This is a genomic window from Bradyrhizobium iriomotense (assembly GCF_018130765.1).
GTDB lineage: Bacteria > Pseudomonadota > Alphaproteobacteria > Rhizobiales > Xanthobacteraceae > Bradyrhizobium > Bradyrhizobium iriomotense_A.
In genome coordinates this window covers 454,671-510,817 of the sequence record NZ_JAFCJZ010000002.1, presented here as the reverse complement: position 1 = coordinate 510,817, position 56,147 = coordinate 454,671, and the positions used below count along the sequence as shown (strand labels likewise).

Here is a 56,147-nt window from a genome sequence, read left to right as displayed (position 1 = left end):
TATCCCGCTCCTGCCCGTCCCCGCCTTTGTTGCGAGCTATCAGTCCGCCCTCGCCGTCAGCGACATCATCACCGCGGTGCTGCTGCTGTCGCAGTTTTCGGTCTTGCGGACCCGCGCGCTGCTGTGGCTCGCCACCGGCTATCTGTTCACCGCCGCCGCCGCGCTGGTCCATGCCCTCACCTTCCCCGGCCTGTTCGCGGCGACCGGGCTTTTCGGAGCGGGCCGGCAGACCACGGTCTGGCTCTACATGATCTGGCACGGCGGCTTCCCGCTCTGCGTGCTGGGCTATGCCTGGTTGAAGGAGGCCGACGGCGGCGCCAGGATTCGCGGCACGACGACCGGGGCGATCTGCGCCATCGTGTTCGGCGTCATCGCCGCCATCGCCGCCTTCACCTGGATCGTCACCGCCCAGCACGACCTGCTCCCGGTCCTGCTGCGCGACGGCCGCTACACGCCGACCATGATCGGCGTCGTGTCCTTCGTGTGGTCGCTGAGCTTTGCCGCACTCGTCTCGCTGTGGTTTCGCAAGCCACATTCCGTGATCGACATCTGGCTCATGGTCGTGATGTGCGCCTGGCTGTTCGACATCGCGCTCTCGGCGATCGTAAACGTCGCGCGCTTCGATCTCGGCTTCTACGCCGGCCGCCTCTACGGCCTCTGCTCGGCGACCTTCGTGCTCGCGGTGCTCCTGGTCGAGAACGTCCGCCTTCAGGCCCAGACCGCGGGCATGGTCGGCGTATTGAAACGCCGCTCGGACGCCGAGCGCGACTATCACGCCGAGCGCGAGCGGCTGTTCACCGCCGTCGTCGAATCCTCCAACGACGCCATCATCACCAAGTCGCTCGACGGCACGATCACGACCTGGAACAACGCGGCCGAGCGCGTCTTCGGCTACTCCGCCAACGAGGCGGTCGGCCGTTCCATCGACATCATCATGCCGGACGACCAGCGCGAGGACGTCGCCGAGAACCTGGCGCGCACCCGCAATGGCGAGGTCATCGACCAGCAGGAGGCGGTGCGGCTGCACAAGAACGGTCAACCGATCGACGTGGTGCTGAGCCAGGTCCCGCTGCGCTCGACCGACGGCAAGATCATCGGCGCCTCCAAGGTGGCCCGCGACGTGACGGAGCGGAAGCGGGCCGAGATGGCTCTCAATCGGGAGATCGAGGAGCGCCAGCGCATCTTCGAGACCTCGCAGGACCTGATCCTGGTCACCGACGGTTTTGGCAATTTCATCCAGGTCAGTCCCAGCGTGAAGGACATCCTGGGCTTCAGCCCGGAGGACATGGTCGGGCACAGCGCGATCGAGTTCATCCACCCCGACGACCTCGAGAAGACGCGCGGCGAGATGCGCGCGGCGCGGCGTGGCGCGGTCAAGCGCAGCTTCGAGGCGCGCTACTACCATCACGACGGTCACGAGGTCACGCTGAACTGGATGGGCACCTGGTCCGCCCCCGTGAAACGCCATTTCTTCATCGGCCGCGACCTCACCGAGAAGCAGGCTGCCGAGGCCCAGCTCAGGCAGGTCCAGAAGATGGACTCCATCGGCCAGCTCACCGGCGGCGTCGCCCACGATTTCAACAACGTGCTGACCGTCATCACCGGCACGATCGGCATCCTGGCGGATGCCGTCGCCGACCGCCCCGAGCTTGCCGCCATCACCAAGCTGATCGACGATGCCGCCGAGCGCGGCGCGCAACTGACCAAGCATCTGCTTGCCTTCGCCCGCAAGCAGCCGCTCCAGCCGCGCGAGATCGACGTCAATGCGCTGGCGCTCGAGGCCGCCAAGCTCTTGCATCCGACGCTGGGCGAGCAGATCACCATCATGCCGCAGCTCACCGAGGACGCCTGGCCGACGCTGGTCGACCCGGGCCAGCTCTCCACCGCGATCCTCAATCTGGCGCTGAACGCGCGCGATGCCATGCCCGATGGCGGCACCCTGGTGCTGGAGACCCGCAACGTCTTCCTCGACGACGGCTATGCCAGCATGAATCCCGACGTCACCGCCGGCAATTACGTGATGATCGCAGTCAGCGACACCGGCAGCGGCATCCCGGCCGATCTGATCGATCGGGTGTTCGACCCGTTCTTCACGACCAAGGAGGTCGGCAAGGGCACCGGCCTCGGGCTCAGCATGGTGTTCGGCTTCGTCAAGCAGTCCGGCGGACACATCAAGATCTACAGCGAGGAAGGCCACGGCACGAGCGTGAAGATCTACCTGCCGCGCTCGACCGGCGTGCAGGAGACCGAGTTTGAGGCGCTCCAGAATGTCCCCATCACCGGCGGCGACGAGAAGATCCTGATCGTCGAGGACGATGCCCTGGTGCGGCAATATGTGGTGACTCAGGTCAAGAGCCTCGGCTATGCCGCGCTCGAGGCCGCCAACGCGGCCGAAGCCCTCACCATCATCGACGCCGACAAGAACATCGACCTGCTCTTCACCGACATCATCATGCCGGGCTCCATGAACGGCCGCCAGCTCGCCGACGAAGCAGCCCGCCGCCGCCCCGACCTGAAGACGCTGTTCACCTCGGGCTACACCGAGAATGCCATCGTCCATCACGGCAGGCTCGATTCCGGCGTGCTGCTGCTGGCCAAGCCCTACCGCAAGTCCGAGCTTGCCAAGATGCTCAGGACCGCGCTCGCCAGTTGAGCCGGCGGCATCCCTGCGCTATCGCTGCACCAGCAGCGCATGGAGTGCCGCCTTTGAAAAACCTTCTCACCGACATCGCCGGCGTCCGCGTCGGCCATGCCGAAGACGCCAAAGTCGCCTCCGGCACGACCGCGATCATTTTCGACCAGCCCGCGGTCGCGGCGATCGACGTCCGCGGCGGCGGCCCCGGCACGCGCGAGGACGCACTGCTCGATCTCGCCAACACCGTCGAGCGCGTCGACGCGATCGCGCTGTCGGGCGGCTCCGCCTTCGGCCTCGATACCGGCGGCGGCGTGCAGGCCTGGCTCGCCGAGCAGGGCCGCGGGCACCGGGTTCGCGAAGCGCTGATCCCGATCGTGCCGGGCGCGATCCTGTTCGACCTCCTCAATGGCGGCGACAAGGCCTGGGGACGCTTCTCGCCCTATCGCGACCTCGGCTACGCCGCGGCTGCCGCGGCCGGCACGGACTTCACGTTCGGCAGCGTCGGCGCGGGCTTCGGTGCCACCACGGCGACGTTCAAGGGCGGGCTCGGCTCGGCCTCGGCGGTGACGCCTGACGGCGTGAAGGTCGCAGCGATCGTCGCCGTCAACGCAGTCGGCACCGTCACCGTCGGCGACGGGCCGTGGTTCTGGGCGGCGCCGTTCGAGGTGGGCGGCGAATTCGGCGGACGCGGCCTGCCCGACAGGTTCACCGAAGACATGCTGCGCATGCGCATCAAGGGCGGTCCCGCGGCGACCGCGCGCGAAAACACCACCATCGGCGCCGTCGTCACCGACGCAGCGCTGACCAAACCCCAGGCCAAGCGGCTGGCGATGATCGCACACACCGGCTTTGCCCGCGCGATCTATCCGGTGCATGCACCGACCGACGGCGACGTGCTGTTTGCGGCTGCGACCGGCGAGAAGCCGATCGAGCCGCTGGCCGGCCTCACCGAGCTCGGCACGGTCGCAGCCAATGTGGTCGCGCGCGCGATCGCCCGCGGCGTCTACAGCGCGACGGCATTGCCGTTCCCCGGCGCGCAGCCGGCGTGGAGGGATCGGTTCGGCTAGCGCCTCACATCAGGTGTCATCGCCCGGCGAAGACCGGGCGATCCAGTATTCCAGAGACGGTTGTGATTGAACCGGAAGGCCGCGGCGTACTGGATACCCCGCTTGCCGCCTACGCTAAAGCTTCGGCGACCCTGGACCTCAGCCTCGGCGAAGCCTTGGCGTAGCCGGGTCGCGGGGCATGACAGCGTAATTTGCCGAGAGATCGCTCTTAGCTCACACGCTCATCGACATGGACGAGCCGGCAGTCGCTGAGGCGCCTTGGCCCTGTCCGCCTTGCCGCTGCATCAACTGCGCGAACAGATCGTAAGCCGAATTGGCGGAGGACCTGGAAGCGCCCGGCACCGTTGTCGACATCTTGAAGCCGTCGGCATAGGTGACGGTGGTGGTGGTCGAGCCGTCGCCATTGGTCGTCGTGGTTGAGGTCGATCCGCCGCTTGATGACGACGAGGAATCCGAGCCGCTGCCGGAGGCATCGCCCGCGCCGCTCGCGCCATCGGCGTGGTGGCCGCGGTGACCGCTCTTCAGCGCTTTCGACATCTCGTCCAGGCTGACGCTGCCGTCCGAATTCGAATCCGTCTTGGAGAACACGTCGTCGGCCTGCGCCAGGTTGGTGCCGCCGGCCCCGAGCGCGTCCTCGAATTCCGACTGGGTGATGCTGCCGTCGCCGTCGGCATCGATCTGCGAGAACAGGTGCTTGAGCGCGGCATCGCGGCCCGACGAGGTCGAGGACGTAGAGCTGGACGAGGTCGAGGTGGTCGCGCTGCCGGCGCCGTCCGAGGACTGGCTTTGCGCGGCGAACAACGCGTTCATCGTCTCCGGCGAGATCTGCGGATATTTGCCGGCATTGACCGACGAGGTCGCGCTGCTGCTCGTGCCGTTGCTGCCGCTGTCGATCGCGAACGGATTGGTCGGCGCGCTCTGCGAGGATCCCGTCTTCTGCGTCGATGACGACGATTTCGAGTTCGTGAGCGACTGGATCGCGTCGAGCGCAGTCGAGACGGCGCCAAGGGCGAACAACATTGCACAACTCCAACCGATGCGGCATGCCGCAGCCAATGTTCTGGGGGGAGAAGTCAGCAAGCGTCGTGCCAGCGCGAAAAGCTCAATGAAATCCGCATCCGCCGCGCTGTGCAGGTCGCGGGAACACCGGCAATTCATGCCGCAGACGGCAGAAATTTCCGCCCACAGGAAGCGCGCCCCTGCTGCATTGCCCGCCACCGAGGCCCATGTTAGGCGAGGCCCATTCGTCGTCCGGCCGCCACGGGAAACAGCGCCATGACCCAAGCCTTCGCCCCCCGCCCTCTGGCCATCGCGCCCTCGATCCTGGCCTCGGATTTCTCCAGGCTCGGCGAGGAGGTGCGCGCGGTGGACGCCGCCGGCGCCGACTGGATCCATCTCGACGTGATGGACGGGCATTTCGTTCCCAACATCTCGTACGGCCCCGACGTCATCAAGGCGATGCGCCCGCACTCGAAGAAGATCTTCGACGCGCATCTGATGATCTCGCCCTGCGATCCCTATCTCGAGGCCTTCGCGAAGGCCGGCTGCGATCACATCACGGTGCATGCGGAGGCCGGTCCCCATCTGCACCGCTCGCTCCAGGCCATCCGCGCGCTCGGCAAGAAGGCCGGCGTCTCGCTCAACCCGGGCACGCCCATCAGCGCGCTCGAATACGTCCTCGACCTCGTCGACCTCGTGCTGGTGATGTCGGTCAATCCCGGCTTCGGCGGCCAGGCCTTCATCCCCTCCGCGATCAACAAGATCCGCGACATCCGCGCGATGACGGCGGGCCGTCCGATCGACATCGAGGTCGACGGCGGCGTCGGCCCCGACGTCGCTGGCCCGCTGGCCGCGGCCGGCGCCAACGCCTTCGTCGCCGGCACCTCCGTGTTCAGGGGCGGCACGCAGGACGCCTACAAGAACAATATTGCCGCGATCCGCAATGCGGCGCTCGGGGCGCGCGGCGAGGCGATCTGACGGCCATTCGCGGCCCGAACCCGCCTTGCGGCCGCCGCGACCAACAGGAATGGACGAAATCCGCGCCACTCCGTTTTCCGCAGGCCTGCGGCGCCTGCGCGCCGAGGCCCTGCAAGACGGCGAGCAGGTGATCTGGCAGGGCCAGCCCGACGGCGTCGCCCACATGATGATGTGGCGATTTCTCTGGTGGATCGGATGTCCCTGGCTGCTAATGACCGTCGTCGCCGCCGGAGCGGATTGGATCGACCAGGCGACCCGCCCTCTCCTGATGCTCGGGGGTGCGATGGTTGCTACCCCGCTGGTGATGCTGCTGCAAGACCTGCAGACGCTCTATCTGATCACCGATCGCCGCGCGCTGATCCTGCGAACGGCCTGGGGCCGACGGACGGTCAGCCAGACGCCGTTCGAGGTCATGGACGCCGTCTTCGAAATCCTCGACATCGGCGGGGGTGCCGGCCACCTCAACTTCGCATCAAGGCGATCGCCCCGTTCGCCCGATGCCGACTACACCGGCCGCTATGGGTTTCGCTGTGTTCGCGACGCTCCGCGCCTCCGTGACATCCTCGAAGCTGCGCGCGCAGGCAGGATAAGGCGGTCGCCCCCGAAAAAAGCTGCGGTTCTTACGGGCCCTGCGGCGCGCAATGCCTAAAATTGCAACTTCGACCCGTACTCATCCGGGCTTCACTGATTCGTGCAAATCACTGCAAGTGATTCCCGCCGGCTTTTGACGGGAGCACATCATGACGACGACCCTGGTTTGGACTGGCGTGGCGTTGTGGATTGGTTTTTGTGCGTTCGTTGTGTTCGGCCCATCGGCCGGACCGGTCGAGGCCCCGGCACGTTCGGCCCGCAACATCCGTCGCGACCGCTATCGGGCCTGACGCCCATGCAGATCGCCCTCGTGAAGCGCCAGCCAAAACGCAGGTGCCGGATTCCGCGGCGCCCGCATCCGAACCTCGACTATTTCTTCGGTCGGTTCGAACGCCCTGACGGCGCGCCGGTCGACGATAACAGGTTCGACAATTCGGACCTGGACCATCCGTCTCAGCGCCGCCACTGAAGATCTCCTTTTTCGGAACGACGCCATGAAACCGCATTGCCCGAACTGCCTGAAGGAAATGACCAAGGCATCCGCGTCGCGTAACCTGTTCAATTGCGAGCCCTGCCGCGAGATCATCCAGTACTTTGGCGGCAGCGCGGACCACGGCGAGCCGGGGCCGCAATTCTCCTGGCCCATCCGCCGCAAGCGCGTCACCCACACCGCTCACGCGGCGTGATCTTTCCTAGTCTAGCCCCACACCACGCCGGCGTCTGGTTTCGCCGCGGCCATTCGCGGCGGCCGCACCACGGTGACGGTGCAGGCCGCTTCCGAGGCCACCTTGGCCGAGACGCTGCCGAGCAGCGTGCGGCGAAACGAGCTCTGCCGCGCGCCGATGATGACGTGGTCGACCTGGTTGACCTCGGCGAATTCCAAGAGCGCCGCCGCGGGATCGACGGCCTCCAGCACGTGAACCGTCAGCCGGCTTTCGTCGAGCTTCAGCGGCGTTGCCCAGTGCCGGAGCGCAACCATGCGGTCGACATGCTTGTTGGAGCCCTGCTCGTCCAGGGTCCGGTCGATCGTGATACGGTTGAGCTTCAGCACGTTGACGCAGGCAAGCCGCGCCGAGGGCAGCGTGGCGAGAATGCGCTCGGTGGTGACGCGCAGCGCCTCGTTCAGCTCCGGCGCGCCTTCCGCAGTGTCGAGCGCGACGGCGAGGATCGGGCTCGATGCGATCTGAGCTGCGACATCAGATTTCGCGCGCGGCGCCATGACGCCCTGGTTGAAGCGGCGGCGCCAGGCGACGCTGAGCGGATCGCGCTTCAGCCGCTCCGAGCGCGTCGTCAGCTTGACCTTGTCCGGATGGGCGAGATCGAAGGCGAGCTGGGATGCGGTCGGATAGCGCCACACCGGCTCGATCTCCAGACACCGCAGCACCACCTCCTGCAGCCAGGGCGGATAGTCGGCGCGAAGCTTGCGCGGCGGCTGCGGATCGCGCCAGAGCCTCCGCCGCATCGCGCGCAGCGTCTCGCCCTCGCCGAACGGACGCTCGCCGGTGGTGAAGAAATAGAGCAGCACGCCGAGCGAAAACAGGTCGCTGCGCGGATCGTCGCGCACTCCTAACAGCCGTTCCGGCGCCATGTAGGGCGCGGTGCCGTAAGGCAGGCGGAATTCCTCCTGCAGGAGATCAGGCAGATGGTCGTGATGCGACAGGCCGTAGTCGATCAGCACGGCTTCGCCGCTCTCGCGGAACATGATGCTGCTCGGCTTGATGTCGTGATGGATCACGTTCTGCCGGTGCAGATCGGCGAGCGCGGTCGCGACCTTGGCGACGAGCTGCCGCGCCTCGTCATACGACACCGGCAGGTCGGGCAGCCGCTTGTAGAGCGTGGTGCCGGAGATGCGCTCGATCACGACATAGGCCTGATGCGCGAAATCGCCGGTGCCGAAACAGGTGGGCACGTGCGGACCCGCAAGCCGCGGCAGGATCATCATCTCCATCTCGAAGGAAACGATCGCGGCGGGGTCCTCGCCCTCCGACACCCGCGGGATCTTCATCAGCAGCGGCACGTCGATACCGGGATGGGTGACCGTCCACAGCGTCGCCATGCCGCCGGCATGGACGCATTCGCCGATGGTGTAGCCGTCGATCACCGCGCCTGACTTGACCAGGGGTTTCGGCATCGGCCTCTAGCGCCCCTGCGACAGCCGGTCGGCGAGCCAGTGCGGCAGGCCGTTCTCGCGGATCCGGCTCGCGGCCGTCTCGATGTCATAGGGCGCGCGGCAATAGGTAATCTGGCACGACACCGTGTCGAACAGCACGAAGGCCGCGGACGGATCGCCGTCGCGGGGCTGGCCGACCGAGCCGAGCACCGCAAGCCATTGCCGTCCGCGCAGCAGCGGGACCGAGACATCGGTCTTGGGCACGAGGCTCGTCATCTTCGCCGTCACCGACATCGAATACAGCGCCGGACGATGGATATGGCCGCAAAAGGTGACATGGGCGGGCGTCGAGATCAGGCTCTTGGCGGCATCGGCCGTCGAACGGACATAGTGCCAGCGCTGCGGGCTCGAGGCTTCCGAATGCACAAACAGGCGGTCGCCGTCCTCCACCAGCATTGGCAGATCGGCCAGGAATCGCCGCTGCGCGGCGTCGAGCCGGCCGCGGGTCCATTCGATTGCGATCTGCGCCTCGGCGTTCATGGTCTCCGTCGAGGTATTGACCGCCTGGTCGTGATTGCCGCGCACGGCGACGGCCCCCTGCGCAACCAGCTCCATCGCGGTATCCACGACCCATTCCGGATCGGCGCCATAGCCGACGAAGTCGCCGAGCAGGATGAACCGCTCCGCCCCCTTGGCGCGGGCAACCTTCAGGCAGGCCTCGAACGCCTGCCGGTTACCGTGGATATCCGAGAAGACAGCGAGAAGCACACACCCTCCACCCTCAAATTCTTATTGGAGGCCGATAAGGCCAAATTGAGGGAGGTCAACAAGATGCGCCAGCGCCGGACCGTTTACCAGCGCAGCCCTGCGGTAATGGTGAAAGGCCTATTGCTCGTCCTTCGGCGGCATCCGGGGCGGCGGAATCGGGGTGAACACCGCGCCCTGGGCACCAGCGGGTGGGGCATTGAATTCGCCGGTCGAGGAATCGCCGCCGCTCGTCTCCAGAATGGTCTTGGGCGTCACATATTCCCGGACCATGTCGATCAGGCTGCCGTCGCCGCCGCCGAAATCGGCCGCGCGCCCCCCTTGTGGATGTCCGAGCGCGATCTCGTTCTCGGCGGCATGGGTTTTGTCGGCCAGCCTGTCATTGTAGGGCACACGAAAGGCGCGCGGGATGCCGCTCGGGCGATTGTCCTCGTCCAGCGCCTCGACCCAGAGGTAGATCGAGCCGGGATCGCCCTCCAGCGAATGCGGCTCGACGATGCGGGCCTTCAGCAGCTTGAAGGTAACAGGCAGCCGGTCCGTGCTGGCCCAGCCGAGCAGGCCGCGCATCTCGGTGAAGCTGACGACATAGAAGCCGCTGGTCACGACCACCGCGACCGCCTTCAGCGACCAGTGCAGCTGCGCATAGACCAGCACGACCAGCAGCAGCGCACCGATGACGGCGTAAGCGACCGACAGTGTGAGGATAACCGTCTGCAGGTTACTCACGACGCACCCTCACAGCGTTCCTGCTCACACCGGTCTTCGGATCGACATCGGCGCCGTTGCGCCAGCTGCTGCGGAACGTCTCCAGCAGCGATTTCGGCCGCTGATCGACATTGACGACCTTGCCTTCCGCATCGATGCGGAATCGCACTGCGGTCTTCTCGTCGCCGGTGTGATCGAGCGTGAACTTGTTGTCGAACACCACCTGCGCGGTCGGATTGAGTTTTTGGACCTTCACATTGGCCGTCACGGGCTCGCCGGTCGTCGCGACGAAATGCGAGACGTTGACGGTGTATTCGCCGGCGACGATGCCGCGCACCGTGACGATCTCCTCGCGGATGGGCGAGGCAATCTTCTTGCCGTTGACCACGATGAAATCGTTGGCGCCGCCGCGGTCGTCGCGGTCGAGCGTGAGGAAGCCGGCCTCGCGGTGGCGATACCAGGCGATGTTGCCGGCGGGATCCTGCACGAACAGGTCGAGGTCGTCGGGGTGGTTGTCCGGCCAGTCCAGCGTGATGATGAACTCCGCCTTGGAGTCGATCTTGCCGTCCTTGGCGTCCGGGGACACCGCGAGCAGCGCGAGGAAGAACAGGAACGCGATCACCTGGAGCGCCTTGAACAGCATCACGCCCAGGGGATCGAACGGCTCCTCGCGCGGATAGAGACCGAAATCATCCATCATGACGGCGTTCCGGCGCCCTTACGTTCCAAAACCGGCGTCACATAGGTCTCGGTCAGCACCACCGCATCCGAGAACACCCGCTGGGTCGCGGAATCCAGCATGTAGTACTGGATGCGAACCAGGATCGAGCCGACGAGGCCGGCCAGCGTCGTGTACATCGCAACCGCCATGCCGTCGCTCATCAAGCCCATCGAGGAGCGCATCGCGACCTTGTCGGCGGCATCCAGCCCCGCGATCGGCGCCAGCATGATGATGAAGCCGATGATGGTGCCGAGCAGGCCGAGCTTCATCAGCGTGTCCGAAACGAACGCGCCGAACCCGTTGGAGCCGCGCAGACGGTCGGCCAGCGTCCGCAGCAGCAGCGTCTGGTCCACGGGGCGGTAATCCTGCGCCGCCGCCTTCGTCACCAGGCTCTCGATGTGATCGCGCACCAACCCGCGCGGCAGCGTCGTCGCACGGGCATCAAGCACCCTGCCGCCGTCGGGCGCGGCGAGCGCCGCCCGGCAACGCCGCGCCGCCGCCCCCTCACGCGCGATCGCGCGCGTGCGCAGGAAGCAGTGGCCGCAGGTCAGGATGTAGAGCACCGCGATAATGCTGGAAATGTAGGTGCGGTCCGAGGTCAGCATCAGATGGATCAGGCCGAAGCGCCACAGCAGCACGACGGCGAAGATCGACAGCCCGGTGAAGATCATCCAGAACAGCAGCGCGCTACGCTCGGATGGATCCGCAGCCCGGCCCATGATCGGTCCAATCGTCATCGAACTCATGCTGCACCGCTCCTCGCCGCAACGATTGGCCTATAAGGATTCCTGCCCGATTAGATCAAAGTCGACGTTTCAGGTCCAAAGACCCATGCCCAATCCGGCTTGGGAAATTTGCCCGAGCTGCAATCCTGCCACACCCCGCAATTGGCAAGGCGCGGCGGCGTTGTTAGGCTGACCTTATCAAACGTCGGGGGTGATCGCATGCGCCTCGTGCTTCAGCTTGTTGCCCGCCTGCTCCTCATCGTGGCGCTGTGCCTGGGAGCCGCGGCCGTATGGGCCACATTCGACGCCTATCGCAGCATTGACCGGGCGACCGCGGCCTCGGCGCAGCGGGTCGCGCAGGCGCTTCAGGCACTGTACTGGCACGAGCTGTTGTTGCGCAGCAGCAGAGCGCGCGAGCACCTGCTGCCGGTTCCGGAGTGGCGCACGCTGGAGACGATGAAGCTGATCTCGCCCGGCGTCTGCGTCGAGTTCCAGCCGGCGACCGCGTTCGAGAAGCCGCTCTGCGGCCAGAGCGAGGGGCTGGGCAAGACCCCGCCGCGCTGGTTCGCGGCCATCGTGCCGACCTTCCTCGGCAGCCATGCCGAGGTGGTGCGGCCGGTCAGCCCGCGCGCCGCCGCCGCCGGCACGGTGGTTGCGACACCGGATGCGACTGCTGCGATCTCGCTCGCCTGGGAATACATCCTCAACGTCATCGACGTCGCGCTGCTGATGGCGGCGGCGATCGCCCTGCTCGCCTCGCTCGCCATCGCGCACGCGCTGGCGCCGGCGCGCGCGATCGTTACCGCCTTGCAGCGCATGGCGCGCGGGCAGTATCGCACCAAACTGCCGCGCTTCCGCTCCATGGAGCTGGCGATGATCGGCGGCGCCGTCGGCGAGCTCGGCGGCCGGCTGGAGGAAGCGACCGAGCAGCGCGCGGCGCTGACGCGACGCCTGATCGAGATCCGCGACGACGAACGCCGCGCGCTCGCCCGCGAGCTGCACGACGAGTTCGGGCAGAACCTGTCCGCCATCCTCGCCTTCGCCAACACCATCGAGACGGCGAGCAAGAGGGAGACCCCAAATAGCGCGGTCGCGCAGGACGCGCGCATGATCTCGCAGGCCACGCACCATCTGATGGCTTCGCTGCGCGATGCGCTGAAGCGGCTGCGCAATCCGCTGCCGGAGGAACTCGGACTCGAGGCCAGCCTCGTCAATCTCGTCGACAGCTGGCGCTCGCACAGTACGGCGCGGCCGACGATCCAGCTCGACCTCAGGGGCGACCTCACCGACATCAGCGGCCCGGCCGCCACCACCGCCTATCGTGTTGCGCAGGAATGCCTGACCAACGCGCTGCGTCACAGCGCGGCGCGCGAGATCTCGTTGCGCGTCGAGCGGCGCGCAGGCGAGGACGATGCGCTGTTGATCCGTGTCGAGGACGACGGCGGCGGCGATGCGGAGCGGGTCGCGCAGTCGGCCGGCTTCGGCCTCACCGGCATTCGCGAGCGCGTCGCGGCGGCCGGCGGATCGCTGTCGATCCAGCCTGCGACCCGCGGCCTCAGCGTCGCTGCCACCATACCGCTCGCCGCGTGAGGCCGACGTGAACGATGTCGCGGCAACAGGCATCTCCGTACTGCTGGTCGACGACCACCCGATCGTCCGGCAAGGCTACCGGCGCGTGCTGGAGAGCCAGGGCGACCTGCATGTCGTGGCGGAAGCCGACAACGCCGCGGATGCCTACGGCGCCTTCAAGGCGCACGATCCTGACGTCGTCGTGCTGGATATATCGATGCCCGGCGCGAGCGGGCTGGAGGCCATCCGCAACATCCGCGCCCGCAGCCCGCGGGCCCGCATCCTCGTCTTCACCATGCACAACGAGGCCGTGCTGGTGAAAGCGGCCTTCAGCGCCGGCGCCTCCGGCTTCGTCACCAAGAGCAGCGAGCCGTCCGCGGTCGTGAACGCAATCCGCAGCGTCGCCCGCGGCGAGCGCGCCATGAGCGACGACATCGCGCACATCCTCGCCGAGGACAGCCTGTCACCGACCGGCTCGGTGCTGGACCAGCTGGGCGAACGCGAGATCGAGATCCTGCGCCAGTTCGCCGGCGGAGCCACCACCGAAGAGATCGCGACGCATCTCAACCTCAGCGTCAAGACGGTGCAGAACTATCACTATCTGATCAAGACCAAGACCGGTGCGCGCACGGATGCGCAGCTCGTGCGGCTCGCCGCGACGTGCGGGCTGACGAAGATCTAGCAGTGGGGCTGCCGGATTCCTCGAGCGAGGTGGCGCTCTTGAATCTGCCGGGCGGGATGGAACGGAGGCCATCCAGCCCCGGTTAGGAGTAGAGTGGAGGAGACATCGCCATGAGTAAGGCTCATCACAAGGCAATCGACCATCCCCCGATCATTACCGTAGGCGAACTCATCGACGAACTTTGCCGCCTGCCCGATACGGCCGTCGTCCACTTCCGCTGCCCCATGCTCGAGCAGGAGCTGACATTCTACCGTCTTCGAAAGCGGTCAAAGGATGTCGTCGAAATCGCGGTCAATACATATCCGGAGAGCCCGCCGGTCGTACCGGCCAACGGCGGGTTTCACCCGCGCAGGCACGAAACCGCCACGCCCTCCGTTCGCGAGGGCGCGCTTCTTCACAAGGCAAGGGGGTAAGTCCAAGCGTCGCGGGTTACGCCGCCTGCAGTCCGCTTGGGCCTTCTTCCTTCTCCCCTTGTGGGAGAAGGTGGCGCGAAGCGCCGGATGAGGGGTTCTATCCGCGCACACGAATTGAGAGGGCCATACGAGGAGAGACACCCCTCACCCGGCTTCGCTTACGCGAAGCCACCCTCTCCCACAGGGGGAGAGGGTGCAGCGTCACTCGTGGCTTTAAGCTTTCAACCCGCGCAGCACCAGCGCGAGCGTCGCATCGACACGCGCCGGCAGCTCCGCGTCCTTCCATTCGTCGGCATGCGCCGGATGGTGGAAGCGGCAGGTCGCATCGAAGATCGCGCGCGCAGTCGCCTTGACGTCGCTCACGGCAAACACGCCCTGTGTCACGCCGTCGGTCAGGATCGCCGCGATCTGGTCGATCATGGTGTCCTTGTGGCACTTCACGGCCGCGCAGGCTTCACGTGCCAGGGTCAGATAGGTCTCGAACATTTCGGGGTCGTCGAGCACGCGCGAACGCTTGGCTGCGAAAAGTGTGCGCAGCCAGCGGTCGAGCCGGTCAGGCGCCGGCCCCTGCTCCTTGGTGATCGCCAAGAGCGGCGCATCGATGCGGTCCAGCCAGCGTTTGGCAACGGCCTCGCGCAGCGAGGCCTTGCTCGGGAAATGGCGATAGACGCTGCCGTGGCTCACATCGAGCGCACGGGCAACGTCAACCACGGTGGCCTTGGCAACTCCGTAGCGCCGCAAGACGTCCTCGGTGACTTCGAGGATCCGCTCCGGCGTCAGGATAACGGCTTCATTCATGCCAGCACCTTGTTCCCGTTTGGGTTCACCCGGCGACGGCGCTGATTCCGAAGCGCCCCTCACCGGTCGTTTCGGAAAGCTCTCGCCCTAATGAGGCAGTTTTGCAGCCTGCGCCGCGATCTGGCGCGCCACCAGCAAATTGAGCCAATGCCCAATCGTGCCGGTGAAATTGAGGATTTCGGTCGTCATTGTCTTAAGTCTCCATTCGTCCACGGCTCCTACCGCTCAATTACGTCCCTCGATCCGCTGGTTTTTCGGACCTCGGGCTCCCCTGGCAGGATGGCCGCGGGACGCCCAATCGGAGCGTCCGGGAACGGATATACACGTCTCGCTGACAGATTTCAATATCTGTCAGTCAATGATCCGTGATTGACAGTTAATATTTGCGGCCCGGCGCCGCCACCCCTGCCGGCCGGTCCGGTGGATAGCTCGGCGATCCCCCTCTGCCGGGGCCCAGACCGTTTGTTTCGCCTTGCCCGCTCTGTTAAATCACGGCGTAAAAAGCATTTTGGCAGGTCGCGCCCCCTCGGGTCGCCCGCCCACCTTCCTGGAGCAGTCCAATGATCCCCCGCTATACCCGTCCCGAAATGGCCTCGATCTGGGAGCCGCAGACCCGGTTCAAGATCTGGTTCGAGATCGAGGCGCATGCGGCGGACGCGCTCGCGGAGCTCGGGACCATCCCCAAGGAGGCCGCCAAGACGGTCTGGGCCAAGGCCAAGGACGCTACCTTCGACGTCGCCCGCATCGACGAGATCGAGCGCGAGACCAAGCACGACGTCATCGCCTTCCTTACCCACCTCGCCGAGATCGTCGGCCCCGAGGCGCGCTTCGTGCACCAGGGCATGACCTCCTCCGACGTGCTCGACACCTGCCTGAACGTCCAGCTCACCCGCGCCGCCGACCTCCTGCTTGCCGACCTCGACAAGGTGCTGGCCGCCCTGAAGAAGCGCGCCTTCGAGCACAAGATGACGCCGACCATCGGCCGCAGCCACGGCATTCATGCCGAGCCCGTCACCTTCGGCCTCAAGCTCGCCTATGCCTATGCCGAGTTCACGCGCGCCAAGGAGCGCCTGATCGCGGCGCGGAAAGAAGTCGCGACCTGCGCCATCTCGGGCGCCGTCGGCACCTTCGCGCAGATCGATCCGCGCGTCGAAGAGCATGTTGCCAAAGCCATGGGACTCGTGCCGGAGCCGATCTCGACCCAGGTGATCCCGCGCGACCGTCACGCCATGTATTTCTCGACGCTCGGCGTGATCGCCTCCTCGATCGAGCGCATCGCGGTGGAGATCCGCCACATGCAGCGCACCGAAGTGCTGGAGGCCGAAGAGTTCTTCTCCGAAGGGCAGAAGGGCTCCTCCGCAATGCCGCACAAGCGCAATCCGGTGCTGTCGGAGAACCTCACCGGCCTCTCCCGCATGGTGCGCGCCTATGTGACGCCGGCGCTGGAGAACGTCGTGCTCTGGCACGAGCGCGACATCTCGCACTCCTCGGCCGAGCGCATGATGGGCCCGGACGCGACCGTGACGCTCGACTTCGCGCTGGTGCGCCTCGCCGGCCTGATCGACAAGCTCTTGGTCTATCCCGCCAACATGCAGAAGAACCTCGACCGCCTCGGCGGCCTCGTCCACTCCCAGCGCGTGCTGCTGGCGCTCACCCAGAAGGGCGCAAGTCGCGAGGACGCCTACAAGCTGGTGCAGCGTAACGCCATGCCGGTCTGGCGCGGCGAAGGCGACTTCCTCCAGCTCCTGAAGAAGGACGCTGAGGTGAAGAAGTATCTCACGGACGCCGAGATCGAGGAGCAGTTCGACCTCGGCTATCACCTCAAGCACGTCGACACGATCTTCAAGCGCGTGTTCGGGGAGAGCTGAGCGTCACATCCGTAGCCCGGGTGAGCGCAGCGATACCCGGGAAATCTCCCGCGAAAGATCCCGGATGTCGCTTCGCTCATCCGGGCTACAACCAATCAAAAACGGATCCCCCATGCCCATCGTCAACCGCATCGCCGCCCTCTCCGACGAAATGGCCGCCTGGCGCCATGACTTCCACGAGAACCCGGAGCTGCTCTACGAAGTCCACCGCACCGCCGGCATCGTCGCCGACAAGCTGCGCGAGTTCGGCTGCGACGAGGTGGTGACGGGCATCGGCCGCACCGGCGTGGTCGGCGTGATCCGCGGCCGCAAGTCGGCCTCCGGCAAGACCATTGGCCTGCGCGCCGACATGGACGCGCTGCCGATCATGGAGACGTCGGGCGTGCCCTACGCCTCGAAGGTGCCCGGCAAGATGCACGCCTGCGGCCATGACGGCCACACCGCGATGCTGCTCGGCGCCGCCAAATATCTCGCCGAAACGCGCAATTTCGACGGCACCGCGATCATGATCTTCCAGCCCGCCGAGGAAGGTGGTGGCGGCGGCAAGGCGATGGTCGACGACGGCCTGATGACGCGCTGGAACATCCAGGAGGTCTACGGCATGCACAACATGCCCGGCCTGCCCGAAGGCCATTTCGCAACCACGCCGGGCGCGATGCTCGCCTCCTCCGACAACATCCAGATCATCGTCAATGGCAAGGGCGGCCATGCCGGCGCCGGCCCGCACAAATCGGTCGACAGCGTCCTGATCGGATCGCAGATCGTCAACGCGCTTCAGTCGATCGTCTCGCGCAATGTCGACCCGCTCAAATCGGCCGTCATCTCGATCACCCAGTTCCACGCCGGCACCGCCTTCAACATCATTCCTGAAGTCGCCGAACTCGCCGGCACCGTGCGCACACTCGATCCTGAAGTGCGCGATCTCGTCGAGCGCCGCATCGGCGAGGTCGCCGACAGCGTCGCCCGCGCCTATGGCGGTTCGGCCGAGACGAAGTACACGCGGATGTATCCGGTGACGATGAACCATGCGCGCGAGGCCGGCCTTGCCGCCGACGTCGCCCGCGACATCGTCGGCACTGAGCGCGTCAACGACAAGTTCATCCCGATGATGGGCGCCGAGGACTTTTCGTTCATGCTTGAAGCGCGTCCCGGGGCCATGGTGCTGGTCGGCATGGGCGACGGCAACGAGTGCCACCACCCGGCCTATGTCTTCAACGACAACATCCTCGGCCACGGCGCCTCGTTCTGGGTGCGCATGATCGAGACGCGGATGCCGGCGTAGCTGACGCAGCATTTGCAAAGCTTGTAGCCCGGGTGAGCGAAGCGACACCCGGGACAACTCTCGCAAGATTGCAGTGCGGCCCCGGATGTCGCTGCGCTCATCCGGGCTACGATGCTAATTGCATATCTCGGTGGTGGCGGTGACCCCGTTGTTGAGCTTCGTCGTTCCGAGACGGCACCCCTTTGCGACGGGTCGGCATCCCGCGCCGCCGCAGACCATCTGTCCTGACGCTTGCGACTTCGGCGCTGCGGATTCGGCATCTCTGCGATCCTGGTCTCTTTTTCGGGGCTCGCTACGAGCGGCAGGAGACGGCTTCCTCTCTGGAATCTTTTCGCATTCGTTGTCTTCGCTGACCTGATATCCGGCGCGGCACGTGATCTTCGCGCATTGATCGCCGTCGGCCCTAAAGCCGAAATTGCACACGAGCGGGCAGACCCGGCCGGGCTTCGCTTTCAGCCCGTTGAGTGCGTCGTAGCTCGCGAACTTCACATCGAACTGGGTACCAGCATATTTGTTGAAGAGCGCCAGCGAGCGCTGCGACGCGGTGTTCCAATCACCATCAGGGACGGCGGAGAGGCAGCCGACGCGGCGCAATTCGCCCTGAACGGATTTTGTCAAATCAGTTGCGGACAACGTCGATGTCGGCGCAGGCGAGAGTGCGGCGACCTTCTGGTTTTCGACTTCGGGCAGCTGCCGATCGGCCGCCGGCTTTGCAGCCTGCTCGGCCCTCTCGGCCGCCTGCTTTGCGGCAAGCTCGGCCTTGGCCTTTTCCGCCGCCTGCTTCTCGGCCAGCGCCTTTGCAGCCGCCGCTTCTGCCGCCTTGCGCTCGCGTTCGGCCGCTTCAGCCTTCGCCTGCTCGATCTGCTTCTGCTTCTCCGCGGCGATGCGCGCATCTTCGGCCGCCTTGGCCGCCGCGGCCGCCTTCTCCTGCTCGGCCTTCTGGGCGCGCTCGGCAATCAGCCTCGCCTTTTCCTGCTCGGCCGCCTTGGCTTTTTGTTCGGCCGCCGAGCGCGTCTCTTCGGCAGCGATCTTGTTCAGCTGCCCCTTGGCGAGGTTGGCATAGAAGCCATCGGGATATTGCGCCAGAAACGCCTCCCAGCCGTCGCGCGTCGCGAGCTGAAGCGCAAGCTCGTAGTCTCGCCTGAGTTCTGACTGCGGATTTGCCTGCGGACCCGTCGCGACCGGCCTGGCAGGAACCAGCGGCACGTCATCGCCGCCCAGCGAGCCATAGACGAAGGGTTCCTGCTTGTTCGCTGTGCTCCTCAGCACATCGTCGCGGACGAAACCGAATGCCTTGCGCAGGTCGAGCCCGGGTTTCGGCAAATGCTCGCTCAGCGCCACCGCGAATGGGCTGTTGCGGGAATCGCCATCGGACGCCGTCGAGCCGGCCTTGGCCGCGAACGCGATCATGGTGTTGGGACTGGTCGGCTCGACCTTGGCAAGGCCGCGACCGATCGCGCGCGAAGCCACGGTGCGCTTCATCGTCTTCGAAAAGGGATTGTCGCGGCAGGCGTCGAGGATGACGAGCCGAAGCTGCTTGGCGGGCTCGATGCTCACCAGCACGCGATCGATCGGCAATGCTTCGTCGTAAACGTCGGTATCGGTCTCGAGGGCCGCATCGGTCGGGATCAGGTAGTTGGTGCCGTCCACTTCAAGGCCGTGGCCTGCGTAGTAAATCACGGCGACATCGGCATCGCGCGTCCGCGCGCCGAACTCACGCAGCGCCTTGCGCATTTCGGGCGCGCTCAGGTCCTGCCTGACGTCGACCGTGTCGAAGCCGGCTTTCCGCAGCATGCCGCCGATCAAGCCGGCGTCATTCGCCGGATTGGCAAGCTTCGGCACGCTCTTGTAGGCGGAATTGCCGATGACGAGCGCGACGCGCTTCTCGGCCTGCGCCGGCGCGCATGTGACGAGAGCTGCAAACATCAATGCGTAGCAATATCGAGCTATAGTCACGCTATTCATCCGCGGCTTTGATCGACGACACGATCAGTTGCAGACCTCGTAATTGCCGCTTCCTATGGCGGCGTTATATCTTCCGGGCGTAGCCCCGGACACGAGCCTGCAGCCTTTCTGCACTGGGCGGCATCCCGCCGAGTTGCAGAAGATCTGCCCGCTCGCTTCCGGCTTGGACGGCGCAGCTTCGGTCGCCTTCCGGTCTGCGTCGCGCTTTCTCGAATCCTCGCGCGTCGCGACCGGCTTCTTCTCCTGGATCTTCTCGCACTCGTTGTCGTCGCCGACGCGATAGCCGGCGCGGCAGGTGATCTTCACGCATTGATCACCGTCGGCCTTGAAGCCAAAATTGCACACCAGCGGGCAGACCCGCCCCGGCTTCGCCTTCAGCGCGTCGAGCGCGTCGACGCTCGCAAGCTTCACGTCGAACTGCGTGCCGGCATATTTGTTGAAGAGCGTCAGCGAACGCTGCGACGCGGCGTTCCAGTCTCCATCGGCAGAAGCGGACAGGCAGCCGATGCGGCGCAATTCGCTCTGCACGGACTTCGCAAGGTCAACCGCAGATAATGGTGATGTCGGCCCGGGCGAGAGCGCCGCAGCTTTTTGCTCGGCCTCGGGCAACTGGCGATCCGCCGCCGGCTTTGCAGCCTGCTCTGCCCTCTCCGCCGCCTGCTTTGCGGCAAGCTCGGCCTTGGCCTTCTCCGCCGCCTGCTTCTCGGCCAGCGCCTTCGCAGCCGCCGCCTCCGCCGCTTTGCGCTCGCGTTCGGCCGCTTCAGCCTTCGCCTGCTCGATCTCCTTCTTCTTCTCCGCCGCGATCCGTGCCTCTTCGGCCGCCTTGGCAGCCGCGGCGGCCTTCTCCTGCTCGGCCTTCTGGGCCCGCTCGGTAATCAGCCGGGCCTTCTCCTGCTCGGCCGCGCGGGCCTTTTGTTCGGCCGCAGCGCGCGTCTCTTCGGCGCCGATCTTGTTCAGCTGGCCCTTGGCGAGGTTGGCATAGAAGCCATCGGGATATTGCGCCAGAAACGCTTCCCAGCCGTCGCGCGTCGCAAGCTGGAGCGCGAGCTCGTAATCCCTGCGAATGGCCTCCTGCGGGTTGGCCTGGGGACCGGTTGCCGCTGGTCTCACGACGAGGGGCACGTCGTCGCCGCCGAGCGAGCCGTAGACATAGGGCTCCTGCTTGTAACCGGTCGCCTTGAGCACGTCGTCGCGCACGAAGCCGAAGGCCTTGCGCAGATCGAGCCCCGGCTTCGGCAGGTGCTCGACCAGCGCGGCGGCGAACGGGCTGTTTCTGGCATCGCCGTCCGATGCGGTCGATCCCGCCTTGGCTGCGAACGCAATCATGGTGTTGGGGCTGGTCGGCTCGACCTTGGCAAGGCCGCGTCCGATCGCGCGCGAAGCCAGCGTGCGCTTCATCGTCTTCGCGAACGGGTTGTCGCGGCAGGCGTCCAGGATGATCAGGCGCAGCTGCTTGGCCGGCTCGACCGCGAACAGCGCCCGCTCGACCGGGATGGTCTCGTCGAGCACGTCGCCGTCGGTCTCCAGCGTCGCGTCGGTCGGAATGAGATAGTTGTTGCCGTCGAGCTCGATGCCGTGGCCGGCGTAATAGATCACCGCCATGTCCGCATCGCGCGTCCTGCCGGCAAACTCACGCAACATGCGCCGCATCTCGCTGGCGCTGAGATCCAGCCTGACGTCGACGGAATCGAAGCCGGCCTTCTTGAACATGCCGCCGACCCGCGTGGCATCGTTCACGGGATTGCTGAGCTTGGGCGCGCTCTTGTAAGCGGAATTGCCGATGATGAGCGCGACCCGCCGGTCGGCATGCGCCGGTCCGCAGGCAAGGCTCAACGCAAAAATCACCAAAGCAAATAGCCGAACCGGAATCACTTGCGTCCCCCCGGATGCAATTCCATGAGACTATTCGGAACCATGGCAGATTGCCAATTCCTCCCTATGTGACCATCGTCACACAAAGTATCCGGGCAACTTATTGATCGTGCGGCGAAGCGCCGCTCTCCGGTCCGGCCGGTCCGAGCTCTGATGCCGCCTCACCTCCTGCGGTTGCACCACGGCCCGGATCACGAAAGGCGCGTGCTGCGCAGCCGCAAAAAAGGTTACGCAGCCCCCGTCAGCGGGCCACTGAGCGCAGGCCCGTTGGCTCCTCCGCCTGCAACAGGCGGGATGTGGCCTCGTCTGAGGCGAGAGGCAGGGTGAACTGGAAGACGGCGCCCCGAGGCTCGTTTGCGCCGGCCCACATTCGTCCACCATGCGCCTCGATGATCGAGTGGCAGATGGCGAGACCCATCCCCATGCCTGTCGGCTTGGTGGTGTAGAAGGCCTCGAACAGGCACTCGACATTCTTCGGATCCAGTCCCGGACCGGAATCCCGCAAGGTGACGTGCACGCCGTTCGATACATCCCGATCGGTGCTGATCAGCAACTCGCGCTCGTGCTCGCCAACCGCGGCCATCGCCTCGATCGCGTTGACAATCAGGTTGAGCAGCACTTGCTGAAGTTGAACCCGATCTGCCGGAATGGTCGGCAGGCCTTCGGCAAGCTGCGTTCGTACCGAGACGCGGTTCTTGAACGCTTCGCTGCGGGTCAGCGCGATGACGTCGAGCACCGCCTGGTTGATATCCATATCCTCCTTTTGCGGCGGCGCTTTCCTTATCAGCGCCCGGATCCGGCCGATGATGTCGCCGGCTCGCATGCCATCGCCGGTGATCCAGTCGAGTGTCTGTCGAACCCGCTCCAGATTTGGCGGTTGGGCCTCCAGCCAATTCAGCCCGGCCTCGGCGTTCGCCACGATCGCGGCGATCGGCTGGTTGACCTCATGGGCAATCGAAGCCGTGAGCTGCCCCATTGTGGTGACGCGATTTGCGTGCGCGAGCTCCATCAAGGCTTCGCGGTAGAGCCGCTCGTGTTCGCGAGCTTCGGCCTCTGCCCGCTTGAGAGGCGTCAGATCGAGGACAAAGCCGACGCCTTGATCTCCACCTTGTGCGAACATCGTCCCGCCAATCAGCACGGAGACACGGCTTCCATCCTTCCGGACATACTCCTTCTCGAACGGCTGGGCCGTCCCGGCCCGCTTCAACTCCGCCACGGTTTTTACGTCGCGGTCGCGCCATTCCGGCGGCGTGAGGTCGTATCGATGCAGGCGCCCCGAGGCGAGATCGTCCCGATCGTATCCGACGATGCGCAGAAACGCGTCATTGGCCTCGAGAATGCGGCCCTCGACCTCCCAGATGATGATACCGATGATGTTGGAATCGAAGAGGCGCCGGATCTTGATATCCCGCGCTGCAAGGTCGCTCTGCAATTGAATGTTCTCCTCGGTCGCCTGTCTCCGCCGTTTCGCTTCGAGCCGCGCGAGCGCCAACGCCGCTCCCGCCAGCGCGACGACGAGGACAACGGCGCCGGCGATCAGCCAGGTCCAGCGCTGCTCGAATGCTTCGGCATGCGTCTCCCGATCGGCGAGCCGAAAGCGCTCGTGATCCATCATCTGGTCGATTTGCGAGCGGATCTCATCCATGCTGCGGATCATCGCCAGCGCCGCCTGCCCGGACGTGCCGGCGGTCTTCACCATCTCGTCGATCTCGCGCAGCTTTGCCGAAACGGTCAGCGCCAGATGTTGCGCGCGCAGACTCTGCAACGGATCGTCCGCGACCAGCACCAGCAGCGCCTGCGCCTCGCGCCGCACGCCTTCGTCGGAGACGCCGTAGGCTTTGAGATAGGTGGGGTCGAGGGTCATTAGATACCCGCGCCGTTCGGTCTCCAGCTCGGCGGTGATCGCACGCAACCGATCAAGTGTTTCGAGCACCTGGCGGCTATGCCCAAGCAGGTCATGGGCCGCCTGCCGCTCCTGCCGATATTGCAGGCCGAGAAACCCGGTCGCAGCGAACAGCGTCAGAAGCGCCACGACCGCCACGATCAGCGGACGAGCCAGCCATCGCAAAGACGGGACCTGAGCAGGGACTGACATCGGCCTTGGGTCTTCGATGCTCGTGTGACAGCGCGTCTTCTGGTGTCGAGGCCAGAGCATGATAGAATAATAGCATGGTTGGGTGGGCGAGAACCCGACATTCTCGCCCCCAAGGTTACACCGGTTTGGCCGTCAGTCGTCGCGCGAGGGCCGCACATCACCGGTATGGCTCGTGTTGCGAATGATTGCCCGTCGCAGGGAGAGCCAACATGACGTACGCACAGAGCGGTCGAATTCCGACCAGCCGTCGCAGCTTCGTTAGGGGATTGGGGGCGGTGGGCGCAGTCTTGCCGACGCTGGCCGCGCTGCCACGTTGGAGCTTCGCCGAGGACCGCGCTGCGACGTACGCCAACGCGAACATCGATTGGAAGCAGTTTGCGGGACAGACGATCTCTCTTTCGGGCGCGATCCATCCCTGGTCGAATGCGATCACGCCGCTGCTGCCGGAGTTCACCAGGCTCACCGGAATCAACGTCACCATCGATTTCCAGCTCGAAACCACATATCTCGGCGCCTTGCCGATCAGACTCGCCCGCGGCAGCACGACGCCAGACGTCTTCATGTTCACGACCTATGGCCAGGGCATCTCGGGAGGATGGCTCGAGCCGTTGAACGGCTATTATTCGAACCGATTGCTGACCGATCTCGGCTGGTATGACGAGAACGACCTGCTCAAGACGGCCCGGGCCTTCCCGCTGTGGTCCGACGGCGAACGGTACGCCATCCCGATCACCTCCGAAGCGATGACCATGTTCATCAACGGGGACGCGCTGGCAGCCAAGAACCTGCCGGTTCCGCAGACGTTCGACGAGCTGCTTGTGACAGCCAAGGCGCTCAAGTCCAGCGAGATGTCGGGGATCGCTATGCGGGCCCAGGCCGGCGGCAATTCCTCCCCGCCAGCGATGGGCTTCGTGTTCTCTTACGGCGGCGCCATGGTCAAGGACAACAAGGCCGTTTTCGCAAGCCCCGAAGCGATTGCGGCCGTCGAGATGTACGGACGCCTGCTCAGCCAGGCCGGGCCTGGCGGCGTCGGCAGCTATGAATGGTACCACGTGCTGGACGACTTCCTGCAGGGACGGGCTGCGGTCGCGATCGACAGCAGCAATTTCGCGACCGACATCTCCAATCCGGCCAGGAGTCGCGTCGCCAAGCAGGCCGCGTTTGCGGTCTTCCCGCATGTCCCTGGTCGCGCGCCCGTGCCCTTCATGTCGCACTGGCAGGCCTGCATCAATTCAAAATCACGAAACAAACGGGCAGCTTTCCTGTTCCTGCTCTGGGCGACAAGCAAGCCGACATCGCTGCAGACTGCCGCAGCCGGGCTGGCGACGACACGCGTGTCGGCGTGGTCCAGCGAGGGCTTCAAGAAGGCATTCGGCTCGCAGGCCGCCGAGGCGGCGCTGACCAATTTGCAAAATGCCGATGTCGACCGCGCCAAGGCGATCCTCTTCCATCCACAATCGAGACCGATCCTCGATGCCTTCATGATCGGCGTCAACGAAGTGGTCAACGGCGAGAAATCGGCAAAGGATGCGATGACCGGTGCAGCCGCGCAGGCCAATGCGGCGATCCGCGGGTAGCGGCGAAGCGTCACGCAATCGGAAGAGCCGGTCGGCGGACAAGTCGCCAACTCAACCTTGTGCGGCGCTCACCCTTGATATTGCAGCACGTGCATGCCGGCGTTCCAGTCGGAGACGAACATCAGCCCGTCGGGCCGGACGTAGGCGTCACAGGTCTTGGCTGCGAGGGCGATATTCGGCCGGGGGTCGATGAGCTTCTTCGGCGTCGGCGGCACCCAGTACGCCATCTCCTTCGGTGCGAAGGCATCCCTGATGTCGAACACTCTCACGCCGGCATTGTTGTAGGTCGCGAAGATCGTCTCCTCGCTCTGGAACGAGCCCGGGCGGTTCTCGTGCAGATTATGCGGGCCGAAGGTGCCACTCGTGCAGAAATCGCGCTCGCGCGGGGTCGGCAAGGTTGCGATCGGCACCGGGTTCTCTGGCGCGCGCACGTCGAGCACGAAGGTGTGGAACAGGCCCTTGGCGCATTTCTCCGCATTCGCTTCGTCCGCGACGATCGCGAGCTGTCGCTTCGGCAGCGGCAGCGGCGTATGCGTGCCGCCGGCGAAGGGCGGCGACCAGTTGATATGGGACAGCAGCCTTGGATTGGCGGGATCGCTGATGTCGTGGATGGTGAAGCCGCCATCGCGCCAGGCGGCATAGCCGCGATCACCTGCGGTGATCATGTGATGCAGCGCAAAGCGCTTGCCCTTGGGCGTCGGCGGCTCGCCGGCCGCGCGGTTCATGCCCGGCAGCCACCATTTCGCGACCACTTCCGGCTTGGTGATGGTCTTCAGATCGACCACGCACAGGATGTGGTCGGTGAAGCCGTCGAAATGCGCCGACACATAGGCATAGCGGCCGCCCGGCCACCACAGCCGGTTGATGCCGAAGCCCGGCATTTCGAGGAACGCGATCTCGCGCATCTCGCCTGGTTTCGAGATGTCGTGGATCGACAGGCCGGAGCGGAATTTCTTGGCCTTGGTGATGCTGTCGACCAGTGTGTTCTCGAAATAGCCGCGCATGTTGTCGTAGGACTGCATCGCGACGATGTTGGCGCCGTTCGCAACCAGCAGCAGATCCTCTGCCGCCTGCAAATGGTGGGTGCGGGTATATTGCCCCGCGGTGAAGAAATTGACCGGCTTCAGCGCACGCGGATCGGAGGCATCCAGGATCGTCACGCCGTCGCTGAACATGTGCCCGACATAGACGTACTGCCGGTTGAACATCACCTGCACGCTGTCGGGGCGGCCGCCGATATCGCTGTAGGAGATGTGCTGGATGCCCTTGCCGATGCCCTCCGGCGGAATGTCAGCCTCTGAAGCCGAGGCCGACCTCGACCACCCCGATAGCGCGGCGGTCCCGAACACACCCGACAATTGCTGAAGGTGGCGGCGGCGAGAGACTTGAGGCATCGATTTCCCCCCATTTTTTTTGGAGGGATGATGCTCGCTTGCGGCAAGGCATGCAAGCCTCTCGCGCCCTCACCTAGACCTGCACCACCTCGTGCCGCATCACGAACGGCGCCAGCAGCGTGTGCACCTCGCCGGCGACGATCTCGCGCTGGTCCGCCGGCAGGCCCGTGAGCGTCACGGTGGCGATCGAGCCGTGGCTGCCATGCGCACCGACCTTCACCTTGCAGTCGATGCCGCGTTCGGCGAGCGGCGCCAGCACCCTGGTGAACACGCGCTGCGCGGCGTCCCAGCGCAGCTGCGGCTTGAACACCTTGCCGACGCCCGTCACCGGCATTGGATCGATGGGGATGACCTGCACCGGAACGGCGGCGCGCTCCGGCGTGCGCTCACGCACCCACGTCTCCAATTCGCCCGGCTCAACGCTGGCGCCCGGTTTCAGCTGCACGTAGCCCACGGGCAGTTCACCGGCGTAAGCGTCGGGCTGGCCGACCACCGCGGCAAAGCCGACGGCGGGATGACGGAACATGATCTCCTCGATCGGCGCCGGATCGATGTTGTGGCCGCCGCGGATCACGAGGTCCTTGGCGCGCCCTGTGATCCAGAGATAGCCGTCGGCATCGAGCCGCCCGAGATCGCCGGAATTGACCCAGACCTCGTCGACGAAGGCGCCCTTGTTGTGCTCGTCGTTGAGATAGCCGCCGAACACGCCGGGCCCGGCCATGATGACGACGCCGATCTCGTCCGGCTTGCAGTCGCGGATCAGGCGGCCGTCGGCATCTAACTGCACGATGCGCACGCGCGCATAAGGCATGGGAAGGCCGACCGAACCGAGCCGGATCGGCCGCCCCGGATAGGCGAGCGTATGCACGCTCGAGGTCTCGGTCATGCCGTAGACCTCGACCACCGGCAGCTTCAGCTTGTCCTGGATCGCCGAGCCCACGGCGACGGGAATCGCCGAGCCGCCGCCAGCTGCATATTTCAGGCTGGAGATGTCGGCATTGCCGGGCGGCACCGCAAGCGCCGCCGCCAGCACCGTCGGCACGCTCGACAGCGCCTCGGGCTTATAGCGCTCGACCAATCCCCAGATGTTCTTCACCGAATTCGGATTGCGCCAGCCGCTCGGCGACAGCACGACCAGCGAGCCGCCACTCGACAGCATCAGCAGCACCTGCGTCAGCGATCCCCCGACATGAAACAGCGGCATGCCGAACAGCAAATTGGAGCCGGGCTTCGACTTCAGCAGCAGACTGAGCGCCCAGGCCTGGTAGACCTGGTTGGCGTGGGTGTGCCGCACCAGTTTTGGCGTGCCGGTGGTGCCGCCGGTGTGGAAATAGGCGGCGATATCGGTACCCGAAATCTTGCGCCCGCTGACGAGCCGGTCCGCCGGCTGCTGCTTGATCAGGTCGTTGAACGCAAAGATGCCCTTGTCCGCATCGCCGCCGCCGAACACCTGCACGATCGCCTTGAGGTGCTTCAGCTGCGGGCGGATCTGCTCGACCTTCTGCCAGATGTCGGTGCCGGGCATCGGCCCGAGCGCCACCAGGATCTTCGTGTTCGCAGCTTCCAGGATCTCCGCGATCTGGTGCGGCTCCAGCAGCGGATTGACGGGATTGGCGATGCCGGCAGCCTCCGCACCGAACAGCGTCACGAAGGCATCGGGCACCAGCGGCAGCATGAAGCTGATGACATCGCCCTTCTCCGCACCGAGCGCATGAAACATGTTGGCGGCTTGCGTGACGCGCGCGATGAAATCGCGGTAGGTGACCACGACCGGCGTGTCGGACGGATCGGCATTCTGCAGGAACTGGATCGCCGCGCCGTCGGGATTGCGCGCCGCACCGAGCTTGATGGCGTCATAAGTGCTCTCGGCCGCGACGCGGTCCGCGTAAGGGACCTGCTCGAAGGCGCGAACCTCCGCGTCCGTCAAAAGCTCCGGGTAGTCGTCGCCGATCAGCCGATCGAGCGCGTGGATGCCCGCCATGGAATTCCGTCCTCCCTCAGATTTCCCCGCCCCCTGTCTTTTGACATTTTGGTTTGGCGAGACCCGGCCGATGGCCGGCCGAGCGGGAACACAATGAGCGATGATTTGGCGTTCGTCCATGGCTTGGCGGCTGCCGCGACACGGCCGGATCGAACGGAATTTGAACCTCCGCACCCGATCGGGGGACCAAGAACTGGCATCAGATTCGCCTGCCAGCGTCCTGCCGCAAGACTTAAGGTGATCATGACCACGCCCCTGCGGAATCGTATTGCACCGCTCATCCTCGCGCTTGCGATGGCCGCGGCGGTCACCCTGCCCCGCGCAGCACTCGCCGCGGACGGCCAGCTCGAGAAGATGCGCGCCAAGATCGCGGCCTTCATCGGCGACAAGATGGAGAAGCTGGGCGGCTCGCGCATCGTTTACAAGGTGGATGCCGATGGCTTGCGCGAGAGTGCCGTCACGGATCTCCGCGATGACGTCTACAAGACGCTGCGCGAGGGCAAGATCGCTTTCTCAGGCCTTGCGATCCGCGACGGTGGCGTCGAGGTGAAGGTCGCGGACGCCAAGGGCCGCGAGGAGCTGAAGCGCAAGCTCGCGGCGGCTGCGGAGGGTTTGCCCGCGCATGCGCTCACCGTGACCGACGGCGGCGACGGGCTGGTCAGGCTCAAGCCGACTGATGCCGCATCCGCCGCAGGGCTGCACGACCTCGTCGAGGATTCCATCGCCATGATCGAGCAGCGCCTCAACGATGCCGACATCAAGCTCGCCAGCGCCCAGCCTGACGGCACCGACCGGATCCGCATCTTCATCCCGGGGATGATGGAGCCCAAGCGCGTCACCGCGATCTTCGCCACGAAGGTCAAGGTCAGCTTCCGCCTGATCGACATCTCGATGCCGGCGGAACAGGCGCAATCCGGCACACCGCCCGCGGGCACGGAAGTCCTGCTCGGCTTCAAGGACAAGCGTCCTTACCTCGTTGCCAAGGACAGCGCGCTCGAGGGCAACGATATCAGCTATGCGGGCCCGGGGTTCGCGAGCAGCACGAACGAACCGATCGCCACGTTCCGCTTCAATGGACGCGGCGCACGGCGCTTCGCCCACATCACGGAAGAGAACATCGGAAAGCCCTTTGCCATCGTGCTCGACGGCAAGGTGATCTCCGCCCCGGTGATCCGCGAGCCCATCACTGGGGGCTCCGGCCAGATCTCAGGCAATTTCACCCTGGAGGAAGCAAGCAGCGTCGCCATGTTGCTGCGCGCCGGGGCGCTGCCGGGGCACCTTGGCCTGGTCGAACAGCAGGTGATCCAGCCCGCCGCCAAGCCCTGAGGCGGTGACCGCCCGTTCCCCTCATCAGGGCCGCCCGAATCCGTCCACGACGCCAAAGCTGCACCCCGCGCCCCCGAATCACGGGCGCTTCACGGGGCATACGCACAACCAACGGGCAATTGCCGAAACGCCCGATCAGGCTAAAATTTGCCTCTTGCGGCATGACGGCCGAAGGCTTCATTTCAAGCGGTCGTCATTCGATTTCGGCTATACAAAACCGAGCAGGACTGAAGGCCTTACGCGGGGTTAGTACCATGCCGTCCGGCAGCGCAGACATTTCCTCGATCCTCGACCGCATTCTCGATGCGGCCACGGACAACCTCAGGATCGCGAAAATCTTGGTCCAGATGGGCCTCGATCCCGACAACGTCACCTACGACGCGATCTTCAATCGGCTGCTGGAGATCTTTGTCCACAACATCACGTTCGCCAATCTGTTCGCCGCGGTCGGCGCCGGCTTCTTCGTCGCCACCCTCCTGATGCGGACGATGGTGCCCCTGCGGGTGGCCAACATGATCGGCTGCGCGTTCTTCGCCGCTTTCGGCGCACTCACCGCCAACGTCTCGACGTTCCTGCTCTATCTTCTCCTGCTTCCGATCAACGCGCTTCGCCTGCGGCAGATGCTCAAGCTGGTCAAGAAGGCGCGCCATGCGGCCGAGGGCGACATGTCGATCGAATGGCTCAAGCCGTTCATGACCGAGCGCAAATATCGCCGCGGCGACACGCTCTTCAAACTGGGCGACCCGGCCAAGGAGATGCTCCTGACGGTCACCGGCAAATTCCTGGTCAAGGAGATCAACGTCGAGATCCTGCCGGGCGCGCTGATGGGCGAGCTCGGCTTCCTGACGCCGGACAACCGCCGCACCGGAACGATCGAATGCATCGAGGACGGACAGGTGCTGACGATCACCTATGACCGGCTGCTCGAGATCTACTTCCAGGACCCGCAATTCGGCTATTACTTCCTGGTGCTGACCAGCCAGCGCCTGCTGCAAAACATTGATCGCCTGCAGAAGCAGCTCAACGCGGCGCGGGCGACGACCACCAACAGGATCGCCTGATCCCCGCTCAGCTCAACAGCAGCGCCATGCCGGGATCGCCCTTCTCCATCGCCCGCCGGTAGGCGGGGCGCGCACCAATGCGGCCGAGATATTTGACCACGTTCGGACAGCGCGAGAGATCATAGGGCTGAAAGTAGCGCATCGTGGTGAGCGAGAAGCCCGTCATGATGTCGGCGGTGGTGAAGGTGCTGCCGGCGAGATACTCGGCCTCACGAACGCGCGCGTCGACCAGATCGAAGGCGCGATCGACGCGCGCGCTGATCGCGGCCAGCATCGGATTGTCCTCGGCGAGCTTGAGGCGGTTCAGGATCATCAGCCGGCCCATGCCGGCCTGCAGCGTGCCGTTGGCGAAGTGAAACCAGTACAGGAACTGCGCGAAATCAGGATCGTCGAGACGGAGCACGAGACGGCCGCTGCCGTACTTCGCCATGATGTAGTCGACGATGGCACCGGATTCGGCGAGCACGAGATCGCCATCGCTGATGACGGGCGCCGCCCCGATCGGATGCAGCGCCTTGTAGTCGGGCGGCGCCAGCATGGTGACGGGATCGCGGGCGTAGCGCTTCAGCTCGTAGGGGATTTCCAGCTCCTCGCACAGCCAGACGATGCGCTCGGACTGCGACTTGCCGAGATGATGAACGGTGAGCATAGCACCTCCTGCGCAGACGACGCGGACGAAAGCGCCGCGTGTGTCGGTCGTACGATACATCGTACTCCGTCATTGCGATGTGGGGAGAACGTGCCCCCGCACTTGCTCTCGTGCCCCGGACGCAGCGCAGCGCTCCTTCAGCGGTGCGCTGCAGAGCCGGGGCCCATGCGGCCGAGAGCAAACCAGCGAACTGGGTCCCGGCTCTGCGCAGCAGCGTTGCACGCTGCAGCGCGTCCGGGACACGAGACCCCCGGCCCTACCCCGCCTCGTCCGCGACCATCCGCGCCACCACGCGGTCGCGGCGGATGAAGTGGTGCCAGATGGCGGCAATGACGTGAACCGCGATCAGGGCCAGCAGCACATAGGCAAAGAGGATGTGCCGATCCTCATAGACGCGCGCAGCTTCGCGATCGGGAGAGGTGAATTGCGGCACGTGAAACAGGCCGAAGAAGTCCGAATAATCAGGCGTGTGCGCGCCGGAATGGGCCCAGCCGAGCAGGATCACGACGATGACGGCGAGGTAGAGTGCACCATGGCTGATGCGGGCGAGGAGCTTCTGCCAGGGCTGGCTGTCAGCCGGCAAAGCCGGCGTCGGGTTGGCGACACGCCAGACCAGGCGCAGCAGCGTGAGCAGCAGGATCACATAACCGATATCGGCATGGATCGAGCGGTAAAAGAAGCGGTCGGGGCGCGCCGGGATGTGGTTCATCCACCAGCCGAAGCCGATCATGCCGACGATCGTCAGCGCCAGGATCCAGTGCAGCCAACGGGAAACGCTGCCCCAGCCGGCATTCGTGTTTCTGATCATGTCGGCTTCCCCGGAATTTTGCGGATATGTCCCCACCCGCAGTGCAGCACGGCTGCTGATAGCGGGAACAGGCGGCAATCACGAAATTGAATCGTTCCAAATTGAGACCAGGCCGGCGGCGCCGCAAAACCGCCCCAAAAACCGAATGGTAACCATGGCGGGCTAGGGTAACGACGTGACCAATTCCCCGACGATCCTGGTATTCGATTCCGGCCTTGGCGGACTCACGGTGCTCCGTGAGGTCGTGGCCGCGCGCCCCGACGCGCACTACGTCTACGTCGCCGACGACGCCTTCTTCCCCTACGGCCACCACAGCGAGGACGAGATCATCGCCCGCGTCGTGCCCCTGATGGGGGAGCTGATCGGCACGCATGATCCGGACCTCATCGTCATCGCCTGCAACACGGCCTCCACCCTGGTCCTATCGCACCTGCGCGCCGCTTATTCCCTGCCCTTCGTCGGCACGGTGCCGGCGATCAAGCCGGCCTGCGCGCAGTCGAGGACCCGCCGCGTCTCGGTGCTCGGCACCAAGGGCACGGTGAAGCGCGAATACACCAAGGCGCTGATCCGCGATTTCGCGCAAGGATGCGAGGTGACGCTGGTCGGCTCGCCCGAGCTTGCTTCGCTCGCTGAAGCCGAGTTGAGCGGTCATCCGATCAGCGACGACGCCATCCGTACCGAACTCGCGCCCTGCTTCGTCGGCGAGGACGCCGGCGCGCGCACCGACACGGTGGTGCTCGCCTGCACGCATTATCCGCTGCTGCTCGACCGGCTGAAGAAGCTCGCACCCTGGCCGGTTGACTGGATCGACCCCGCCCCCGCCATTGCCCGCCGCGTCTCGGACCTGCTGGGTGCGCGCAACGGCGGCGTGGCGCAGCCCGGCGCCGAGATGATTTTTACGTCGAACCGCGCGCATGGCCTTAGCGCCACGCTGACGCCGTTCTTCGGCGGGCGCGCAGTGGCCTGACCTTGCGCCCCGGCAGCGCGCTGCTAGGCTCTGCCGTCGTCATCTCCGCGCAGGTCATCACATGTCGGTCCCCGCAACGCCGCTCAATCGCCTCCGCCAATTGTGGAGCGAGGGGCGCCCCGCCTTCGGCGCGATCGCGACCATTCCGAGCGTGCAGATGGTACAGATCATGGCGCGCGCGCTCGACTGGATCATCGTTGATCTCGAGCATGGCCCGATCGGTCTCACCGAAGCGCATGCGATGATCGCCGCGACGACGGGCACGCCGTGCACGCCCCTGGTGCGGATCGCGGCGAACGAGCCCTGGCTTGCAAAAGCGCCGATGGACATCGGCGCCTTCGGCATCAACTTCCCGATGATCACCAATCGCGACGAGGCCGAGAAGGCGGTGCGCAGCGTGCGCTACCCGCCGCGCGGCGATCGGCTCTGGGGGCCCTTCCACGCCCCGTTCCGCTGGGGCCAGTCGATGCCGGATTACATGGCATCTGCCGACGACGAGATGATCTGCATGGTCACCATCGAGCATGTCGAGGCCGTCAACCGCATCGACGAGATCATGGCGACACCCGGCATCGATGTTGCGGTCATCGGCCCCGGCGATCTCGCGACGTCCATCAACAAGCGCGGCCAGATGGACGATCCGGAGCTATTGGAACTGATCGCGCGGGCCGAGGCCGGCATCCTCAAAAGCGGCGTGCCGATCGGCGGCGTCGCCCGCACCGCCGACCAGGCCAACGCCCTGATCGACCGCGGCTACCGCGCGATCGCGCTCGGCTTCGACTGGTCGCTGTTCCAGCGCGGCATCATGGCCGCGTTCGACGGGATCAGGCGCTAAACAGGCCGATTGCCACCTTGCTGGGAACGGCGGCGCTGCTAGGGTTCGGCCGTTTCAGGGAGGAAACAATGCTCAAAAAGACTTTGCTCGCTCTTGCCTTCACCGGCCTTGCCTTTGCGGCCGTCGCCCAGCAGACCGGCATCAAACGCACCCCGCTCCAGAAGGTCGAATTTCCGGACGGCTACAACACCATTACCGCCATCGCCGAAATCCCAGCGGGCGGCTCGGCCGGACGCCACACGCACCCCGGAATTGAGACGGGCTATGTCCTGGAAGGCGAGCTCAATCTCCTGATCGACGGACAGCCGGAGAAAACCCTGAAAGCCGGTGATTCCTACCAGATCCCGGCAGGCGTCGTGCACGACGCCAAGGCTCATGGCGATAAGGCTATGAAAGTGCTTGGAGTTTACGTCGTCGACAAGACCAAGCCGCTGGCCTCGCCGGCCCCCTGATGCGGCGAACCGACCGGCCCCAAGCGGGTTGGTTCGTGCTAGAGAGCGTTTTCGAGCGAAGTGGATTCCGGTTCGCGTAAAGAAAACGCGTCAAAACAAGAGTCTACAGCAGGCGGCGAGCGGGAACCCGCTCGCTGCACATATTTTCATCCACGGGAACCAGACGACCGATGCGCGGGACGCCAAAGACCATTTCGCTGCCGCGCCGCCTGATTTGCGACCTCATGCGCGCCTCGATGGACGTGCCGTTCGTCTCGCTGTCCCGTTCGCTCAATATCCGCCCCCTGCTGGAGGCCCGCGCGGGCACAATGGCGCCGGCTGGCTGGGCTGCGATGTTCGTCAAAGCCTTTGCCACCGTCGCCAGGGATGAGTCGGTCCTGCGCACGGTCTACGCCAAATGGCCCTGGCCGACGCTCTACGAGCTGCCCAACAGCGTGGCGTCGGTGGCGATCGCGCGGGTCGAAGACGGTGAGGAATGCGTGATGCCGCAGCGGATCGCGGCGCCCGAGACCATGACCCTGGCAGCGGTCGACGCCGAGATCCGGCGCGCCAAGACGGCCCCGGTCAACGACGTCCCCATGTTCCGCAAGGTCATGCGGGCGACCCGCCTGCCGCTGCCGCTGCGGCGGCTGTCCTGGGCCGTGGGGCTCAATTTCGGCCGGCAGCGCGGTAATTGGTTCGGCAGCTTTGCGGTGAGCTCGGTGGCCGCCTATGGCGGCGGCGAGCTCCATCCGATCACGCCGGGCCCCTTCATCGTCAGCTATGGGGTGGTCGCGCCCGACCAGACCATCCATGTCGTGATCCGCTGGGACCACCGGGTCACTGACGCGGCCCCCATCGCCCGGGTCCTGACCCGGCTGGAACAGGTCCTGAACACTGAAATCGCTGCCGAATTGCGGGCGGCCGGGCCAAAGCCGATCCGGGCGGTCAGGACCTGATTTTGCGGCCGCGCGCATTGACAGAACGGCCCACATTCACCTAAAAGCCGCCTGCTCGCGGGCCGATTTCGGCCCGCGAAGCGTTTCGCGACCCGTGGTCGGCTCCCTGTAGCTTTGGGGATCGGACCTGTCGGTGCCGGGCCTGGCCCGTCACACAGGAGGGCGCGTTTCCTCAAACCATGCAACCGAAGAGGACGCGATGACTAAGCGCAGTGAGGCGAAGTACAAGATCGATCGCCGTATGGGCCAGAACATCTGGGGCCGCCCGAAGAGCCCCGTGAACCGCCGCGAGTACGGCCCCGGCCAGCACGGCCAGCGCCGCAAGGGCAAGCTCTCCGACTTCGGCGTGCAGCTCCGCGCCAAGCAGAAGCTGAAGGGCTACTACGCCAACATCAGCGAGCGCCAGTTCCACGGCATCTATGTCGAGGCCAGCCGCCTCAAGGGTGACACCGGCGAGAACCTGATCGGCCTGCTGGAGCGTCGTCTCGACGCGGTCGTGTACCGCGCCAAGTTCGTCTCGACGATCTTTGCCGCCCGTCAGTTCATCAACCACGGCCACATCAAGGTGAACGGCCGCAAGGTCAACATCTCGAGCTACCAGCTCAAGGTCGGCGACGTGATCGAGGTCAAGGAAGCCTCCAAGCAGCTCGCCCACGTGCTCGAAGCCAGCCAGCTTCCCGAGCGCGACACTCCCGACTATCTCGAAGTCGACCACGGCAAGATGACCGCGAAGTACACGCGCATTCCCGGCCTCTCCGACGTGCCGTTCCCGGTGCAGATGGAGCCCCATCTGGTCGTCGAATTCTATTCGCGCTGATTATTCGGCAGATCGACATTCAAAGGCCCCGGTTTTCCGGGGCCTTTTTGTTTGAGCCGGCCATTCCCATGTCTCGATCCAGTTGTGCTATGATCGCGGGGTGGAGCTGATCATGACGCGTCTTCTCGGCGAACCTCTCAACGAGATTGATGATCGGCCTCCTCTCCAGCTAACAACAACAGAAGAGGCCGACCTGGCAGAAGCAGAGGCTGAAATCGCCCGCGGCGAATTAGCCACTGCCGATGAAGTTCGCGCCATGTGGAAAAAGCACGGTCTGTGATGCCCTACACCCCTCCCCCGATCGATCCCAAGGCGCCACCGGTGCGCATCAATCTGCTCTCGGACACGCAGACCAAGCCGACGGCTGGGATGCGCGAGGCGATGGCGCGGGCGGAGGTCGGTGACGAGCAGGTCGGCGACGATCCGACCGTGAACGCGCTGTGCGAGCGCGTTGCGGATCTGCTCGGCAAGGAGGCCGCCGTCTACATGCCCTCGGGCACGATGTGCAATGTGACCGCGACGCTGGTGCATTGCCGTCCCGGCGACGAGATTTTGGCGCATGAGACCGCGCACATCATCGCGCGCGAAGGCGGCGCGCATGCCGCGATCGGCGGCTTCCAGGTGACGCAGCTCAAGGGTCCTGACGGCCAGTTCACACCGGAGACGTTCCGGAAAGCCCTGCATCCGCGCACGCGCTACCAGCCGCCGCAGACCGTCGTCAGCGTCGAGCAGACCGCCAATATCGGCGGCGGCACGATCTGGAAGAAGGCGGCACTCGACGAGATCGTCGCGATTGCCAAGCAGCACGGCCTCGTCACCCACATGGACGGCGCGCGCCTGCTCAACGCCACCGTCGCGAGCGGCATCTCTCCGCGTGACATGACCGCAGGCTGGGACTCGGCCTGGATCGACTTCTCCAAGGGCCTGGGCGCGCCGATCGGCGGCGTGCTCGCGGGCTCGCGCGCCTTCATCGACGCGGTCTGGCAGTGGAAGCAGCGCCTCGGCGGCTCGATGCGGCAGGCCGGAATCTGCGCCGCCGCCTGCATCTACGCGCTCGACCATCACGTCGAGCGGCTCGCCGACGACCACGCCAATGCGCGCGCGCTCGCCCGCGGGCTGTCGCAGATCTCCGGCATCGAGGTGCAGGAGCCCGAGACCAATCTCGTGTTCTTCAAGCCCGACGGCGCCGGCATTCCCGGCGACAAGATGGTCGCGGCGCTCCGCCAGCGCGGCGTAACGCTCGCGATGATGGACGGCCGCATCCGCGCCTGCACCCATCTCGACGTCAATGCGGCCCAAGTCGAGGAGACCATCGGCTACGTGCGCGAGATCGTGCGCGGGGCGTAAGATACGGTCCTGTAGCCCGGGTGAGCGCAGCGATACCCGGGACCTCTCTCGCAAAAAATCCCGGATGTCGCTTCGCTCATCCGGGCTACGAAAGCGGCGAAACGCTTATCGCCCCATGGCCTGATAGATCAGCGTCTTCAACGCCAGCTGGATCCGGCCGCGCTGCGAGGGCGTCTGCACCATGAAGATCCCGAACAAATCGTCCTCGGGATCGATGAAGAAGAAGGTGCCGCCCACACCGTCCCAGCGGTATTCGCCGAGCGGCCATGACGTGCCCGGCGGCACCGAGGTGCGCACCGCGAAGCCGAGGCCGAAGCCGGAGCTGCCGCCCGGATAATAGTTCTGGTCGCGCGCGATCTTCGTCTCGGGGCGGATATGATCCGACGCCATCAGCGCAATGGTCTCGGGCTTGAGATAGCGGCGGCCCTCATAGGTGCCGCCGCTGAGCAGCATCTGCGCGAAGCGGGCGTAGTCGCCGATCGTGCCGATCATACCACCACCGCCGGATTCCCATTTCAGCGGCCGCCTAATGTCGCGGACCTCAGTCGTCGGATTGATGTTACGGTCCGCCGGCATCGGCTCGGCGATGCGCGGGAATTTGGCGGGATCGGCGACGAAGAACGCCGTCTCGGTCATGCCGAGTGGATCGAGTAGCCGCTCCTTCTCGAACTGGAGCAGTGTCTTGCCCGAGATGACCTCGACGACGCGGCCGAGTACGTCGGTGGAAAAGCCGTAGTCCCACACCGTACCAGGCTGCTCGGCCAGCGGCAGCGTCGCGATCTTCGCGGCGAACTCGGCATTGCTGAGATTGCTCCGGAAGAGATTGGCCGCGGCATAGAGCTCGCACACGAGGCCGCCGCCATAGTAGCCGTAAGGCAGCCCTGAGGTGTGGCGCATCAGGTCCTTGATCGTCACCGGGCGATTCACCGGCTCCAGCGCCAGCGAGACCTTGCCATCCTCGGCCTTCGTCTCGACGCCGACCTTCATCTCGCCAAAGGCCGGGATGTATTTCGAGACGGGATCTTCGAGCGAGAGCTTGCCCTCCTCGACCAGCATCATGGCCATGACTGTCGTGATCGGCTTCGACATCGAGTAGAGGCGGAAGATGGTGTCCGCGCTCATCGAGAGCTCGGTCGCCGCGTCGCGGACGCCGAAATTCTCGTAATAGACCGGCTTGCCGTGTTGCTGCAGCAGCAGGATCGCGCCCGGGAACGTTCCGGCGACGATCTCCTTCTGGATGTAGTCGGAGACCTTTGCGAGGCCTTCAGGCGAGAAGCTGCGCGCGGCGCGCGTCTCCGAGCCCGCTTGTGCACCGGCCGCACTCAACAGCAGAACGAGCGCCGCGAACAGCGCACGGCGCCCGCTCATGTCAATTCTCCATGGCTTCATAAACCAACAGCTTCAATGTCCGCTGCACGCGCTGGCGCTCGGTCGGGGTCTGCTCCAGCAGCACGAAGAACATGTCCTGCTTGGGATCGATCACGAAATAGCAGCCGGAGGCGCCGTCCCACTTCAATTCGCCGAGATCGCCGGGCGGCGGCGGTTTTGCGTTGCCGGGATCGGTACGGACCGCGAGCCCGAGACCGAAGCCGAAGCCGTCGCCGGGGAAATAGAAATAGTCGCGATCAACGCCCGATTTCGGGCCGATCTGATCGGTCACCATCAGCTTGAACGTCTCCGGCTTGAGGATGGTCTTGCCGTCGAGACTGCCGCCATTGAGCAGCATCTGGGCAAAACGCCGGTAGTCCGCCATGGTCGTGACCATGCCGCCGCTGGCGAACATGATCTTCTTGACGACGGTCGGATCGTTGATGCGGCCGACGCGGAAATCGGCGTCATTCGGCACCGGCTGCGCCAAGAGCTTCTGCTTCTCGGGGTCGGTGACGAAGAAGCCGGTATCGACCATGCCGAGCGGCGTGAGCAGCTTCTCCTTCATGATGTCGATCAGCGGCTTGCCGGCGGCGATCTCCATCACGCGCGCCAAAATGTCGGTGGAATGGCCGTATTGCCAGAGCGCGCCCGGCTGGTTGTGCAGCGGCAGCTTTGCGATGCGCTCGGCGAACTCGGCGAGGTCGAAATCGCCGGCATAAATATTGGCCTCGCGATAGGTCTTGCGCACCAGGCTGTCGCCATAGAAGCCATAGGTGACGCCGGAGGTGTGCGTCATCAAATCGTGCACGGTCATCGGCCGGTTCGGCGGCACGAGCTCGAGCGACTTGGTGCCGTCCTCGGCCTTCTTCTCGACGCCGACCTTCACATTGGCGAAGGACGGAATGTATTTCGAGACGGGATCATCCAGCTTGATCTTGCCGTCCTCGATCAACTGCACCGCGACGATCGACGTGATTGCCTTGGTCATCGAGAACAGGCGGAAGATGGTCTTGTCCGTGATCGGCGCCTTGCTGACCACATCCTGTACGCCAAAGGCTTCATGGTAGACCGGCTTGCCGTGCTGCTGGATCAGCACGGTTGCGCCGGCGATCTTGCCGGTCGCGACCTCGTTCTTGAAGAAGTCACTGACCTTGGCGAGCTTGTCCTGGTTGAAATGCGCGCCGGCCGGAATCTCGTAGGTACCCTCCGCGCGCGCCAGCGACATCACGCCGAGCGACAACAATGCGCCGTAGACAAATGGGCGCCGTCCAAAATGAAAATTCATATCCCCTCCCCGGAACATGGTCCGGCGGAGTGTACTGACCACGTCATCCGGCACAAGGGCTGCCGTACCGCGCAAGCGCTTCGGCATGGAGTTTGGCGCCCGGCTCGGCGAAGCAGCAGAACACCACGCGAGCCACGGATGGCGCGGCGGCGAGCCCTTCGATCGTCGTGCGCACCGCGATATCGGCGGCCCGGTCGGCCGGAAAGCGGAAAATGCCGGTCGAAATCGCGGGGAATGCCACCGAGGTCAGCTTGTGTTTGCCGCACAGCTCCATCGACCGACGATAGCAGGAGGCAAGCAGGTCGTCCTCGCCGAGGGTACCGCCATTCCAGACCGGTCCGACGGTGTGGATCACGTGGGCGGCCTTGAGCCGGTAGCCTTTCGTGATCTTGGCATCGCCGGTCTTGCAGCCGTGAAGCATGCGGCATTCGGCGACCAGATCGGGCCCGGCGGCCCGATGGATCGCACCATCCACGCCGCCCCCGCCAAGGAGCGACGTGTTGGCGGCGTTGACGATGGCGTCAACGCTCAGTGTCGTGATGTCGGCGACGATGACCTCGAGCTCTGCGCCGCCAATCCGGCGCGACAGCATGGTCACGCCCTTAGGCCGCGACGACGACGCCCTTCTCGGAGAAGAGCTGCTGCAATTCGCCGGCCTGGAACATCTCGCGGACGATGTCGCAGCCGCCGATGAACTCACCCTTCACATAGAGCTGCGGGATGGTCGGCCAGTTCGAGTATTCCTTGATGCCGTTACGCAGCTCGGCGGATTCAAGGACGTTGAGGCCCTTATAGCCGACACCGATATGGTCGAGGATCTGGACGACCTGCCCCGAGAAACCGCACTGCGGAAATTGCGGCGTCCCCTTCATGAACAGAACCACGTCGTTCGACTTCACTTCATTGTCGATGAATTCCGCGATGCTCATATCCGTGTCCTTCTGGGGCAGAGCCCTCACCAATTGCTTCGGGCCGGCTCAGCCGATTTAACCCGATACCTGCCTATATATGTAGCCCAAACCGTTGTGCATCCAAAGTAAAATGGCGGCGAACGGTCCCCGTCCCGGCCCTTGTCCCAGCCTTCTCCCGGCCTTGGGCGACCGGCCCCGGCAGCGCCGGGCCATTGTATGATGCCACGAATATCATCACCGGGGAGGACTTTCATACCGTAACGGAGCCCCTATCTAGGACGAACCTTGGTTTTGGAACCGGGCAACGCCAACAACGTTCTCTTGTCCTGTCTGGAGAAAAACGTGACGAAACCAGCCTCCGCCACGGCCGCCCCCGAGCTTTCGTCACCGTCCTCCGAGGAGGGCAGCCTCGCCCGGCGGCTGGAAGAGGCCTTTCTCGCGGTTCGCAACGAGACCGAGCACCGGGCCGCGCCGCTGTCGCCCGAGGACCAGCAGATCCAGTCCATGCCCGATGCGAGCCCGGCGAAATGGCACCGGGCCCATACCACCTGGTTCTGGGAGCAATTTTTGCTCGGCGAGCACGCCCCCGGCTACCGGCCCTTTCACCCCGATTTCGCATTCCTGTTCAATTCCTATTACGTCAGCGCCGGCCCGCGTCATGCCCGCAACCATCGCGGCGACATCACCCGTCCCGGCGCGGACGAGGTCGGCGCCTACCGCAGATATGTCGATGCTGCCGTCGTCAAATTTTTCCGCGAAGCGAGCGATGACAAGCTCCGGGCCCTCGCGCCGCTGGTCGAGGTCGGGCTCAACCACGAGCAGCAGCATCAGGAATTGATGTTCACCGACATCCTACATGCGTTTGCGCAGAATCCGGTCTATCCGGCCTACGACCCGGACTGGCGCTTCCCGGCTGCGACGCGTACGGGCGATGAATGGCTGACGCTCAACGAAGGCATCCACACCGTCGGCCATGTCGACGACAGCTTCCATTTCGACAACGAGAGGCCCGCCCATCGTGCCCTCGTCGGCCCTGTCAAGGTCGCCCGCAATCTCGTCACCAATGCCGAATGGCTCGCCTTCATGCGCGACGGCGGCTACCGGACGGCAACGCTGTGGCTGATGGACGGCTTTGCCGCAGCCAGCAAGGAAGACTGGCAGGCCCCGGGCTATTGGCGCGAGGTCGACGGCGCATGGCAGGTGATGACGCTCGCCGGCCTCAAGCCGGTCGATCCCGACGCACCGGTCTGCCATGTCAGCTATTACGAGGCGGATGCGTTCGCGCGCTGGGCCGGCAAGCATCTCCCAACCGAGATGGAATGGGAGGTGGCGGCCCGCACCAGGCAGCTCAACGACGCCTTCGGCATCGTCTGGCAGTGGACCCGCAGCTCCTACTCGCCCTACCCCGGCTATCGCGCCGTCGAAGGCGCGCTCGGCGAGTACAACGGAAAGTTCATGGTCAACCAATTGGTACTGCGCGGCTCCTCGCTTGCAACTCCGGAGGATCACAGCCGTATTACTTATCGCAACTTCTTCTATCCGCACCACCGCTGGCAGTTCACCGGCCTGCGGCTCGCAGACTACGACTAGTTCTCATCCGACGACAGATGCGCGCCGGACAGCGCGTTCAGGAGAGTATCATGAATGTGCACGCCAGCGCTTTGGCCGAAGCCCATCTTCCCGACGAGCAGACCACAGCCTTCGCCCGCGAGGCCATCGAGGACCTCTCGCAGCAGCCGAAGAAACTGTCGCCGAAATATTTTTATGACGCGACCGGGTCGGAATTGTTCGAGGCGATCACGCGCCTGCCGGAATATTACCCGACGCGCACCGAGCTCTCGATCCTGAAGGCGCGCGGCAGCGAGATCGCGAAGATCATTCCGGAGCATGCCGCGCTGGTCGAGTTCGGGGCCGGCGCGACCACGAAGGTCCGCCTGCTGCTGGGCCACTGCAAGTTCGCGGCCTATGTGCCCGTCGACATCTCCGGCGATTTCCTGGCGGCGCAGGCGAACGGGCTCAAGCGGGACTTCCCCTCGCTCGGCATCTATCCGGTCGCAGCCGACTTCACCACGCCGTTCGAGCTGCCGAAGGCGGTCGCATCCATGCCCAAGGTCGGCTTCTTTCCCGGCTCGACCATCGGCAATTTCGAGCCGCATGAAGCACAGGCCTTCCTGAAGAGCGCGCGCGCAATTCTGGGCCGGGGTGCGCAGATGATCATCGGCGCCGACCTCGAGAAGGACGAGCGCGTGCTTCATGACGCCTATAACGATGCCGCCGGCGTCACCGCGCGCTTCAACCTCAATGTCCTCGTGCGCATCAACCGCGAGCTCGGCGGCAATTTCGACCTGTCAGCCTTCACCCATCGCGCGATCTACAATCGCGAGCGGCACCGCATCGAGATGCACCTGATCAGCAGGAAGAGCCAGACCGTGCGCCTGCTCGGCACCAGCTTCTCATTTAGGCCGGGCGAGAGCATCCATACCGAGAACAGCTACAAATACAGCCTCGACCGCTTTGCGGCGCTGGCCCAGGGCGCGGGCTGGCGGGTGCGCGAGAGCTGGACGGATGCGGCGAAGATGTTCTCGGTGCATGCACTGGAGGTCGCGGAGTAAGCGCTTCGGGCGTCAGTGCTCCCCGGCCTCCTCCACCTTCGATCCCAGCGACACCGACTCCCACACCGCCACCACGATCAAGATCACGCTCGTCGCGACCGAGAGCCAGAGCGGCGACAGATCGGCTGCAAACCACCACAGCACCAGCAGCAGGATGATGCCGATGCCGTGCGAGAGCTGGAGGAAGCCGCGGATCGAATGCTTGAACAGGATGGTGCCGATCAGGAACACCAGCGGGCCGCCGATCGTGCTCACGATCGTCCTGAGATCGGAGTGGCCTGTCGGGTGTTTCAGCACCAGCTCGTCAGAGACCGCGGTGAGGATGATGCCGGCGACGATCGGCATGTGCAGATAGGTATAGGCGAGCCGCGCCAGTCGGCCGGATTCGGTGGATTTCGAGATCCGCTCGGAGCCGGCCTCGGCGCCCTTGTGGAAATAGATCCACCACATCGCGATGCTGCCGACCAGCGCCGAGACGAAGGCCACAATATTCGCGGCCGTCCACTCCAGCTCGGCAAAGGTCGCGCCGTTGACCACGACGGCTTCGCCGAGCGCGATGATGATGAAGCCGGCGCACCGCTCGGCCATGTGGTTGCCTTCGACCGCCCAGGCCTCGACCGACGAGAAGCCCAGCTTCGGGACCCAGAACCGGACCGCGGGCGAGACATACTCCCAGGTGACCGCCGCAATCCACAGCCACAGCCGGGTCTCTCCCTCGGAGAGACCGCCCGCGATCCACAGCACCGCCGAGATCGAGAGCCATGTCAGGATGCGGATCGCGTTGTGCCGCACCGCCGTGCGATGGCGCGGGGTCGCGAACAGCCAGAACGCGGTGCGTCCGACCTGCATGGCCGCGTAGGCGATGGCGAACCAGAGGCCCCGCCCCTCGAAGGCGGTCGGGATGGTCGTCGACAGCACGAGGCCGCCGAGCATCATCAGGAAGATCAGGATGCGAACCGGCGTCAGATCCGGATTGAGCCAGTTGGTGACCCAGGCGGTGTAGACCCACACCCACCACACCGCGAGAAACAGCACCGTGACATGCACCGCGCCGAGCGGCGTGAAATGGTGCAGCAGCGTGTGCGACACCTGCGTGACGGCAAAGACGAAGACGAGGTCGAAGAACAGCTCGGCGTTGGTGACGCGGCTGGGCTGGTTCGGCGTCATGACGCGGAACATCGCGCCGCGCGGATTGTCCGCAGCCATCGTCGTCCCCGTCGCGCTGGTCAGGTCAGGTGCCGGGTACGCCGGTTTGCAGCGCCAACGCGTGCAGGACGCCGCCCATCTGGCCGCGCAGGGACTGATAGACGATCTGGTGCTGCTGGACGCGGGACTTGCCGCGGAAGGATTCCGAGATCACGGTCGCGGCGTAGTGATCGCCGTCGCCGGCGAGGTCACGGATGGTCACCTCGGCATCGGGGATCGCTGCCTTGATCATCGCCTCGATATCGTGGGCGTCCATGGGCATTCGGGTCTAGCTCCTTATCTCGGCTGCAAAGCAGCCTCGTCATCGAATCGCTCGCCGGGGTCCCCGGGGCCGGCGCACCAAACTTAGCGTGAACAGCCTTCTACGTCACGCTTTCCGGCACTATATCCCTGGTCCCATCGGGACAAAGGCACGACAAAGTGCCGCGCGCGGCAGATTGATCGAAAAGGCGTGAAATCATGAAGCTTCCAGGGCCGGACCACCCCATCACCATCACCCCAAATCCCCGGCGCGTCCGCGTCACGGCGGGCGACATCGTGATCGCCGAGACCAGCAGGGCGCTGATCTTGAAGGAGGCCAGATATCCGGCGGTGCAATATGTACCGCGGGAGGATGCCAACATGGCCCTCTTGGAGCGCACCGACCGCGTCACCCATTGCCCCTACAAGGGCGACGCGAGCTATTACAGCGTCAAGGCCGACGGCAAGACGCTCGACAATGCGATCTGGACCTACGAGACACCCTTCCCCGCCATGACCGAGATTACCGGTCATCTCGCCTTCTATCCGGACAAGGTGAAGATCGAGGAAGTGGGCTGATTTTGTATGCCGTCATTCCGGGATGGTCCGAAGGACCAGACCACAGGTGCGCAGTTGCGCACCGGGGAATCTCGAGATTCCGGGTCTGGTGCTAACGCACCATCCCGGAATGACAAACTAAGCTACGCCCTGAAGATCGTCAGCCCCAATATCAGCAGCACCAGGAAGATCACGACGAAGACATAGAACAGGAAGCGGGCGATATCGGCTGAGGCGGCCGAGATGCCGGTGAAGCCGAACACGCCGGCCACGATCGAGACCAGCAAGAAGATCAGCGCCCATTTCAGGATCGTCATCACGAGCTCCGAAATTGATACCGTCCCGTTGCGGCCCTCAAGCCCATTTGCGCGAACGCTAACCTTGCTGCGCGGAACTGGTTCCTAATCGCCTCCGGACCGTCGTGCGGCGCACACGCCCCTTGCTGAATCCCGTTCCGGGCGGCACAGTCCGTCCCGGGGCAGGAGCGCAATCGGGGCGACCATGACGACGATGTCACATACAGCGACGATCGGCCCGGAGGCGCAAGCTGCACCAAAGGCCAAGGCGCGCAACCTGTCGCTGGATCGCGCCCGCACCTTCCTCACCCTGGTGGTGCTGCTGCACCACGCGGTGATCCCCTATACTTATTTCGGTCATACCGATCCGAAGTACTTCTTCGGCTTCGACATGATCGTGCTCGCCACCGACAGCTTCTTCATGGCGATGTTCTTCTTCCTGTCGGGACTGTTCGCCTGGTCTGGTATCGCCCGGAAGGGAGCCCGGAGCTATTTGGCAGATCGCCTGCTTCGGCTTGGCTTACCCTTCGCGATCTGCGCCCTTACGGTCATTCCGCTCGCCTATTACGCGATCTCCCTGCGGCACCATCCCGAGATCGGCTTTTCGGAGTACTATTGGAATATGATCACAAAGGGCCCGTGGCCGAGCGGGCCGATCTGGTTTCTCTGGGTCTTGTTCGGCTTCGACCTGGTTGCCTGCCTGCTGCACCGGCTGTCGCCCAATCTGCTCGATCCGATCAATCGCCTCTCGCTGCACGGCCGCCGCCGGCCCGAGGTGTTCTTCGCGGTCATGCTCGCCGTCACCGCAGCGTTCTACATTCCCGGGCTGATGCGTTATGGACCAAGCAACTGGTTCGAGTTCGGGCCGTTCTCGGTGCAGCACGGACGCGTGATGCTCTATGCGAGCTACTTCTTTTTCGGTGCCGGCATTGGCGTTGCGAACATGGATCGCGGATTGCTCGCGGCGGACGGCCGGATGGCCAAGGTCAGCTGGGACTGGATGGTCATGGCGATCGTTCCGTATTGCCTCTTGTGGACGCTGATCTTCATCAAGCGCGAAATACTGGGAAATCCGTCGCCGTTGCCGAACTGGTATGAGGGGCTCTATGCCCTCTGCTTCGCTGTCTTCAGCGTGGCCATCATGTTTCTGATCCTGGCCTTTTTCCAGAGGTTCAAGCAATCAGGCTCAGCCAGGCTGCTCGATCCGATGCAGGCGGACGCCTACGGCATGTTCCTGGTGCACTATCCGATCGCACTGTGGCTGCAATACTGGCTGTTCGACTATGACCTGCCGGCGATCGTCAAGGCCACGATCGGGTTTGTACTGACAGTCGCGGCGAGCTGGGCACTGACGCGAGCGCTGCGGCAGATCCCGGGCGCGACGAAGGTGCTTTGAGCGGAAGATCTCTCCACTCGTCATTGCGAGCGCAGCGAAGCAATCCAGAGTCTCTCCGCGGAGACAGTCTGGATTGCTTCGTCGCGTTGCTCCTCGCAATGACGGAGTGTGTGGCCGAGCCTTACGCCGCCTTGCCGCCCATATACTCCGGCAGCCAGCGCTCGAACGACTTGCGCAAGCTGTCGATCGTAACAGGCACTTCGCCCGCGATCGCGATCGCGTCGCCACCGGTGGTGCCGATCCGCACGCAGGGCACCTCGCAGCCGCGCATCTTGGCGAGCACGCGGCCGGCTTCGGTTTCCGGCACGGTGACGAGATAGCGCGCCTGGTCCTCGCCGAACCAATAGGCCTGCGAGACGAGCGAGGTCGGCGCCGCCAGCAGCTTTGCACCGATGCCGCCCGCCATCGCCATCTCGGCGAGCGCGATCAGGAGGCCGCCGTCGGAGAGATCATGTACGGCAGTTGCCGTGCCCGCATGGATCATGCCGCGCACGCAGTCGCCGTTGCGCTTCTCGGCGGCGAGATCAACCGGGGGCGGTGCGCCCTCCTCGCGGCCGCAGATGTCGCGCAGGTACACCGACTGACCGAGCCAGCCATGGGTCTCGCCGACCAGCAGGATCGCCTCGCCCTCGGCCTTGAAGGCCAGTGACGCAGACTTGGTGAAATCGTCGAGCAGGCCGACGCCGCCGATCGAGGGCGTCGGCAGGATCGCGCGGCCGTTGGTCTCGTTGTAGAGCGAGACGTTGCCGGAGACGACCGGGAAGTCGAGCGTGCGGCAGGCTTCCGAGATGCCCTTCAGGCAGCCGACGAACTGGCCCATGATCTCGGGACGCTCGGGGTTGCCGAAATTGAGATTGTCGGTGATCGCGAGCGGCTTGCCGCCGACCGCGGTGATGTTGCGCCAGGCTTCCGCCACCGCCTGCTTGCCGCCCTCGAACGGATCAGCCTCGCAATAGCGCGGCGTGACGTCGACGGTCAGCGCGAGGCCCTTCGGCCCGTCCTGCACGCGCACGACGGCGGCGTCGCCGCCGGGGCGCTGCATGGTGTTGCCGAGAATGACGTGGTCGTACTGCTCCCAGACCCAGCGCTTGGAGCACATGTCGGGCGTGCCGATCAGCTTCTCCAGCGCAGCGCCGAGGCCCATCGGCGCGACCACGTCGCGCGCGTGCACGACCGGCAGCGCGGCGGACGGGACATGCGGGCGGTCATAGACCGGCGCCTCGTCGCCGAGCTCCTTGATCGGCAAATCGGCCATGACGTCGCCGCCATGCTTGACCACGAAGCGCTTGCTCGGCGTGGTGTAGCCGACAATCGCAAAATCGAGCCCCCACTTCGTGAAGATCTCCTCGGCTTCCTTTTCCTTCTCGGGCTTGAGCACCATGAGCATGCGCTCCTGGCTCTCCGAGAGCATCATCTCGTAGGCGCTCATGCCGGTCTCGCGGGTCGGCACCGCGTCGAGATCGAGGTCGACGCCAAGATCGCCCTTGGCACCCATCTCGACCGCCGAGCAGGTCAGGCCCGCCGCGCCCATGTCCTGGATCGCGATGACGCAGCCCTTCTCCATGATCTCGAGACAGGCTTCCAGCAGCAGTTTTTCGGCGAAGGGATCGCCGACCTGCACGGTCGGGCGCTTCTCCTCGGACTTGTCGTCGAACTCGGCCGACGCCATCGAGGCGCCGTGGATGCCGTCGCGCCCCGTCTTGGAGCCGAGATAGACGATCGGCATGTTCACGCCGGAGGCGGCCGCATAGAAGATCTTGTCGGCGTCGGCGAGGCCGACGGCCATGGCGTTGACGAGGATGTTGCCGTCATAGCGGGTGTGGAAGCGCACCTGGCCGCCGACCGTCGGCACGCCGAAGGAATTGCCGTAGCCGCCGACACCGGCGACGACGCCGGAGACGAGATGCCGGGTCTTGGCATGCTCGGGCGCACCGAAGCTCAGCGCGTTCAGGCAGGCGATGGGACGCGCGCCCATGGTGAAGACGTCGCGCAAAATGCCGCCGACGCCGGTGGTCGCACCCTGGTACGGCTCGATGTAGCTCGGGTGGTTGTGGCTCTCCATCTTGAAGACCACGGCCTGGCCGTCGCCGATGTCGATCACGCCGGCATTCTCGCCGGGGCCCTGGATCACCCAGGGGGCCTTGGTCGGCAGGCCGCGCAGATGGATGCGCGAGGACTTGTACGAGCAATGCTCGTTCCACATCGCCGAGAAGATGCCGAGCTCGGTGAAGGTCGGCTCCCGCCCGATCAGCTTCAGGATGCGCTCATACTCGTCGGGCTTGAGCCCATGGGCGGCAACCAGTTCGGGGGTGATCTTGGGTTCGTTCTTCATGGATTCGGGGCTTTCGGCGGCGGTTTGGCCGTTCTTAGGAACATCGGGGGCTCGCGAAAAGCCCTTTATGGCGCATTTTCCCGCTGTCCCACGTTTTGCGCCGGGGGCCCCGCGGGAACGGGAATTGCACGGCGCGGATGGATCGGATTTAAGGGCAAAGCACCCGTAATTGAAGGCCCATTTCCTTGCACGAATTGACCAAAATGGCTGCTTCGCCCCGCCCTGAGCTGCATGTCGCGACCGAGGGGGAATTTGCGGGCTGGCAGACCTGGATCCGCGACAGCTTTGAGAACCATATCGGCCCCTTCTGGCACCGCCTGGAGGCGGACGGCAGCGTCCGCTGCGCCTTCCGGGTCGAGAAGAAGCACCTGAACGGCTCTGGAAACGTCCATGGCGGCTGCTTCATGGCCTTCGCCGATTACAGCCTGTTCGCGATCGGCCGCCACGCCCTGGCTGGCAAAGGCGTGACGGTCAATTTCGCCTGCGAATTCCTCGATGCGGGACATGAGGGCGAGCTGATCGAGTGCACCGGCGAGGTCACCCGCGCCGGCAAATCGCTGATCTTCCTGCGCGGGCAGATGACCGCCGGCGAGCGCCTTCTGTTCACCTTTTCCGGGACGATCAAGCGGGCGAAGTGGAAGTCGCTCCCTCAGCCAAACGCATAGCTCGGCGCCTTCCCTTTTGCCGTCCCCTCGCCCAGACTTGGGCTGAGCGCGTTCGCGCCGGGGAGCAGAAACAAGGTGCCGCAGAGCACATCGCCGAGGGGCCGCGCAGCGGCCCCCGCATCATCATCGCGACCGTCCATAGCCACCGGCGCGCGTAACTGGCGCGACTATGCGCTGCTGTTCGCGCTAACCTGCTGCTGGAGCTCGACCTATCCGCTGGCAAAACTCGCGCTGGACACGATCCCGCCCATCACCTTCATCTCGGCGCGCTCGCTGATCGCGGCCGCCTTCCTGTTCGCGATCTTGTGGATGCGCGGCACCAAAACTCCCACCGACGCCAAAGCCTGGAAGCTGTTCGCGACCCAGCAGCTGATCAACTCGACCTTCCCGTTCCTGATCATCACCTGGTCGCAGCAATATGTACCGGCCTCGAACACGGTGGTGCTGGCCTCGACCACGCCGATCTTCGCCTTCCTGATCACCTCGCTGATCACGCGGCACGAGCCGGCGACGCTGCTGAAGTTCGCCGGCGCGATTTTGGGACTCGCCGGCACCGTCGCCATTGTCGGCCTCGATGCGCTGCGCGGCTTCGGGAGCGAGATCGTGGCGGAGATCGCGATCCTGCTCGCCACCATCTCCTTTGCCTGCGCGACCATCTTCGGCCTCAGGCTGTCCGATTACGACCCGATGGTGGTGGCGGCCGGCTCGCTGCTGTTCGGCGGCCTCGTGCTGCTGCCGCCCGCGCTGGTCATCGACCAGCCCTGGACGCTGCATCCGACGCCAACGGCCATCGTCGCCACCATCGTCATGGGCATCGTCTCCAGCGCATTGGGCCTGATGCTGTTCTACGTCTGCCTCGGCCGGCTCGGCACGCTGACCACCAACGCGCAAGGGTACTTGCGCATCCCGATCGGCGTTGGCCTATCGGTGCTGCTGCTCGGCGAAAGCGTGCCGTCGAACCTCGCCCTGGGCCTGCTGCTGGTCATGGCCGGCGTCGCCGCGATGACAGTGCCGGCGGAAAGGTTCAAGCTGCGTAGAGCATGATCCGGAAAAGTGCGCAGCGGTTTTCCGATAAGATCATGCTCAACAATAAAATCGCTCAGGTCGACAGCTGCTTCTCCGCGATCGACAGCCATTCGGCCTGCGCCTCGCGCAGATATTTTGGCGCGCGGCGCATCTGGATCAGCAGTTCGTTGAAGACCACCCGCGCCTCGGCGGTCCGCCCGACCATTTGCAGCAGCATGCCGTAGCGCACCCGCGCCTCGGCGCCGGGGAAATAGCCGGCGAGCGCGTGATATTCCTCCAGGGCCTCGTCGAGCCGGCCGACCTCGGCGAGCGCGCGGGCATAGAGCAGATGCGCGTCGGCGGAATCGAAGTCGGGCCATTGCTTCTGGAGATCGTCCAGCGTCGCCAGCGCATCGGCCGGGCGCTTGGCGGCAAACTCGGCCTGCGCCTTGCCGAAGGCATAGGCGGGATCATGGCCCATGGGCAGCTTCAGGATGTGATCGTAGTGCTGCTCGGCTTCGCTGTAGCGCCCGATCTTCGCGCACTCTTCCGCCAGCGCTGCGCGGTTGGCAATGGTGTCGGTGCCGGCCAACCGATCGGACAGCTCGCGATAGCGCTTCTCGGGATCGAGCCGGTTGGCGACACGCTGGCGCGCCTGTCGCGCGCCGGGGCTCGAGAACCACTCGGGAATGAGCTCGACCACGATGTAGGCGAGCGCGCCGATCAGCGGCACCATCAGGATGATGAAGGCCCAGGGCTGCAACCGCCCGGTTCGCGAGGCGTGGTAGATCAGCGTGATATCGAGCAGCAGAACGACCAAAGCGACGGGCATGTGACATCCACGAGCACAACGACAGCGTACGCACCCTGATATCGCAGCCGACACCGGGAGACAACTTCGAGTTGCCTCCACCTGCAGAAATCAGCACCCGGATGCGCGCGCGTTTGATGGCGATCAGGGATCAGTCGCGTCGTTGGCGATGGAGGTTCACGTGGGCACGGCGGATCGCGATCCGCCGGCGATCTATTGCTTGGCGTCGTCCGCCAGCATCTTCCGGTACTTCTCGACGTCGCGCGTCACCAGCTGCTGCAGCAGCTCCGGCGTATGCTCGTTGTCGTCAGGCGCAACGGTCGAGAGATCGGCAAAGCGCTTCTTCACCGCGTCGGTCTCAACCGCGGTGCGCGCCGCTGCGTTCAGCTTGGCGATGACAGCCGGCGGCGTGCCCTTCGGCGCGAACAGGCCGTTCCAGCCCTGCGCCTCGAACTCGGGCAGCCCGGCTTCAGCAGACGTCGGCAGGTCCGGCAGCGTCGCGAGCCGCACGGTCGAGCCGACCACGAGGCCCCTCACCAGCTTCTCGTTGATCGACTGCGAGACCGAGGCGGCGGCATCGCAGACGCCGTCGATCTGGCTGCCGACAGCGTCCGTCAGCGCGGGCGCGGCGCCACGATAGCCGACCAGCGTCGCATCGATCCCGGCGGCGGTGACGAAGCTCTTGCAGATCAGATAATTCGACGAGCCGACGCCGGCATGGCCGAGATTGATCTTGCCGGGATTGGCCTTGGCGTAGGCGATGAACTCCTTGAGGTCCTTCGCCGGAAAATCTTTGCGCAGCGCGACGATGCCGAAGGTCTTCGCCACCATCGCGATCGGCACGAAGGAATCAGGCGTGAACGGCAGTTTTGGATAGATCGTGTAGGTCGCGGCATTGGTGCCGGCATTGCCGATCGCGATGGTGTAGCCGTCAGGCTCGGCGCGGGAGGCGCGCGCCAGCGCGGTCGAGCCGCCGGCGCCCGCAACGTTTTCGATCACGATGGTCTGGCCGAGCGCGACGCTCATCTGTTCGGCGACGGTGCGCGCGATCACGTCCGAGGTGCCGCCGGCCGCGAACGGCACGATCATGGTGATCGGACGCTTGGGATAGTCCTGCGCGAATGCGCCTGTTGCGAACGCCAGCGCCGCGATCGCGGCGAGAGCACGCTTCACCACGAACGAGATCACGCGGCCTTTTCCAGATGCTGGGCGAGGCCGGCGAACAGGCCGCGGCCGTCGGTGCAGCCCATGATGTCTTCGACGTGGTTTTCCGGATGCGGCATCATGCCGAGTACGTTGCCCTTGTCGTTGACGATGCCGGCGATCGACTGTGCCGCGCCGTTGATGTTGGCGGCCTCGTCGACCACGCCGTCGGCGGAACAATAGCGGTAGAGCACCCGCCCCTCGCCTTCGAGCCGCTTGATCGTCTCTTCGTCCGCCTCGTAATTGCCCTCGCCATGGGCGACGGGCACGCGGATCACCTGGCCGGCATTGTAACCGCGGGTGAACGGGGTATCGGAGCGCTCGACGCGCAGATGCACGTCGCGGCAGATGAATTTCAGCCGCGCATTGCGCATCAGCACGCCCGGCAGCAGGCCGGACTCGCAGAGGATCTGAAAGCCGTTGCAGACGCCGAGCACGAGGCCGCCCTTGGCCGCGTAATCGCGCACCGCATCCATCACCGGCGCACGCGCGGCGATTGCGCCGCAGCGCAGGTAATCGCCATAGGAGAAGCCGCCGGGCACGACCACGAGATCGGTGCCTGATGGCAGCGACGTCTCGGCGTGCCAGACCATCGCCGGCTCGCTGCCGGAGATCAGCCTCAATGCGCGCGCCATGTCGCGCTCACGGTTGATTCCGGGAAAGACGAGGATGGCGGCTTTCATGGCAGAGGTTCCGACGGTGCTGGGAATCGGGGCTGGCCGAAGGGCCAATTCGTGAAGAGACATAGCCATTTGACGGGGATTTTACCAGTGCTAGCCTCGCCGGGCGGCCTTGTACACAGGCCATAGCCACGGCACTTTTGCCTGTCGATCTTGCCCGGGATTGAAGCCATGAACGTCCCGTCGCGGCCCACATCTCCCTCCGAGCCGGTGTCCACCGAGGGCGTCGTCGCCGCCGGCGCCTATGTCGACGGAAGGCGCGTCGCCAATATCGCCATCAGCGAGGCCTCGAGCTGGCGGGCCAAGCCCGGCCACGTGGTCTGGATCGGCCTGCACGAGCCCGACATGGCGCTGCTCGGCGCGGTACAGAAGCAGTTCGACCTGCACGAGCTCGCGATCGAGGACGCCAACCACGCCCATCAACGGCCCAAGATCGAGCAATATGGCGAGGCCCTGTTCATCGTGGCGCGCACCGCGCAGCTGATCGAGGGCCGGATCGCCTTCGGCGAGACCCACATCTTCGTCGGCGACGGCTATCTGGTCTCGGTGCGCCACGGCGCCTCGACGTCCTACACCCCGGTGCGCGAACGCTGCGAAAGTTGCCCGCGGGCGCTCGCGCGCGGCGAGGACTATATCCTCTACGCGATCCTCGATTTCATCGTCGACAATTACTCGCCCGTGCTCGAGAGCATTCACGAGGAGGTCGAGGGCATCGAGGACGACGTGCTTGCGCACGCGATCACCAGGGCGCAGATCGAACGTCTCTACATGCTGCGCCGTGACCTGTTACGGCTCCGCAACGCGATCGGGCCGCTGGTGGAGGTCTGCCGCCGGCTCGAGCACGACGAGCTGTCGATGGTGCGCGCGACGATGCAGCCGCTGTTCCGCGACGTTACCGACCACGTCAGGAACATCCAGGAGCGGATCGATTCCATGCGCGAGGTGTTGGCCTTCGCCTTCGAAGCGAGTCTGCTGGTCGGCCAGGCGCAGGAGACGGCAGTCTCAAAGAAGCTCGCCTCGTGGCTGGCGATCATCGCCATCCCCACTGCGCTCGCCGGCATCTACGGCATGAACTTCAAGCACATGCCGGAGCTGGACTGGGAGTACGGCTACTACATGCTGCTCGGCGTGATGCTGGCGGCCTGCGGCGCGCTCTATTGGCGTTTTCGGCGGGTGGGATGGCTGTGATGCGAAAGCGCTCAGCAATAGCTGAGTAGCCCGGATGGAGCGAAGCGCAATCCGGGCTACGGCTGCAAGCCTGGCCTAGACGATCTCGACCCGATAATTCTCGATCACGGTGTTCGCCAGCAGCTTGTCGGCGGCTTCCTTCAGCGCGGCTTCCGCCTTGGCCTTGTCGGCACCGGCGAGCTCGATGTCGAACACCTTGCCCTGGCGGACGCTCGCGACGCCGTCGACGCCGAGCGACTTCAGCGCGCCTTCGATGGCCTTGCCCTGCGGATCGAGGATACCCGTCTTCAGGGTAACGGTAACACGTGCCTTCACGTCTATATCCCTCTTAGCTCTTCACCAGCACGGGACCCGTGCCCTGCGGACGCTCGTTCTCCATGAGGATGCCGAGGCGCT

56 protein-coding genes (2 of these 56 cut by a window edge) are annotated in these 56,147 nt (G+C 65.0%); 29 read left to right on the top strand and 27 right to left on the bottom strand.

Going from position 1 to position 56,147, the window contains the following annotated elements:
- On the top strand, positions 1-2,653 hold the 3' portion of the coding sequence (locus JQ635_RS05795; RefSeq protein WP_211408906.1) for a PAS domain S-box protein. The gene continues 173 nt to the left of window position 1, outside the view; 2,653 of the gene's 2,826 nt are visible here — the last part of the coding sequence; its start codon lies beyond the left edge, outside the window; it ends in the stop codon at positions 2,651-2,653.
- A 53-nt stretch (positions 2,654-2,706) separates the two neighbouring features.
- Positions 2,707-3,702: a P1 family peptidase gene (locus JQ635_RS05790; RefSeq protein ID WP_211408905.1), complete on the top strand. Its 996-nt coding sequence runs from the start codon at positions 2,707-2,709 to the stop codon at positions 3,700-3,702.
- A 213-nt stretch (positions 3,703-3,915) separates the two neighbouring features.
- On the opposite strand, the gene JQ635_RS05785 is transcribed toward JQ635_RS05790, so the two are convergent.
- Entirely contained in the window at positions 3,916-4,722 is an 807-nt protein-coding gene (locus tag JQ635_RS05785; protein WP_211408904.1) for an EF-hand domain-containing protein, read from the bottom strand.
- Positions 4,723-4,977: 255 nt separating this feature from the next.
- Here JQ635_RS05785 and rpe point away from each other — a divergent pair, with 255 nt between their 5' ends.
- The 5 genes from rpe to JQ635_RS05760 all read left to right on the top strand — a co-directional run bounded on the left by rpe (position 4,978) and on the right by JQ635_RS05760 (position 6,956).
- Positions 4,978-5,679, top strand: a complete 702-nt coding sequence (gene rpe / locus JQ635_RS05780) for a ribulose-phosphate 3-epimerase (protein WP_211408903.1) — start codon at positions 4,978-4,980, stop codon at positions 5,677-5,679.
- A 49-nt stretch (positions 5,680-5,728) separates the two neighbouring features.
- On the top strand, positions 5,729-6,328 hold the full coding sequence (locus JQ635_RS05775) for a hypothetical protein (protein WP_211408902.1): 600 nt from the start codon (positions 5,729-5,731) through the stop codon (positions 6,326-6,328).
- 91 nt (positions 6,329-6,419) lie between these two features.
- The gene (locus JQ635_RS05770; protein WP_211408901.1) at positions 6,420-6,560 is read left to right on the top strand and encodes a hypothetical protein; all 141 of its coding nucleotides are present in this window, start codon (positions 6,420-6,422) and stop codon (positions 6,558-6,560) included.
- Positions 6,561-6,565: 5 nt separating this feature from the next.
- Positions 6,566-6,739: a hypothetical protein gene (locus JQ635_RS05765; RefSeq protein WP_211408900.1), complete on the top strand. Its 174-nt coding sequence runs from the start codon at positions 6,566-6,568 to the stop codon at positions 6,737-6,739.
- A 25-nt stretch (positions 6,740-6,764) separates the two neighbouring features.
- Positions 6,765-6,956, top strand: a complete 192-nt coding sequence (locus JQ635_RS05760; RefSeq protein ID WP_211408899.1) for a hypothetical protein — start codon at positions 6,765-6,767, stop codon at positions 6,954-6,956.
- Between the two features lie 11 nt (positions 6,957-6,967).
- On the opposite strand, the gene JQ635_RS05755 is transcribed toward JQ635_RS05760, so the two are convergent.
- The 5 genes from JQ635_RS05755 to JQ635_RS05735 form a co-directional block, all read right to left on the bottom strand.
- Positions 6,968-8,401: a serine/threonine protein kinase gene (locus JQ635_RS05755; protein WP_211408898.1), complete on the bottom strand. Its 1,434-nt coding sequence runs from the start codon at positions 8,399-8,401 to the stop codon at positions 6,968-6,970.
- Positions 8,402-8,407: 6 nt separating this feature from the next.
- Entirely contained in the window at positions 8,408-9,148 is a 741-nt protein-coding gene (locus JQ635_RS05750; protein WP_211408897.1) for a metallophosphoesterase family protein, read from the bottom strand.
- Positions 9,149-9,265: 117 nt separating this feature from the next.
- Positions 9,266-9,871, bottom strand: coding sequence for a hypothetical protein (locus JQ635_RS05745; protein WP_211408896.1), 606 nt, complete (start codon positions 9,869-9,871; stop codon positions 9,266-9,268).
- Positions 9,864-10,550, bottom strand: a complete 687-nt coding sequence (locus JQ635_RS05740; RefSeq protein WP_211408895.1) for a hypothetical protein — start codon at positions 10,548-10,550, stop codon at positions 9,864-9,866. The genes JQ635_RS05745 and JQ635_RS05740 overlap by 8 nt, the downstream gene beginning before the upstream one ends.
- Positions 10,547-11,317 carry a MotA/TolQ/ExbB proton channel family protein gene (locus tag JQ635_RS05735; RefSeq protein WP_211408894.1) on the bottom strand — a complete coding sequence of 257 codons (771 nt, stop codon included), beginning with the start codon at positions 11,315-11,317 and terminating at the stop codon, positions 10,547-10,549. The genes JQ635_RS05740 and JQ635_RS05735 overlap by 4 nt, the downstream gene beginning before the upstream one ends.
- A gap of 198 nt (positions 11,318-11,515) precedes the next feature.
- Here JQ635_RS05735 and JQ635_RS05730 point away from each other — a divergent pair, with 198 nt between their 5' ends.
- The 3 genes from JQ635_RS05730 (at position 11,516) to JQ635_RS05720 (ending at position 13,960) form a co-directional block, all read left to right on the top strand.
- Positions 11,516-12,886, top strand: coding sequence for a sensor histidine kinase (locus JQ635_RS05730; protein ID WP_211408893.1), 1,371 nt, complete (start codon positions 11,516-11,518; stop codon positions 12,884-12,886).
- Positions 12,887-12,893: 7 nt separating this feature from the next.
- On the top strand, positions 12,894-13,547 hold the full coding sequence (locus tag JQ635_RS05725) for a response regulator (protein ID WP_211408892.1): 654 nt from the start codon (positions 12,894-12,896) through the stop codon (positions 13,545-13,547).
- Positions 13,548-13,657: 110 nt separating this feature from the next.
- Entirely contained in the window at positions 13,658-13,960 is a 303-nt protein-coding gene (locus JQ635_RS05720) for a hypothetical protein (RefSeq protein ID WP_211408891.1), read from the top strand.
- 213 nt (positions 13,961-14,173) lie between these two features.
- Here JQ635_RS05720 and JQ635_RS05715 read toward each other — a convergent pair whose 3' ends face one another.
- Positions 14,174-14,758, bottom strand: a complete 585-nt coding sequence (locus JQ635_RS05715) for a TetR family transcriptional regulator (RefSeq protein ID WP_211408890.1) — start codon at positions 14,756-14,758, stop codon at positions 14,174-14,176.
- A gap of 560 nt (positions 14,759-15,318) precedes the next feature.
- Between JQ635_RS05715 and purB the strand changes: the two genes are divergently transcribed.
- Positions 15,319-16,626, top strand: a complete 1,308-nt coding sequence (gene purB / locus JQ635_RS05710; RefSeq protein ID WP_211408889.1) for an adenylosuccinate lyase — start codon at positions 15,319-15,321, stop codon at positions 16,624-16,626.
- A 112-nt stretch (positions 16,627-16,738) separates the two neighbouring features.
- Positions 16,739-17,908, top strand: a complete 1,170-nt coding sequence (locus tag JQ635_RS05705; RefSeq protein ID WP_211408888.1) for a M20 aminoacylase family protein — start codon at positions 16,739-16,741, stop codon at positions 17,906-17,908.
- Between the two features lie 114 nt (positions 17,909-18,022).
- On the opposite strand, the gene JQ635_RS05700 is transcribed toward JQ635_RS05705, so the two are convergent.
- The 3 genes from JQ635_RS05700 to JQ635_RS05690 all read right to left on the bottom strand — a co-directional run bounded on the left by JQ635_RS05700 (position 18,023) and on the right by JQ635_RS05690 (position 23,777).
- Positions 18,023-19,873 carry a caspase family protein gene (locus tag JQ635_RS05700; protein WP_246583313.1) on the bottom strand — a complete coding sequence of 617 codons (1,851 nt, stop codon included), beginning with the start codon at positions 19,871-19,873 and terminating at the stop codon, positions 18,023-18,025.
- 24 nt (positions 19,874-19,897) lie between these two features.
- The gene (locus tag JQ635_RS05695; RefSeq protein WP_246583312.1) at positions 19,898-21,706 is read right to left on the bottom strand and encodes a caspase family protein; all 1,809 of its coding nucleotides are present in this window, start codon (positions 21,704-21,706) and stop codon (positions 19,898-19,900) included.
- A gap of 280 nt (positions 21,707-21,986) precedes the next feature.
- Positions 21,987-23,777: an ATP-binding protein gene (locus JQ635_RS05690; protein WP_433996549.1), complete on the bottom strand. Its 1,791-nt coding sequence runs from the start codon at positions 23,775-23,777 to the stop codon at positions 21,987-21,989.
- A 272-nt stretch (positions 23,778-24,049) separates the two neighbouring features.
- Between JQ635_RS05690 and JQ635_RS05685 the strand changes: the two genes are divergently transcribed.
- Complete coding sequence (locus tag JQ635_RS05685) at positions 24,050-25,417, top strand: ABC transporter substrate-binding protein (RefSeq protein WP_211408886.1); 1,368 nt, start codon at positions 24,050-24,052, stop codon at positions 25,415-25,417.
- 68 nt (positions 25,418-25,485) lie between these two features.
- On the opposite strand, the gene JQ635_RS05680 is transcribed toward JQ635_RS05685, so the two are convergent.
- Entirely contained in the window at positions 25,486-26,811 is a 1,326-nt protein-coding gene (locus JQ635_RS05680) for an LVIVD repeat-containing protein (RefSeq protein ID WP_211408884.1), read from the bottom strand.
- Between the two features lie 73 nt (positions 26,812-26,884).
- On the bottom strand, positions 26,885-28,792 hold the full coding sequence (locus JQ635_RS05675) for an acyl-CoA synthetase (RefSeq protein ID WP_211408883.1): 1,908 nt from the start codon (positions 28,790-28,792) through the stop codon (positions 26,885-26,887).
- Positions 28,793-29,035: 243 nt separating this feature from the next.
- Between JQ635_RS05675 and JQ635_RS05670 the strand changes: the two genes are divergently transcribed.
- Positions 29,036-30,118: a SecDF P1 head subdomain-containing protein gene (locus tag JQ635_RS05670; RefSeq protein WP_211408882.1), complete on the top strand. Its 1,083-nt coding sequence runs from the start codon at positions 29,036-29,038 to the stop codon at positions 30,116-30,118.
- A gap of 254 nt (positions 30,119-30,372) precedes the next feature.
- On the top strand, positions 30,373-31,179 hold the full coding sequence (locus tag JQ635_RS05665) for a Crp/Fnr family transcriptional regulator (protein ID WP_018645886.1): 807 nt from the start codon (positions 30,373-30,375) through the stop codon (positions 31,177-31,179).
- 7 nt (positions 31,180-31,186) lie between these two features.
- Here JQ635_RS05665 and JQ635_RS05660 read toward each other — a convergent pair whose 3' ends face one another.
- On the bottom strand, positions 31,187-31,828 hold the full coding sequence (locus JQ635_RS05660; RefSeq protein WP_211408878.1) for a glutathione S-transferase family protein: 642 nt from the start codon (positions 31,826-31,828) through the stop codon (positions 31,187-31,189).
- A gap of 256 nt (positions 31,829-32,084) precedes the next feature.
- Positions 32,085-32,636, bottom strand: coding sequence for a cytochrome b (locus JQ635_RS05655; protein WP_211408877.1), 552 nt, complete (start codon positions 32,634-32,636; stop codon positions 32,085-32,087).
- 175 nt (positions 32,637-32,811) lie between these two features.
- Between JQ635_RS05655 and murI the strand changes: the two genes are divergently transcribed.
- The 7 genes from murI (at position 32,812) to JQ635_RS05620 (ending at position 37,992) form a co-directional block, all read left to right on the top strand.
- Positions 32,812-33,603 carry a glutamate racemase gene (murI, locus tag JQ635_RS05650; protein ID WP_211408875.1) on the top strand — a complete coding sequence of 264 codons (792 nt, stop codon included), beginning with the start codon at positions 32,812-32,814 and terminating at the stop codon, positions 33,601-33,603.
- Positions 33,604-33,664: 61 nt separating this feature from the next.
- Positions 33,665-34,438 carry an HpcH/HpaI aldolase family protein gene (locus JQ635_RS05645; RefSeq protein ID WP_211408873.1) on the top strand — a complete coding sequence of 258 codons (774 nt, stop codon included), beginning with the start codon at positions 33,665-33,667 and terminating at the stop codon, positions 34,436-34,438.
- Positions 34,439-34,506: 68 nt separating this feature from the next.
- Complete coding sequence (locus tag JQ635_RS05640) at positions 34,507-34,890, top strand: cupin domain-containing protein (protein ID WP_211408872.1); 384 nt, start codon at positions 34,507-34,509, stop codon at positions 34,888-34,890.
- A 170-nt stretch (positions 34,891-35,060) separates the two neighbouring features.
- The gene (locus JQ635_RS05635) at positions 35,061-35,828 is read left to right on the top strand and encodes an acyltransferase (RefSeq protein ID WP_211408871.1); all 768 of its coding nucleotides are present in this window, start codon (positions 35,061-35,063) and stop codon (positions 35,826-35,828) included.
- Positions 35,829-36,027: 199 nt separating this feature from the next.
- Positions 36,028-36,645, top strand: a complete 618-nt coding sequence (rpsD, locus tag JQ635_RS05630) for a 30S ribosomal protein S4 (protein ID WP_080140385.1) — start codon at positions 36,028-36,030, stop codon at positions 36,643-36,645.
- A 112-nt stretch (positions 36,646-36,757) separates the two neighbouring features.
- Positions 36,758-36,925 (top strand): hypothetical protein, encoded by a 168-nt coding sequence (locus tag JQ635_RS05625; protein WP_211388250.1) that lies wholly within the window; start codon positions 36,758-36,760, stop codon positions 36,923-36,925.
- A complete protein-coding gene (locus JQ635_RS05620; RefSeq protein ID WP_211408870.1) occupies positions 36,925-37,992 on the top strand; it encodes a threonine aldolase family protein in 1,068 nt (355 codons plus the stop codon). Before JQ635_RS05625 ends, JQ635_RS05620 begins: the two co-directional genes overlap by 1 nt.
- Before the next feature lie 105 nt (positions 37,993-38,097).
- Here the strand turns inward: JQ635_RS05620 and JQ635_RS05615 are convergent, their stop codons facing one another.
- Genes JQ635_RS05615 through grxD form a run of 4 tightly spaced genes read right to left on the bottom strand, consistent with a single transcriptional unit; the run spans position 38,098 to position 41,577 of the window.
- Positions 38,098-39,360, bottom strand: coding sequence for a serine hydrolase domain-containing protein (locus JQ635_RS05615; RefSeq protein WP_211408868.1), 1,263 nt, complete (start codon positions 39,358-39,360; stop codon positions 38,098-38,100).
- 1 nt (position 39,361) lies between these two features.
- Positions 39,362-40,648, bottom strand: coding sequence for a serine hydrolase domain-containing protein (locus JQ635_RS05610; RefSeq protein ID WP_211408866.1), 1,287 nt, complete (start codon positions 40,646-40,648; stop codon positions 39,362-39,364).
- A 43-nt stretch (positions 40,649-40,691) separates the two neighbouring features.
- A complete protein-coding gene (locus JQ635_RS05605) occupies positions 40,692-41,246 on the bottom strand; it encodes an O-acetyl-ADP-ribose deacetylase (RefSeq protein WP_211408865.1) in 555 nt (184 codons plus the stop codon).
- Positions 41,247-41,250: 4 nt separating this feature from the next.
- Positions 41,251-41,577, bottom strand: a complete 327-nt coding sequence (gene grxD / locus JQ635_RS05600; protein ID WP_018647423.1) for a Grx4 family monothiol glutaredoxin — start codon at positions 41,575-41,577, stop codon at positions 41,251-41,253.
- A 273-nt stretch (positions 41,578-41,850) separates the two neighbouring features.
- Between grxD and egtB the strand changes: the two genes are divergently transcribed.
- Both egtB and egtD read left to right on the top strand, forming a co-directional pair.
- Positions 41,851-43,149 (top strand): ergothioneine biosynthesis protein EgtB, encoded by a 1,299-nt coding sequence (egtB, locus tag JQ635_RS05595; protein ID WP_211408963.1) that lies wholly within the window; start codon positions 41,851-41,853, stop codon positions 43,147-43,149.
- 50 nt (positions 43,150-43,199) lie between these two features.
- Positions 43,200-44,171 (top strand): L-histidine N(alpha)-methyltransferase, encoded by a 972-nt coding sequence (gene egtD, locus JQ635_RS05590; RefSeq protein ID WP_211408864.1) that lies wholly within the window; start codon positions 43,200-43,202, stop codon positions 44,169-44,171.
- A 12-nt stretch (positions 44,172-44,183) separates the two neighbouring features.
- Here the strand turns inward: egtD and JQ635_RS05585 are convergent, their stop codons facing one another.
- Both JQ635_RS05585 and JQ635_RS05580 read right to left on the bottom strand, forming a co-directional pair.
- Positions 44,184-45,377, bottom strand: coding sequence for a low temperature requirement protein A (locus tag JQ635_RS05585; RefSeq protein ID WP_211408863.1), 1,194 nt, complete (start codon positions 45,375-45,377; stop codon positions 44,184-44,186).
- Between the two features lie 25 nt (positions 45,378-45,402).
- Positions 45,403-45,639: a BolA family protein gene (locus JQ635_RS05580; protein WP_011088461.1), complete on the bottom strand. Its 237-nt coding sequence runs from the start codon at positions 45,637-45,639 to the stop codon at positions 45,403-45,405.
- 197 nt (positions 45,640-45,836) lie between these two features.
- Here JQ635_RS05580 and JQ635_RS05575 point away from each other — a divergent pair, with 197 nt between their 5' ends.
- The gene (locus tag JQ635_RS05575) at positions 45,837-46,196 is read left to right on the top strand and encodes a DUF427 domain-containing protein (RefSeq protein WP_211408861.1); all 360 of its coding nucleotides are present in this window, start codon (positions 45,837-45,839) and stop codon (positions 46,194-46,196) included.
- A gap of 122 nt (positions 46,197-46,318) precedes the next feature.
- Here JQ635_RS05575 and JQ635_RS05570 read toward each other — a convergent pair whose 3' ends face one another.
- Positions 46,319-46,492, bottom strand: a complete 174-nt coding sequence (locus JQ635_RS05570) for a DUF1328 domain-containing protein (protein WP_211408859.1) — start codon at positions 46,490-46,492, stop codon at positions 46,319-46,321.
- Positions 46,493-46,676: 184 nt separating this feature from the next.
- Between JQ635_RS05570 and JQ635_RS05565 the strand changes: the two genes are divergently transcribed.
- Entirely contained in the window at positions 46,677-47,867 is a 1,191-nt protein-coding gene (locus tag JQ635_RS05565) for an acyltransferase family protein (protein ID WP_211408858.1), read from the top strand.
- Between the two features lie 121 nt (positions 47,868-47,988).
- Here JQ635_RS05565 and purL read toward each other — a convergent pair whose 3' ends face one another.
- Positions 47,989-50,199 (bottom strand): phosphoribosylformylglycinamidine synthase subunit PurL, encoded by a 2,211-nt coding sequence (gene purL / locus JQ635_RS05560; protein ID WP_211408856.1) that lies wholly within the window; start codon positions 50,197-50,199, stop codon positions 47,989-47,991.
- A gap of 185 nt (positions 50,200-50,384) precedes the next feature.
- Here purL and JQ635_RS05555 point away from each other — a divergent pair, with 185 nt between their 5' ends.
- Both JQ635_RS05555 and JQ635_RS05550 read left to right on the top strand, forming a co-directional pair.
- A complete protein-coding gene (locus tag JQ635_RS05555) occupies positions 50,385-50,864 on the top strand; it encodes a PaaI family thioesterase (protein WP_211408854.1) in 480 nt (159 codons plus the stop codon).
- Between the two features lie 75 nt (positions 50,865-50,939).
- A complete protein-coding gene (locus JQ635_RS05550; protein WP_211408853.1) occupies positions 50,940-51,908 on the top strand; it encodes a DMT family transporter in 969 nt (322 codons plus the stop codon).
- Positions 51,909-51,963: 55 nt separating this feature from the next.
- On the opposite strand, the gene JQ635_RS05545 is transcribed toward JQ635_RS05550, so the two are convergent.
- The 3 genes from JQ635_RS05545 to purQ all read right to left on the bottom strand — a co-directional run bounded on the left by JQ635_RS05545 (position 51,964) and on the right by purQ (position 54,566).
- Positions 51,964-52,701, bottom strand: a complete 738-nt coding sequence (locus tag JQ635_RS05545; RefSeq protein WP_211408851.1) for a tetratricopeptide repeat protein — start codon at positions 52,699-52,701, stop codon at positions 51,964-51,966.
- A gap of 192 nt (positions 52,702-52,893) precedes the next feature.
- Complete coding sequence (locus JQ635_RS05540; RefSeq protein ID WP_211408850.1) at positions 52,894-53,868, bottom strand: tripartite tricarboxylate transporter substrate binding protein BugD; 975 nt, start codon at positions 53,866-53,868, stop codon at positions 52,894-52,896.
- The gene (gene purQ / locus JQ635_RS05535; protein ID WP_211408849.1) at positions 53,865-54,566 is read right to left on the bottom strand and encodes a phosphoribosylformylglycinamidine synthase subunit PurQ; all 702 of its coding nucleotides are present in this window, start codon (positions 54,564-54,566) and stop codon (positions 53,865-53,867) included. Before purQ ends, JQ635_RS05540 begins: the two co-directional genes overlap by 4 nt.
- 168 nt (positions 54,567-54,734) lie before the next feature.
- Between purQ and JQ635_RS05530 the strand changes: the two genes are divergently transcribed.
- The gene (locus JQ635_RS05530) at positions 54,735-55,751 is read left to right on the top strand and encodes a magnesium and cobalt transport protein CorA (RefSeq protein ID WP_211408848.1); all 1,017 of its coding nucleotides are present in this window, start codon (positions 54,735-54,737) and stop codon (positions 55,749-55,751) included.
- A 75-nt stretch (positions 55,752-55,826) separates the two neighbouring features.
- On the opposite strand, the gene purS is transcribed toward JQ635_RS05530, so the two are convergent.
- Together purS and purC are read right to left on the bottom strand one after the other, a co-directional pair.
- Entirely contained in the window at positions 55,827-56,066 is a 240-nt protein-coding gene (gene purS, locus JQ635_RS05525; RefSeq protein ID WP_014494125.1) for a phosphoribosylformylglycinamidine synthase subunit PurS, read from the bottom strand.
- 13 nt (positions 56,067-56,079) lie between these two features.
- Positions 56,080-56,147, bottom strand: partial view of a phosphoribosylaminoimidazolesuccinocarboxamide synthase gene (purC, locus tag JQ635_RS05520; protein WP_172782948.1) — the final stretch only. Its footprint extends 700 nt past the window's final position; 68 of the gene's 768 nt are visible here — the last part of the coding sequence; the start codon falls outside the window, past its right edge — the gene reads right to left on this strand; the stop codon is at positions 56,080-56,082.

Bases quoted from the DNA above. Each gene is read 5' to 3' on its own strand.
- egtD (WP_211408864.1), top strand. From the start codon at position 43,200: ATGAATGTGCACGCCAGCGCTTTGGCCGAAGCCCATCTTCCCGACGAG.
- JQ635_RS05625 (WP_211388250.1), top strand. From the start codon at position 36,758: ATGACGCGTCTTCTCGGCGAACCTCTCAACGAGATTGATGATCGGCCT.
- JQ635_RS05610 (WP_211408866.1), bottom strand. From the start codon at position 40,648: ATGAATTTTCATTTTGGACGGCGCCCATTTGTCTACGGCGCATTGTTG.
- JQ635_RS05665 (WP_018645886.1), top strand. From the start codon at position 30,373: ATGCCGTCCGGCAGCGCAGACATTTCCTCGATCCTCGACCGCATTCTC.
- JQ635_RS05570 (WP_211408859.1), bottom strand. From the start codon at position 46,492: ATGACGATCCTGAAATGGGCGCTGATCTTCTTGCTGGTCTCGATCGTG.
- JQ635_RS05565 (WP_211408858.1), top strand. From the start codon at position 46,677: ATGACGACGATGTCACATACAGCGACGATCGGCCCGGAGGCGCAAGCT.
- JQ635_RS05670 (WP_211408882.1), top strand. From the start codon at position 29,036: ATGACCACGCCCCTGCGGAATCGTATTGCACCGCTCATCCTCGCGCTT.
- JQ635_RS05685 (WP_211408886.1), top strand. From the start codon at position 24,050: ATGACGTACGCACAGAGCGGTCGAATTCCGACCAGCCGTCGCAGCTTC.
- JQ635_RS05785 (WP_211408904.1), bottom strand. From the start codon at position 4,722: ATGTTGTTCGCCCTTGGCGCCGTCTCGACTGCGCTCGACGCGATCCAG.
- JQ635_RS05530 (WP_211408848.1), top strand. From the start codon at position 54,735: ATGAACGTCCCGTCGCGGCCCACATCTCCCTCCGAGCCGGTGTCCACC.
- JQ635_RS05580 (WP_011088461.1), bottom strand. From the start codon at position 45,639: ATGCCCATGGACGCCCACGATATCGAGGCGATGATCAAGGCAGCGATC.
- JQ635_RS05585 (WP_211408863.1), bottom strand. From the start codon at position 45,377: ATGGCTGCGGACAATCCGCGCGGCGCGATGTTCCGCGTCATGACGCCG.
- JQ635_RS05770 (WP_211408901.1), top strand. From the start codon at position 6,420: ATGACGACGACCCTGGTTTGGACTGGCGTGGCGTTGTGGATTGGTTTT.
- JQ635_RS05765 (WP_211408900.1), top strand. From the start codon at position 6,566: ATGCAGATCGCCCTCGTGAAGCGCCAGCCAAAACGCAGGTGCCGGATT.
- JQ635_RS05675 (WP_211408883.1), bottom strand. From the start codon at position 28,792: ATGGCGGGCATCCACGCGCTCGATCGGCTGATCGGCGACGACTACCCG.
- purL (WP_211408856.1), bottom strand. From the start codon at position 50,199: ATGAAGAACGAACCCAAGATCACCCCCGAACTGGTTGCCGCCCATGGG.
- JQ635_RS05755 (WP_211408898.1), bottom strand. From the start codon at position 8,401: ATGCCGAAACCCCTGGTCAAGTCAGGCGCGGTGATCGACGGCTACACC.
- purQ (WP_211408849.1), bottom strand. From the start codon at position 54,566: ATGAAAGCCGCCATCCTCGTCTTTCCCGGAATCAACCGTGAGCGCGAC.
- JQ635_RS05715 (WP_211408890.1), bottom strand. From the start codon at position 14,758: ATGAATGAAGCCGTTATCCTGACGCCGGAGCGGATCCTCGAAGTCACC.
- rpe (WP_211408903.1), top strand. From the start codon at position 4,978: ATGACCCAAGCCTTCGCCCCCCGCCCTCTGGCCATCGCGCCCTCGATC.
- JQ635_RS05655 (WP_211408877.1), bottom strand. From the start codon at position 32,636: ATGATCAGAAACACGAATGCCGGCTGGGGCAGCGTTTCCCGTTGGCTG.
- JQ635_RS05545 (WP_211408851.1), bottom strand. From the start codon at position 52,701: ATGCCCGTCGCTTTGGTCGTTCTGCTGCTCGATATCACGCTGATCTAC.
- JQ635_RS05760 (WP_211408899.1), top strand. From the start codon at position 6,765: ATGAAACCGCATTGCCCGAACTGCCTGAAGGAAATGACCAAGGCATCC.
- JQ635_RS05680 (WP_211408884.1), bottom strand. From the start codon at position 26,811: ATGCCTCAAGTCTCTCGCCGCCGCCACCTTCAGCAATTGTCGGGTGTG.
- JQ635_RS05775 (WP_211408902.1), top strand. From the start codon at position 5,729: ATGGACGAAATCCGCGCCACTCCGTTTTCCGCAGGCCTGCGGCGCCTG.
- JQ635_RS05705 (WP_211408888.1), top strand. From the start codon at position 16,739: ATGCCCATCGTCAACCGCATCGCCGCCCTCTCCGACGAAATGGCCGCC.
- grxD (WP_018647423.1), bottom strand. From the start codon at position 41,577: ATGAGCATCGCGGAATTCATCGACAATGAAGTGAAGTCGAACGACGTG.
- JQ635_RS05640 (WP_211408872.1), top strand. From the start codon at position 34,507: ATGCTCAAAAAGACTTTGCTCGCTCTTGCCTTCACCGGCCTTGCCTTT.
- rpsD (WP_080140385.1), top strand. From the start codon at position 36,028: ATGACTAAGCGCAGTGAGGCGAAGTACAAGATCGATCGCCGTATGGGC.
- JQ635_RS05620 (WP_211408870.1), top strand. From the start codon at position 36,925: ATGCCCTACACCCCTCCCCCGATCGATCCCAAGGCGCCACCGGTGCGC.
- JQ635_RS05720 (WP_211408891.1), top strand. From the start codon at position 13,658: ATGAGTAAGGCTCATCACAAGGCAATCGACCATCCCCCGATCATTACC.
- JQ635_RS05730 (WP_211408893.1), top strand. From the start codon at position 11,516: ATGCGCCTCGTGCTTCAGCTTGTTGCCCGCCTGCTCCTCATCGTGGCG.
- JQ635_RS05740 (WP_211408895.1), bottom strand. From the start codon at position 10,550: ATGATGGATGATTTCGGTCTCTATCCGCGCGAGGAGCCGTTCGATCCC.
- JQ635_RS05700 (WP_246583313.1), bottom strand. From the start codon at position 19,873: ATGAATAGCGTGACTATAGCTCGATATTGCTACGCATTGATGTTTGCA.
- JQ635_RS05615 (WP_211408868.1), bottom strand. From the start codon at position 39,360: ATGAGCGGGCGCCGTGCGCTGTTCGCGGCGCTCGTTCTGCTGTTGAGT.
- JQ635_RS05735 (WP_211408894.1), bottom strand. From the start codon at position 11,317: ATGAGTTCGATGACGATTGGACCGATCATGGGCCGGGCTGCGGATCCA.
- JQ635_RS05645 (WP_211408873.1), top strand. From the start codon at position 33,665: ATGTCGGTCCCCGCAACGCCGCTCAATCGCCTCCGCCAATTGTGGAGC.
- purB (WP_211408889.1), top strand. From the start codon at position 15,319: ATGATCCCCCGCTATACCCGTCCCGAAATGGCCTCGATCTGGGAGCCG.
- JQ635_RS05635 (WP_211408871.1), top strand. From the start codon at position 35,061: ATGCGCGGGACGCCAAAGACCATTTCGCTGCCGCGCCGCCTGATTTGC.
- JQ635_RS05660 (WP_211408878.1), bottom strand. From the start codon at position 31,828: ATGCTCACCGTTCATCATCTCGGCAAGTCGCAGTCCGAGCGCATCGTC.
- JQ635_RS05575 (WP_211408861.1), top strand. From the start codon at position 45,837: ATGAAGCTTCCAGGGCCGGACCACCCCATCACCATCACCCCAAATCCC.